At 71.0% G+C, this 53,645-nt stretch carries 59 protein-coding genes, 4 pseudogenes and 1 riboswitch (2 of these 64 cut by a window edge); of the genes and pseudogenes, 24 read left to right on the forward strand and 39 right to left on the reverse strand.

The window, feature by feature from the left end:
• Together ACTWJ9_RS06075 and ACTWJ9_RS06080 are read left to right on the forward strand one after the other, a co-directional pair.
• On the forward strand, positions 1 to 442 hold the end of the coding sequence (locus ACTWJ9_RS06075; protein ID WP_443295286.1) for a CHAT domain-containing protein. It extends 2,756 nt beyond the left edge of the window; only the last 442 of its 3,198 coding nucleotides appear in the window; its start codon lies off the left edge, out of view; the stop codon is at positions 440 to 442.
• 254 nt (positions 443 to 696) lie between these two features.
• Complete coding sequence (locus tag ACTWJ9_RS06080) at positions 697 to 969, forward strand: hypothetical protein (RefSeq protein WP_443295287.1); 273 nt, start codon at positions 697 to 699, stop codon at positions 967 to 969.
• 202 nt (positions 970 to 1,171) lie between these two features.
• On the opposite strand, the gene ACTWJ9_RS06085 is transcribed toward ACTWJ9_RS06080, so the two are convergent.
• Positions 1,172 to 1,567, reverse strand: a complete 396-nt coding sequence (locus ACTWJ9_RS06085; protein ID WP_387039887.1) for a DMT family transporter — start codon at positions 1,565 to 1,567, stop codon at positions 1,172 to 1,174.
• Positions 1,568 to 1,882, reverse strand: a complete 315-nt coding sequence (locus tag ACTWJ9_RS06090; RefSeq protein ID WP_279333175.1) for a DMT family transporter — start codon at positions 1,880 to 1,882, stop codon at positions 1,568 to 1,570.
• 83 nt (positions 1,883 to 1,965) lie between these two features.
• On the opposite strand from ACTWJ9_RS06090, the gene ACTWJ9_RS06095 reads away from it, so the two are divergent.
• Positions 1,966 to 2,577 (forward strand): TetR/AcrR family transcriptional regulator, encoded by a 612-nt coding sequence (locus tag ACTWJ9_RS06095; RefSeq protein ID WP_443295288.1) that lies wholly within the window; start codon positions 1,966 to 1,968, stop codon positions 2,575 to 2,577.
• Between the two features lie 99 nt (positions 2,578 to 2,676).
• Here the strand turns inward: ACTWJ9_RS06095 and ACTWJ9_RS06100 are convergent, their stop codons facing one another.
• From ACTWJ9_RS06100 to ACTWJ9_RS06110, 3 genes are all read right to left on the reverse strand, one after another.
• The gene (locus ACTWJ9_RS06100) at positions 2,677 to 3,294 is read right to left on the reverse strand and encodes a 3-oxoacid CoA-transferase subunit B (RefSeq protein WP_443295857.1); all 618 of its coding nucleotides are present in this window, start codon (positions 3,292 to 3,294) and stop codon (positions 2,677 to 2,679) included.
• A gap of 86 nt (positions 3,295 to 3,380) precedes the next feature.
• Complete coding sequence (locus ACTWJ9_RS06105; protein ID WP_109381631.1) at positions 3,381 to 4,052, reverse strand: 3-oxoacid CoA-transferase subunit A; 672 nt, start codon at positions 4,050 to 4,052, stop codon at positions 3,381 to 3,383.
• Positions 4,049 to 5,254 carry a thiolase family protein gene (locus ACTWJ9_RS06110; protein WP_443295289.1) on the reverse strand — a complete coding sequence of 402 codons (1,206 nt, stop codon included), beginning with the start codon at positions 5,252 to 5,254 and terminating at the stop codon, positions 4,049 to 4,051. The genes ACTWJ9_RS06105 and ACTWJ9_RS06110 overlap by 4 nt, the downstream gene beginning before the upstream one ends.
• Before the next feature lie 83 nt (positions 5,255 to 5,337).
• Between ACTWJ9_RS06110 and ACTWJ9_RS06115 the strand changes: the two genes are divergently transcribed.
• The gene (locus ACTWJ9_RS06115) at positions 5,338 to 6,222 is read left to right on the forward strand and encodes a LysR family transcriptional regulator (RefSeq protein ID WP_279333180.1); all 885 of its coding nucleotides are present in this window, start codon (positions 5,338 to 5,340) and stop codon (positions 6,220 to 6,222) included.
• A gap of 33 nt (positions 6,223 to 6,255) precedes the next feature.
• Here the strand turns inward: ACTWJ9_RS06115 and ACTWJ9_RS06120 are convergent, their stop codons facing one another.
• Together ACTWJ9_RS06120 and ACTWJ9_RS06125 are read right to left on the reverse strand one after the other, a co-directional pair.
• Complete coding sequence (locus ACTWJ9_RS06120; protein WP_279333181.1) at positions 6,256 to 6,891, reverse strand: DJ-1/PfpI family protein; 636 nt, start codon at positions 6,889 to 6,891, stop codon at positions 6,256 to 6,258.
• Positions 6,892 to 6,926: 35 nt separating this feature from the next.
• On the reverse strand, positions 6,927 to 7,913 hold the full coding sequence (locus ACTWJ9_RS06125; RefSeq protein WP_279333182.1) for a GlxA family transcriptional regulator: 987 nt from the start codon (positions 7,911 to 7,913) through the stop codon (positions 6,927 to 6,929).
• A 139-nt stretch (positions 7,914 to 8,052) separates the two neighbouring features.
• On the opposite strand from ACTWJ9_RS06125, the gene ACTWJ9_RS06130 reads away from it, so the two are divergent.
• Entirely contained in the window at positions 8,053 to 8,814 is a 762-nt protein-coding gene (locus ACTWJ9_RS06130; RefSeq protein ID WP_443295290.1) for an IclR family transcriptional regulator, read from the forward strand.
• Between the two features lie 44 nt (positions 8,815 to 8,858).
• Here ACTWJ9_RS06130 and ACTWJ9_RS06135 read toward each other — a convergent pair whose 3' ends face one another.
• Positions 8,859 to 9,110, reverse strand: coding sequence for a hypothetical protein (locus ACTWJ9_RS06135; protein WP_443295291.1), 252 nt, complete (start codon positions 9,108 to 9,110; stop codon positions 8,859 to 8,861).
• Positions 9,111 to 9,500: 390 nt separating this feature from the next.
• Here ACTWJ9_RS06135 and ACTWJ9_RS06140 point away from each other — a divergent pair, with 390 nt between their 5' ends.
• The 3 genes from ACTWJ9_RS06140 (at position 9,501) to ACTWJ9_RS06150 (ending at position 14,339) form a co-directional block, all read left to right on the forward strand.
• Positions 9,501 to 12,224, forward strand: coding sequence for a SpoIIE family protein phosphatase (locus tag ACTWJ9_RS06140; protein WP_443295292.1), 2,724 nt, complete (start codon positions 9,501 to 9,503; stop codon positions 12,222 to 12,224).
• 349 nt (positions 12,225 to 12,573) lie between these two features.
• The gene (locus ACTWJ9_RS06145; RefSeq protein ID WP_443295293.1) at positions 12,574 to 13,833 is read left to right on the forward strand and encodes an SLC13 family permease; all 1,260 of its coding nucleotides are present in this window, start codon (positions 12,574 to 12,576) and stop codon (positions 13,831 to 13,833) included.
• A 5-nt stretch (positions 13,834 to 13,838) separates the two neighbouring features.
• Entirely contained in the window at positions 13,839 to 14,339 is a 501-nt protein-coding gene (locus ACTWJ9_RS06150; protein ID WP_279333188.1) for a universal stress protein, read from the forward strand.
• Positions 14,340 to 14,720: 381 nt separating this feature from the next.
• Here ACTWJ9_RS06150 and ACTWJ9_RS06155 read toward each other — a convergent pair whose 3' ends face one another.
• Both ACTWJ9_RS06155 and ACTWJ9_RS06160 read right to left on the reverse strand, forming a co-directional pair.
• Positions 14,721 to 15,266, reverse strand: coding sequence for an MFS transporter (locus ACTWJ9_RS06155; RefSeq protein ID WP_388702312.1), 546 nt, complete (start codon positions 15,264 to 15,266; stop codon positions 14,721 to 14,723).
• Between the two features lie 17 nt (positions 15,267 to 15,283).
• Positions 15,284 to 16,528 carry an RNA-guided endonuclease InsQ/TnpB family protein gene (locus ACTWJ9_RS06160; protein ID WP_443295294.1) on the reverse strand — a complete coding sequence of 415 codons (1,245 nt, stop codon included), beginning with the start codon at positions 16,526 to 16,528 and terminating at the stop codon, positions 15,284 to 15,286.
• Between the two features lie 27 nt (positions 16,529 to 16,555).
• Between ACTWJ9_RS06160 and tnpA the strand changes: the two genes are divergently transcribed.
• Positions 16,556 to 16,972: an IS200/IS605 family transposase gene (gene tnpA / locus ACTWJ9_RS06165; protein WP_443295295.1), complete on the forward strand. Its 417-nt coding sequence runs from the start codon at positions 16,556 to 16,558 to the stop codon at positions 16,970 to 16,972.
• Between the two features lie 8 nt (positions 16,973 to 16,980).
• Here the strand turns inward: tnpA and ACTWJ9_RS06170 are convergent, their stop codons facing one another.
• Both ACTWJ9_RS06170 and eno read right to left on the reverse strand, forming a co-directional pair.
• Complete coding sequence (locus ACTWJ9_RS06170; protein ID WP_443295296.1) at positions 16,981 to 18,234, reverse strand: ATP-grasp domain-containing protein; 1,254 nt, start codon at positions 18,232 to 18,234, stop codon at positions 16,981 to 16,983.
• 49 nt (positions 18,235 to 18,283) lie between these two features.
• The gene (gene eno, locus ACTWJ9_RS06175) at positions 18,284 to 19,567 is read right to left on the reverse strand and encodes a phosphopyruvate hydratase (protein ID WP_443295297.1); all 1,284 of its coding nucleotides are present in this window, start codon (positions 19,565 to 19,567) and stop codon (positions 18,284 to 18,286) included.
• A 1,161-nt stretch (positions 19,568 to 20,728) separates the two neighbouring features.
• On the opposite strand from eno, the gene ACTWJ9_RS06180 reads away from it, so the two are divergent.
• Positions 20,729 to 21,340: a hypothetical protein gene (locus ACTWJ9_RS06180; protein ID WP_443295298.1), complete on the forward strand. Its 612-nt coding sequence runs from the start codon at positions 20,729 to 20,731 to the stop codon at positions 21,338 to 21,340.
• A gap of 307 nt (positions 21,341 to 21,647) precedes the next feature.
• Here the strand turns inward: ACTWJ9_RS06180 and ACTWJ9_RS06185 are convergent, their stop codons facing one another.
• Positions 21,648 to 22,031: a VOC family protein gene (locus tag ACTWJ9_RS06185; RefSeq protein WP_443295299.1), complete on the reverse strand. Its 384-nt coding sequence runs from the start codon at positions 22,029 to 22,031 to the stop codon at positions 21,648 to 21,650.
• 402 nt (positions 22,032 to 22,433) lie between these two features.
• Here ACTWJ9_RS06185 and ACTWJ9_RS06190 point away from each other — a divergent pair, with 402 nt between their 5' ends.
• Both ACTWJ9_RS06190 and ACTWJ9_RS06195 read left to right on the forward strand, forming a co-directional pair.
• Positions 22,434 to 23,756 carry an MFS transporter gene (locus ACTWJ9_RS06190; RefSeq protein WP_443295300.1) on the forward strand — a complete coding sequence of 441 codons (1,323 nt, stop codon included), beginning with the start codon at positions 22,434 to 22,436 and terminating at the stop codon, positions 23,754 to 23,756.
• Between the two features lie 201 nt (positions 23,757 to 23,957).
• Positions 23,958 to 24,422, forward strand: coding sequence for a DUF3592 domain-containing protein (locus tag ACTWJ9_RS06195; RefSeq protein ID WP_443295301.1), 465 nt, complete (start codon positions 23,958 to 23,960; stop codon positions 24,420 to 24,422).
• Positions 24,423 to 24,591: 169 nt separating this feature from the next.
• On the opposite strand, the gene ACTWJ9_RS06200 is transcribed toward ACTWJ9_RS06195, so the two are convergent.
• The 9 genes and pseudogenes from ACTWJ9_RS06200 to ACTWJ9_RS06240 form a co-directional block, all read right to left on the reverse strand.
• Positions 24,592 to 25,530 (reverse strand): hypothetical protein, encoded by a 939-nt coding sequence (locus ACTWJ9_RS06200; RefSeq protein ID WP_443295302.1) that lies wholly within the window; start codon positions 25,528 to 25,530, stop codon positions 24,592 to 24,594.
• 150 nt (positions 25,531 to 25,680) lie between these two features.
• Positions 25,681 to 26,184, reverse strand: coding sequence for a hypothetical protein (locus ACTWJ9_RS06205; protein WP_387041809.1), 504 nt, complete (start codon positions 26,182 to 26,184; stop codon positions 25,681 to 25,683).
• A gap of 207 nt (positions 26,185 to 26,391) precedes the next feature.
• On the reverse strand, positions 26,392 to 27,018 hold the full coding sequence (locus ACTWJ9_RS06210; RefSeq protein WP_443295303.1) for a DUF5753 domain-containing protein: 627 nt from the start codon (positions 27,016 to 27,018) through the stop codon (positions 26,392 to 26,394).
• A gap of 113 nt (positions 27,019 to 27,131) precedes the next feature.
• Positions 27,132 to 27,740: a YceI family protein gene (locus ACTWJ9_RS06215; protein WP_443295304.1), complete on the reverse strand. Its 609-nt coding sequence runs from the start codon at positions 27,738 to 27,740 to the stop codon at positions 27,132 to 27,134.
• A gap of 58 nt (positions 27,741 to 27,798) precedes the next feature.
• Entirely contained in the window at positions 27,799 to 28,215 is a 417-nt protein-coding gene (locus ACTWJ9_RS06220) for an acyl carrier protein (protein WP_387041803.1), read from the reverse strand.
• A gap of 652 nt (positions 28,216 to 28,867) precedes the next feature.
• A pseudogene (locus ACTWJ9_RS06225) lies at positions 28,868 to 29,482 on the reverse strand (AMP-binding protein); the annotation flags it as partial.
• A gap of 19 nt (positions 29,483 to 29,501) precedes the next feature.
• Positions 29,502 to 30,452, reverse strand: coding sequence for an EamA family transporter (locus tag ACTWJ9_RS06230; protein WP_443295305.1), 951 nt, complete (start codon positions 30,450 to 30,452; stop codon positions 29,502 to 29,504).
• Complete coding sequence (locus tag ACTWJ9_RS06235) at positions 30,449 to 30,622, reverse strand: uracil phosphoribosyltransferase (RefSeq protein ID WP_279333205.1); 174 nt, start codon at positions 30,620 to 30,622, stop codon at positions 30,449 to 30,451. Before ACTWJ9_RS06235 ends, ACTWJ9_RS06230 begins: the two co-directional genes overlap by 4 nt.
• A gap of 51 nt (positions 30,623 to 30,673) precedes the next feature.
• The gene (locus tag ACTWJ9_RS06240) at positions 30,674 to 31,330 is read right to left on the reverse strand and encodes a nitroreductase family protein (RefSeq protein ID WP_443295306.1); all 657 of its coding nucleotides are present in this window, start codon (positions 31,328 to 31,330) and stop codon (positions 30,674 to 30,676) included.
• 138 nt (positions 31,331 to 31,468) lie between these two features.
• Between ACTWJ9_RS06240 and ACTWJ9_RS06245 the strand changes: the two genes are divergently transcribed.
• On the forward strand, positions 31,469 to 31,957 hold the full coding sequence (locus tag ACTWJ9_RS06245) for a MarR family winged helix-turn-helix transcriptional regulator (RefSeq protein ID WP_279333208.1): 489 nt from the start codon (positions 31,469 to 31,471) through the stop codon (positions 31,955 to 31,957).
• Positions 31,958 to 31,988: 31 nt separating this feature from the next.
• Here the strand turns inward: ACTWJ9_RS06245 and ACTWJ9_RS06250 are convergent.
• Positions 31,989 to 32,429: pseudogene (locus ACTWJ9_RS06250) on the reverse strand (hypothetical protein); the annotation flags it as partial.
• Between the two features lie 127 nt (positions 32,430 to 32,556).
• Positions 32,557 to 33,465, reverse strand: coding sequence for an NAD(P)-dependent oxidoreductase (locus ACTWJ9_RS06255; protein WP_279333209.1), 909 nt, complete (start codon positions 33,463 to 33,465; stop codon positions 32,557 to 32,559).
• An 83-nt stretch (positions 33,466 to 33,548) separates the two neighbouring features.
• Between ACTWJ9_RS06255 and ACTWJ9_RS06260 the strand changes: the two are divergent.
• A pseudogene (locus ACTWJ9_RS06260) lies at positions 33,549 to 33,919 on the forward strand (winged helix-turn-helix transcriptional regulator).
• Positions 33,920 to 34,006: 87 nt separating this feature from the next.
• Here the strand turns inward: ACTWJ9_RS06260 and ACTWJ9_RS06265 are convergent.
• The 5 genes and pseudogenes from ACTWJ9_RS06265 to ACTWJ9_RS06285 all read right to left on the reverse strand — a co-directional run.
• A pseudogene (locus tag ACTWJ9_RS06265) lies at positions 34,007 to 34,216 on the reverse strand (aminoglycoside phosphotransferase); the annotation flags it as partial.
• Positions 34,217 to 34,332: 116 nt separating this feature from the next.
• A complete protein-coding gene (locus ACTWJ9_RS06270) occupies positions 34,333 to 34,500 on the reverse strand; it encodes a hypothetical protein (RefSeq protein ID WP_279333211.1) in 168 nt (55 codons plus the stop codon).
• 219 nt (positions 34,501 to 34,719) lie between these two features.
• Positions 34,720 to 35,718, reverse strand: coding sequence for a type I glyceraldehyde-3-phosphate dehydrogenase (gap, locus tag ACTWJ9_RS06275; RefSeq protein ID WP_279333212.1), 999 nt, complete (start codon positions 35,716 to 35,718; stop codon positions 34,720 to 34,722).
• A 107-nt stretch (positions 35,719 to 35,825) separates the two neighbouring features.
• A complete protein-coding gene (locus ACTWJ9_RS06280) occupies positions 35,826 to 36,782 on the reverse strand; it encodes a GlxA family transcriptional regulator (RefSeq protein WP_387035072.1) in 957 nt (318 codons plus the stop codon).
• A 141-nt stretch (positions 36,783 to 36,923) separates the two neighbouring features.
• The gene (locus ACTWJ9_RS06285) at positions 36,924 to 37,505 is read right to left on the reverse strand and encodes a TetR/AcrR family transcriptional regulator (protein WP_279333215.1); all 582 of its coding nucleotides are present in this window, start codon (positions 37,503 to 37,505) and stop codon (positions 36,924 to 36,926) included.
• Between the two features lie 74 nt (positions 37,506 to 37,579).
• Here ACTWJ9_RS06285 and ACTWJ9_RS06290 point away from each other — a divergent pair, with 74 nt between their 5' ends.
• A complete protein-coding gene (locus ACTWJ9_RS06290; protein ID WP_443295307.1) occupies positions 37,580 to 38,749 on the forward strand; it encodes a zinc-binding dehydrogenase in 1,170 nt (389 codons plus the stop codon).
• 489 nt (positions 38,750 to 39,238) lie between these two features.
• On the opposite strand, the gene ACTWJ9_RS06295 is transcribed toward ACTWJ9_RS06290, so the two are convergent.
• Together ACTWJ9_RS06295 and ACTWJ9_RS06300 are read right to left on the reverse strand one after the other, a co-directional pair.
• A complete protein-coding gene (locus ACTWJ9_RS06295) occupies positions 39,239 to 39,448 on the reverse strand; it encodes a DUF397 domain-containing protein (protein ID WP_279333217.1) in 210 nt (69 codons plus the stop codon).
• A complete protein-coding gene (locus tag ACTWJ9_RS06300; protein ID WP_279333219.1) occupies positions 39,436 to 40,272 on the reverse strand; it encodes a helix-turn-helix domain-containing protein in 837 nt (278 codons plus the stop codon). The genes ACTWJ9_RS06295 and ACTWJ9_RS06300 overlap by 13 nt, the downstream gene beginning before the upstream one ends.
• 206 nt (positions 40,273 to 40,478) lie before the next feature.
• On the opposite strand from ACTWJ9_RS06300, the gene ACTWJ9_RS06305 reads away from it, so the two are divergent.
• Both ACTWJ9_RS06305 and ACTWJ9_RS06310 read left to right on the forward strand, forming a co-directional pair.
• Positions 40,479 to 40,760: a hypothetical protein gene (locus tag ACTWJ9_RS06305; RefSeq protein WP_279333221.1), complete on the forward strand. Its 282-nt coding sequence runs from the start codon at positions 40,479 to 40,481 to the stop codon at positions 40,758 to 40,760.
• Positions 40,757 to 41,047: a hypothetical protein gene (locus ACTWJ9_RS06310; RefSeq protein ID WP_423836079.1), complete on the forward strand. Its 291-nt coding sequence runs from the start codon at positions 40,757 to 40,759 to the stop codon at positions 41,045 to 41,047. The genes ACTWJ9_RS06305 and ACTWJ9_RS06310 overlap by 4 nt, the downstream gene beginning before the upstream one ends.
• Here ACTWJ9_RS06310 and ACTWJ9_RS06315 read toward each other — a convergent pair.
• The 5 genes from ACTWJ9_RS06315 to ACTWJ9_RS06335 are packed head-to-tail and all read right to left on the reverse strand — an operon-like array spanning position 41,014 to position 46,237.
• Positions 41,014 to 41,727 (reverse strand): ABC transporter ATP-binding protein, encoded by a 714-nt coding sequence (locus ACTWJ9_RS06315; protein WP_443295308.1) that lies wholly within the window; start codon positions 41,725 to 41,727, stop codon positions 41,014 to 41,016. The two genes, ACTWJ9_RS06310 and ACTWJ9_RS06315, sit on opposite strands and share 34 nt — an antisense overlap.
• Entirely contained in the window at positions 41,720 to 42,718 is a 999-nt protein-coding gene (locus tag ACTWJ9_RS06320) for an ABC transporter ATP-binding protein (protein WP_443295309.1), read from the reverse strand. The genes ACTWJ9_RS06315 and ACTWJ9_RS06320 overlap by 8 nt, the downstream gene beginning before the upstream one ends.
• Complete coding sequence (locus tag ACTWJ9_RS06325) at positions 42,715 to 43,647, reverse strand: ABC transporter permease (protein WP_443295310.1); 933 nt, start codon at positions 43,645 to 43,647, stop codon at positions 42,715 to 42,717. The genes ACTWJ9_RS06320 and ACTWJ9_RS06325 overlap by 4 nt, the downstream gene beginning before the upstream one ends.
• A 5-nt stretch (positions 43,648 to 43,652) precedes the next feature.
• The gene (locus tag ACTWJ9_RS06330; protein ID WP_384206222.1) at positions 43,653 to 44,621 is read right to left on the reverse strand and encodes an ABC transporter permease; all 969 of its coding nucleotides are present in this window, start codon (positions 44,619 to 44,621) and stop codon (positions 43,653 to 43,655) included.
• A gap of 20 nt (positions 44,622 to 44,641) precedes the next feature.
• Positions 44,642 to 46,237, reverse strand: a complete 1,596-nt coding sequence (locus ACTWJ9_RS06335; protein ID WP_443295858.1) for an ABC transporter substrate-binding protein — start codon at positions 46,235 to 46,237, stop codon at positions 44,642 to 44,644.
• 177 nt (positions 46,238 to 46,414) lie between these two features.
• A riboswitch (cobalamin riboswitch) is annotated at positions 46,415 to 46,623 on the forward strand.
• Positions 46,624 to 46,653: 30 nt separating this feature from the next.
• Between ACTWJ9_RS06335 and ACTWJ9_RS06340 the strand changes: the two genes are divergently transcribed.
• From ACTWJ9_RS06340 to ACTWJ9_RS06355, 4 genes are read left to right on the forward strand one after another with little or no spacing between them, the layout of a single operon-like run.
• Entirely contained in the window at positions 46,654 to 47,409 is a 756-nt protein-coding gene (locus tag ACTWJ9_RS06340; RefSeq protein WP_443295311.1) for an energy-coupling factor ABC transporter permease, read from the forward strand.
• Entirely contained in the window at positions 47,406 to 47,771 is a 366-nt protein-coding gene (locus tag ACTWJ9_RS06345) for an energy-coupling factor ABC transporter substrate-binding protein (protein WP_279333228.1), read from the forward strand. The genes ACTWJ9_RS06340 and ACTWJ9_RS06345 overlap by 4 nt, the downstream gene beginning before the upstream one ends.
• A gap of 6 nt (positions 47,772 to 47,777) precedes the next feature.
• Positions 47,778 to 48,527: a cobalt ECF transporter T component CbiQ gene (cbiQ, locus tag ACTWJ9_RS06350; RefSeq protein WP_443295312.1), complete on the forward strand. Its 750-nt coding sequence runs from the start codon at positions 47,778 to 47,780 to the stop codon at positions 48,525 to 48,527.
• Positions 48,524 to 49,390, forward strand: coding sequence for an energy-coupling factor ABC transporter ATP-binding protein (locus ACTWJ9_RS06355; RefSeq protein ID WP_443295313.1), 867 nt, complete (start codon positions 48,524 to 48,526; stop codon positions 49,388 to 49,390). The genes cbiQ and ACTWJ9_RS06355 overlap by 4 nt, the downstream gene beginning before the upstream one ends.
• Before the next feature lie 66 nt (positions 49,391 to 49,456).
• Here the strand turns inward: ACTWJ9_RS06355 and ACTWJ9_RS06360 are convergent, their stop codons facing one another.
• The 3 genes from ACTWJ9_RS06360 to ACTWJ9_RS06370 are packed head-to-tail and all read right to left on the reverse strand — an operon-like array spanning position 49,457 to position 51,494.
• Positions 49,457 to 50,575 carry an RNA-guided endonuclease TnpB family protein gene (locus tag ACTWJ9_RS06360; protein ID WP_443295859.1) on the reverse strand — a complete coding sequence of 373 codons (1,119 nt, stop codon included), beginning with the start codon at positions 50,573 to 50,575 and terminating at the stop codon, positions 49,457 to 49,459.
• Entirely contained in the window at positions 50,482 to 50,919 is a 438-nt protein-coding gene (locus ACTWJ9_RS06365; protein ID WP_388702208.1) for a helix-turn-helix domain-containing protein, read from the reverse strand. Before ACTWJ9_RS06365 ends, ACTWJ9_RS06360 begins: the two co-directional genes overlap by 94 nt.
• Positions 50,920 to 50,927: 8 nt before the next feature.
• The gene (locus ACTWJ9_RS06370; RefSeq protein ID WP_443295314.1) at positions 50,928 to 51,494 is read right to left on the reverse strand and encodes an IS607 family transposase; all 567 of its coding nucleotides are present in this window, start codon (positions 51,492 to 51,494) and stop codon (positions 50,928 to 50,930) included.
• 418 nt (positions 51,495 to 51,912) lie between these two features.
• Here ACTWJ9_RS06370 and ACTWJ9_RS06375 point away from each other — a divergent pair, with 418 nt between their 5' ends.
• From ACTWJ9_RS06375 to ACTWJ9_RS06385, 3 genes are all read left to right on the forward strand, one after another.
• Entirely contained in the window at positions 51,913 to 52,263 is a 351-nt protein-coding gene (locus ACTWJ9_RS06375; protein ID WP_388702210.1) for a type II toxin-antitoxin system Phd/YefM family antitoxin, read from the forward strand.
• Positions 52,260 to 52,646 carry a Fic/DOC family protein gene (locus ACTWJ9_RS06380; RefSeq protein WP_443295315.1) on the forward strand — a complete coding sequence of 129 codons (387 nt, stop codon included), beginning with the start codon at positions 52,260 to 52,262 and terminating at the stop codon, positions 52,644 to 52,646. The genes ACTWJ9_RS06375 and ACTWJ9_RS06380 overlap by 4 nt, the downstream gene beginning before the upstream one ends.
• Before the next feature lie 130 nt (positions 52,647 to 52,776).
• Positions 52,777 to 53,645 carry the 5' end (the start) of a UvrD-helicase domain-containing protein gene (locus tag ACTWJ9_RS06385; protein WP_388702212.1) on the forward strand. It continues 1,285 nt past the right edge of the window, so only the first 869 of its 2,154 coding nucleotides appear in the window; the start codon lies at positions 52,777 to 52,779; its stop codon lies beyond the right edge, outside the window.

Here is a 53,645-nt window from a genome sequence, read left to right on the forward strand (position 1 = left end):
ACGGGCCGCCGTGACCGAGGCACTGTCGTCCAGCCTCTGGGCGCACTTCGCGTGCCACGCGCACCACGATCCGACCAACCCGTCGGGTAGTCACCTGGTCCTGTACGACCAGCCGTTGATGGTCGCCGACCTGCACCGGCTGCGGGCCTCGCGCGCCGGCCTCGCCTATCTGTCGGCCTGCTCGACGGCCCGCAGCGCGGGCGAGTTCACCGGCGAGTCCCTGCATCTCGGCTCGGCGTTCCGGCTCGTCGGGTTCCGTGACGTGATCGCCACCCTGTGGCAGGTCCACGACCGAACGGCGGCGGACCTGGCACGCGCCTTCTACGCCGGATACAGGACCGGGGGCGCGGCCCTCGCCCTCCACCGGGCGGTCCGTGCGGTCCGCGACGCCGATCCGCTGCTCCCGACCCGTTGGGCGGCCCACATCCACACAGGGCCGTGAACAGCTTCCTTCTCCGGGCTCGCCGTCCCACGCCGCTGATCACTCGGTCCGCTGAGATCCACGGGACTGCCGGTCACCGAACATCAAGGGCGTGGGCGGGGTCCGCTACGTGGCGGAGCGGACTTTCGCCCTGCTCCACCACTTCGAACGCCCCGCGCCGTCCGCCGGGAACGCGCACCGAACTCACCCACTTCGCTCGATGAGCATGTGCAGAGCACCGGGCAGGGGATGTTCCCCACCTGGTTCCACGGGGAGTGGTCGCCGGTATCGATGGAGCCTTCGGCCCGGTCGCGCAACCACCTCTCCCCCGCGCCCCCGAAGTCCGTGAGGCCGGTGAGGCCGGTGAGGCCGGTGAGGCCGGTGAGGCCGGTGAGGCAGCGTGCGGCCTGCCGTTCACGGCCGACGTGGTCATCGGCGAGGAGCGGATGACCACCGAGGAGTTCACCGGCGAGGTCGACTGCATGCTCCCCGAACCGCCGACCCCGCAGGGGGTCATCCCGGCACCGGACAGAAGGGCATCGGCCTGAGGTGCCGCGCCCCCGACCTGATGGCGCACCGCTGGGACCGGAGGGCTCGCAGTTGCCGACCGGAGCCCTGCGGCATCGTCCGTCCGGCGGGCCCCGAGCCCCCGTTCACGGTTTCCTTCGGTGCTGTGCCGCGACCTCCCCGAGCAACTGTGCCCGAGGCCGGCTCGGGCAGGGCGAGCGCTTCGAGGAGCCGGGACGGATCTCAAGGGGTCTGCTGCGGTGCTGCGGCGGTGTCGGGTCGGTCTTCCGGACTGCGGGGAGCCGGGCCGTTCCCGGGCGGGCCCGGCTTGGACAGTCTGAGTCCGGCGATGCATCCGATGATGCCGGCCAGGAACAGCACTTTGAGCACGCTCGCCTCCTCGGTGCCGGTGGCCATGGCCCAGGTGACGGTGAGTGCGGCGCCGGTGCCGGTCCACACGGCGTAGGCGACGCCGATGGGGATGTGCTTCGCGGCGCGCGCCAAGCCGATCATGCTCAGGACCACCGCGACGAAGAACACCACGCTCGCGACGGGCTCGGACAAACCGTCGCTGGCGCCGAGCGCGGTGGCCCAGACGGCCTCCAGCACCGCACTGACGAAGAGGATCACCCAGGGCATTCAGCTCACCGCCTTCAGTCCGACGACGCAGCCGATCAGGCCGGCCAGCAGGGTCGCGCGAAGGGGGGTCAGCCTCTCCTGGCCCCGCGCGGCGGCGACCACGACGGTCAAGAGGGCACCGATGCCGACCCACACCGCGTAGGCGGTGCCGGTGGGCAGCGAGGTCATCGCGTAGGCCAGGCCCACCATGCTCAGCGTCATGGCGACGGCGAAGACGGCGGTCGGCGCGAGCCGCCGGAATCCCTGGGACATCCCCAGGGCCGTGGCCCAGACGGCCTCCAGCACAGCGGAGGCGATCAAGACGGTCCAGGCCATGTGCACGTTCCTCTCCACGCTTTCGTACGGCTGTACCAAAACGACGCTAGCACGTAGTCGTACAGTCGTGCGACGATGGTGTCATGCCTCGCGTGATCGACCCTGACGAACGCAACCGCCAGGTTGCGGAAGCGGCGTGGAGAGTTCTGGTGCGTGACGGCATCCCGGCGCTGTCGGTGCGCAAAGTCGCCGCCGAGGCGGGGCTGCCGCCGAGCTCGCTGCGCTACACCTTCCCGACCCAGGCCAGCCTGCGGATCAGGGCGTACGACATGGTGGTCGAACGCCTGGCCGACCGGGTCGCCGCCATCGCGCCGGGTGACGACTGGGCGCGGGCGGTACTGCTGGAACTGCTGCCCCTGGACGAGTCACGGCGCCTGGAGATGGAGATCACCGTGGTCCTCGGCACGGCCGCGATGACGGACGACGACCTGCGCGCGACGCACCACAGGGTGCACCGGATCATCAGGGACCTGTGCGAACGGGTGGTACGCGTACGGGGCGTGGCCCCGGAGGAGATCCGGGTCGAGACGCAGCGTCTGCACGCACTGGTGGACGGGCTTGCTCTGCACATGATCCGACAGGGCGAGGACGAGAACGACGAGGACGACGAGGACACGGACTGGGCAGCCCGGGTGGTGGACACCCACCTGGCGAAGCTGGAACGAGCCCCGTCGCCTCAGGCGCTGCGACCGTAGCCCCGGTCGCCGGCCTCCGCCCGACCAGACACCGACGGCCTGCCCGCGGGTTCGCGGGCAGGCCGTCGGTGTCTGGTCGGGCGGGCCGGCGGCCCGGGCTCAGGCCTCGGCGGGGAGCAGGGGGACGTCGAGGCGGTCGGCGAGTTCGTCCAGGGTGGTGCCGAAGGTCTGGGTGACCCTCAGGCCCTGGGGGGTGACGTCGAACACCGCCTGGTCCGTGTAGACGCGGTCCACGCAGCGCAGCCCGGTGAGCGGGTAGGTGCACTCGGGCACCAGTTTGGCGGCGCCGGTCTTCGTGAAGAGCGTCATCATCACGTAGACCTTCTTGGCGCCGATCGCCAGGTCCATGGCGCCGCCGACGGCGGGGATGGCGTCGGGTGCTCCCGTGTGCCAGTTGGCCAGGTCGCCGGTGGCCGAGACCTGGAACGCGCCCATGACGCAGATGTCCAGGTGGCCGCCGCGCATCATCGCGAACGAGTCGGCGTGGTGGAAGTAGGCGGCTCCCGGCAGTTCGGTCACCGGGATCTTGCCCGCGTTCGTCAGGTCGGGGTCGATCTCTCCCGCCTTCGCCGCGGGCCCCATGTTGAGCATGCCGTTCTCGGTGTGCAGGACCACCCCGGAGTCGGCGGGCAGGTGGTCGGCGACGAGGGTCGGCTGCCCGATGCCCAGGTTGACGAAGGCACCCTGGGGGATGTCGCGCGCCACGAGGGCGGCCATCTCGTTCTTGCTCAGCGGGCCCCGGTCGTTCAGCGGGCCCCGGTCGTTCAGCGGGACCCGGTCGTTCTTGGCTGGGCTGGTCGCGTTCATGCGGTGGCTGCCTCCTTGACCACGCGGTCGACGTAGATGCCGGGGGTCACGACGGTTTCGGGGTCGATCTCGCCGGTCTCGACGATCTCGCGGACCTGCGCGATCACCGTGGTCGCGGCGGTGGCCATGACCGGGCCGAAGTTGCGGGCGGTCTTGCGGTAGACGAGGTTGCCCATGCGGTCGGCGCGGTGGGCGCCGATCAGCGCGACGTCGCCCCTGATCGGGTACTCCAGCACGTAGGTGCGGCCGTCGATCTCGCGGGTCTCCTTACCCTCCGTGAGGAGCGTGCCGACTCCGGTGGGGCAGAAGAAGGCGCCGATGCCGGCCCCGGCCGCCCTCATCCGTTCCGCGAGGTTGCCCTGGGGGACGACCTCCAGTTCGATCCGGCCCGCCCGGTAGAGCTCGTCGAACACCCAGGAGTCCGCCTGGCGCGGGAAGGAGCAGATCACCTTGCGGACCCGCCCCTTGGCCAGCAGCGCGGCCAGTCCGGTGTCGCCGTTGCCGGCGTTGTTGGACACGACGGTGAGGTCCTTGGCGCCCTGGCGTATGAGGGCGTCGATCAGGTCGACCGGCATGCCGGCCATGCCGAACCCTCCGACGAGCACGGTCGAGCCGTCCTCGATCCCGGCCACCGCCTCGTCCGCGTGGTCGCACAGTTGTGTATTCATCGGTTGCCTCCCGAGACGTTCTCCAGGACCACGGCGAGCGCCTGGCCGACTCCGATACAGATGGCGGCGACGCCCCAGCGCTGTCCCGACTCCTTCAGCCGGTGGGCCAGGGTGCCCAGGAGTCTGCCTCCGGAGGCGCCCAGGGGGTGGCCGAGCGCGATCGCGCCGCCCTTGGCGTTGACGATCTCCGGGTCGACGCCCCAGGCGTCCACGCAGGCCAGCGACTGGACGGCGAAGGCCTCGTTGAGTTCGACGGCGGCGACGTCGGACCAGGTGATGCCGGCGCCCTTCAGCGCCCGGTTCGCCGCCTCCACGGGGGCGTACCCGAACAGCTGCGGGTCCAGCGCGGACACGCCCCGGCCGGCGATGCGGGCGAGCGGGTCGGTGCCGATGCGGGCGGCGGCCTCGCCCGAGCCGAGCAGGACCGCGGAGGCGCCGTCGCTCAGCGGGGAGGCGTTGCCCGCGGTGATGACGCCGTCGGTGCGGAAGACGGGCTTGAGCCCGGCCAGCTTCTCGGCGCTCGAGCCGGGGCGGATCCCCTCGTCCCGGGTGACGGTCGTGCCCTTGCGGTCCGTGACGACGGGCACCACCAGGTCGTCGTAGAAGCCCGCGTTCCAGGCGTCGTCGGCGAGGTTGTGGGAGCGGGCGGCGAACTCGTCCTGCCGTTCGCGGGCGATGGTGAAGCGGTCACCCAGCTGCTCGTTCGCCTCGCCCAGGGAGACGGTCCACTCCTTCGGCATGCGCTGGTTGACCAGCCGCCAGCCGAGCGTGGTGGACACGGCCGTCACGTCCCCGGCGGGGAACGCGCGCGAGGGCTTGGGCAGGACCCAGGGCGCCCTGGTCATCGACTCGACGCCGCCGGTGAGCACGATGTCCACGTCGCCGGTCTCGATGGCGCGGGAGGCGATGATGGCGGCGTCCAGGGAGGAGCCGCACAGCCGGTTGACGGTCGTGGCGGGGACCGAGGTGGGCAGTCCCGCGAGCAGGACGGCCATCCTGCCGACGTTGCGGTTGTCCTCGCCGGCGCCGTTGGCGTTGCCCCAGACGACGTCGCCGATCTCGGCCGGGTCGAGTGCGGGGGTCTTGGCCAGGGCCCCGGTGACAGCCACCGCGGCAAGGTCGTCGGGCCGGACCTCGGCAAGGGCTCCCGAGAATTTACCGAAAGGTGTTCTCGCTGCTGCGTAAAGGTAACTGTCGCTCACGCCCCCACAGTACGAGGACCCCTTTCATCATGTCCAAGACCTAGTCTGCATGGATTCATAAGGGGTTCTTATAAAATAGGGGGATGGAACTCCGTCAGCTCCGCTCCTTCCTCGTCCTGGCCGAGGAGTGCCACTTCGGGCGCGCGGCCGCCCGCCTGCACGTGGCGCAGCCGGCCCTGTCCCAACAGGTCAAGCAGTTGGAGCGGGAGCTGGGCGTCACCCTGTTCAACCGGTCCACCCGGCGCGTCGAGCTGACCGAGGCCGGCCGTCACCTCACCGACTACGCGCGCACCATCGTCACGGAGGAGGAACGCGCGCGGATCCACCTGCGGGAACTCGCCACCGGTCACGCGGGCCGGGTCTCGGTCGGCTTCATCGGCACGGCCACCTACGACGTCCTGCCGAGGGTCGCCCGCACCGTACGGGCGAAGCTGCCGGGCATCACCCTGGACCTGCGGGGGGAGATCCTCACCCCGCGGCTCGTCGAGGGCCTGCTCTCCGGCACGTTCGACCTCGCCGTCCTGCGGGGCATGGTGTCGCAGGAGAACATCCGCACCACGCCGTTGCGGTCCGAGCCGCTGGTGGCCGTGCTGCCGGCCCACCACCGGCTGGCGGACCGGCCGGGCATCCCGCTGGAGGCCCTGGCCGGCGAGCCGTTCGTCATCCACCCCTCGCAGTCCCGGTCCTCGATGTACGACCGGGTCCTGGCCGCCTGCCAACGGGCCGGTTTCCGGCCCGACCCGCTCATCGAGATCGCCGAGACGGCCACCCTGGTCGTCCTCGTCGCGGCGGGACACGGCGTGGCCCTGGTGCCGCAGTCGGTGCAGAGCCTGAGCCTCGAGGGCGTGACCTACGTACCGCTCACCGGCTCCGAGTCCGTGGAGCTGATGCTGGCCCGGCGCACGCACCGCGTCTCGGCCGCGACCGAACAGGTCGCCTCGGTGATCGAGGACTGCGTCCGCGGCTGAGGCGCGGTGCGTGGAGCCGCCCGCCGGACGGGGCTACCGGAGGATGAAACGGCTCCCGGCGCGGAGCTTGTCGACAAGTGCCGCGGGGGCCTTTCGGGGGGAGCCCGCGTCGTAGGGCGGCTGGGGGTCGTACTCGGTCCCGAGCTGGACGGCCTGCGCGTGTGCGTCGCCGGCGATCCTGCCGACCAGGGTGAGGGCCATGTCGATCCCGGAGGAGACTCCGGCCGCGGTGACGAACTTGCCGTCCGTGACGACCCGCTCCCCGGTCGGTTCGGCACCGAACGCGGCGAGGCTGTCGAGCGCCAGCCAGTGCGAGGTGGCGCGGCGGCCTTCGAGCAGCCCGGCCGCCGCGAGCAGCAGCGAGCCCGTGCACACCGAGGTCGTCCAGGTGCTGGCGGCGTCGGCGGTGCGCAGCCAGTCGAGGAGCGTCCCGTTCTCCATCTGGGCGGTCTGCCCGGGGCCGCCGGGCACCACGACGATGTCGGGGGCCGGCACCTCGTCGAGGCGGTGGTCCGCGACGAGTGCGAGGTCGCCGCGGTCGTTGCGCACGGGGCCCGGCCGCTGCCCGACGAAGACCGTCTCGGCGCCGGGTGTGCGGCAGAGCATCTCGTACGGGCCGACCGCGTCCAGCGCGGTGAAGCGGTCGAAGAGGACGATCGCGATCTGCATCTCAGCTGCCTTTCAGCGGGCGGACTCAGGCGTACTCAGGCGGGTTCGGAGGACATGGGCGGTGTGGGCGGTGTGGACGGGCGGAAGCGTCGGCGGTACTCGGCCGGAGCGGTGCCCAGGGCTTTCACGAAGGCGCGGCGCATCGCCTCGGGTGTGCCGTAGCCGCTGGCGCGGGAGACCTGCCCGACGCCGTCGGCCGTGTCCTCGAGGAGGCGCCGGGCGTGCTCCAGGCGGACGCGCTCGACGTACCGGCCGGGTGTCGTACCGGTCTCCGAGTGGAAGGTGCGGGCGAAGTGCCGGGGGGAGAGGTGGGCGCGCTCCGCCAGGCTCTCGACGGAGAGGTCCCCGTCCGGATGCTCGGTGATCCACTGCTGGACCTTCCGCAGTGGTTCGCGCCGCGCGGTCTGGGCGGCGAGCTGGGCGCTGAACTGCGCCTGGCCGCCCGGACGCCGGAGGAAGACCACGAGGTGGCGGGCGACGGCGAGCGCGGTGTCCCTGCCGTGGTCCTCCTCGACCAGGGCGAGCGCGAGGTCGATGCCCGCGGTGACTCCGGCCGAGGTGGCGATCCGGCCGTCACGTACGAAGATCGGGTCGGGGTCGACGTCCACGGCCGGGTAGGTCCTGGCCATGTGGTCGCAGACCGACCAGTGGGTCGTCGCCCGCCGGCCGTCGAGCAGGCCGGCCTCGGCCAGCAGCAGCGCGCCGCTGCACACGGAGACGATGCGCTCGGCGTCCCGGGCGTGCTCCCGGAGCCGGTCGATCAGGCGGGGATCCGGGCGACGGGTTCCGTCGCCCCCCGGGACGAGCAGGGTGTGCGGCACCTCGGCCCCGCCCAGTGCCTGGTCCGGGACGACGGTGAGACCGCTCGAGGTACGGACCGGAGCGCCGTCGAGCGAGGCGGTGCGGATCTCGTACGGGTGCCCGCTGTGGCGTCCCGCCCCCGCGAACACCTCCAGGGGGCCGGTCACATCGAGACTCTGCACGTCGTCGAAGACGACCACCAGCACCGATCTGCTCGTCATGGCGTTCATCCTCGGCGGACAGCCGGGTGGCCGCAATGACGGGCAGCCCCCCTTTCCTGCCGTCCCGGGGCCGCCGCCGGGAGCCGTGGGGGCGGGGCCGGGCTTGCCTTCGTTTCCGCTCAGCGGAAGGATGCCGGGCATGGCAGGCAACTCCTCGACACCCGGGCGTTCCGTGACCAGTCGCGCGCTGGCGCTTCTGGGGGCCTTCGACGGGCGGCACCGGCGGCTCGGTCTCACCGAGCTCGCCGCCCGCGCCGGCCTGCCGGTCCCGACCGCGCACCGGCTGGTCGGCGAGCTCGTCGCGTGGGGCGCGCTGAGCCGTACCGCGTCGGGGGAGTACGTCGTCGGGCGCCGGCTGTGGGACATCGGCCTGCTCGCACCCGTGCACACCGGGCTGCAGCAGATCGCCTCCCCCTACCTCCACGACCTCTACGGCGCGACCCTCGCCACCGTGCACCTCGCGGTGCGCGACGGACTGCGGGCGCTGTACGTCGACCGGCTCTCCGGGCACGCCTCGGTGCCGGTGGTCAGCGCGATCGGCTCCCGTCTGCCGCTGCACGCGACAGGGGTCGGCAAGGTGCTGCTCGCGCACGCCCCGGCCGCCGTCCAGGAGGAGGTGCTCGCCGACCTCCCCCGGATCACCCCCTACACGGTGAGCCGACCGGAACTGCTGCGCGGCCAGCTCGAGAAGGTCCGCGAGGACGACTACGCCACGACGGTGGAGGAGATGAGCCTGGGCGCGTGCACGGTGGCCGTGCCGATCCGCTCGGACGGCGCGGTGGTGGCGGCGCTCGGCATCGTCGCCCCCAGCCTCAGACGCGACCGGGCACGGCTGGTCAGCGCCCTGCAGGTGGCGGCCCGGGGGATCGGGCGGAGCCTCACCGGGCAGGTCGCCCACTGAGCCCCGGCCCCGGGACCGGGCCGCTGTGTCAGGGGGCTCCTGCGTCAGAGGCTTCCGAGGGCGTCCCGGCGGGCCGTCTCGGCCTTGCGGTTGAGCCGGTCGGTCATCCGTACGGCGGTGACGGTGAACGCGATGCCGCCGCCGACGAGCAGGACCTGGGTGACGACGCCGACGACGCGGATGTCCTGGGTGGCGAGGGCGGCGGCCAGCATGACGGAACCGCCGGACGCCCAGGCGGACCAGATCCGCGCCTTCTCGACTCTGACCGCTGCCTGGAACTCTCGATGGTCGGCCATGGCTCTCCCCCTCTGCGGTGGTGTCGCTCCTGAGCCGCATTGTGGCGCGTGGCGCCCGCTGCGCACAGCGGTTCCGCAACCGGACCGGGAATGAGCGGGTACCGTTGACTCATTCGCGAGGAATGCGAAGGATGTCCGGGGTGATGGTCCCGGTGTCCGCTCGCCGGACACGACGTCGCGGAGGCCGCGCGCCGCTGGTCCTGCCCGCCGCCCGGCCGGCGGACGGGTGGCCGTGGACGGCCGGGACGCCACTGCCCCGAGGAGGCGAACGATGCAGTGACCGCACATCCCCGTCGCCCTCCCCTCGCATCACCCCGCCTGTCCGGGGGCCGGACCGCACGCGCCGGGCCGGACCGGCGGTGGAACCGGCGCGGCGAGGGTTCCCGGCCGGTGCGGCCCCCCGGGCGGCTGCGGTCCCCCGGGCGGCTGCGGTCCCTGCTCCGGGTCCGCAGCGTGGCCGGCCAGGTGTTCGTGCTTCAGGTCCTGGTCGTGACCCTGATCATCACCGCCGCGCTGGTCGCCCTCGTGTTCCAGGCCCGGCGAGACAGCCTCCACGAGGCCCAGACCCGCTCCCTGGCCGTCGCCACGACGTTCGCGAACTCCCCGCAGACGCTGGCGGCGATGACCGGTCCCGACCCCGGCAAGGCCCTGCAGCCGCTCTCCGAGCGGATCGAGCGGGCGACCGACGTGGATCTCGTCGTCGTGTACTCGAAGGACGGGGTCCGCTACACACACCCCGATCCCTCGCTGATCGGGAAGGCCGTCACCAGCCCGATCAAGCCGCTGACCTCCCCTCTGACAGAGACCATCGAGACCGTCAAGGGGCGCTCGGTGGTCGGGTACGCCCCGGTCACCGAGCCCGACGGGACGCCGGTCGGCTCTGTGGGGGTCGGGATCACGGTCCAGAAGGTGGCGGGCATGGCGGCCCAGCAGTTCCCGGTGATCCTGGGGGCCGCGGGCGTGGCCCTGGCCATCTGCGCGGGCGGCACCGCCCTGGTGAGCCGGCGGCTGCTGCGTCAGACCCACGGTCTCGGTCCGGTGGAGATGACCCGGATGTACGACCACCACGACGCGGTGCTGCACGCGGTGCGGGAGGGCGTGCTGATCATACGGAGCGACGGGCGGCTGGTGCTGGCCAACGACGAGGCGCGGCGGCTGCTGGACATGCCGCCGGACGCGGAGGGCCGGAAGGTCACCGACCTGGGGCTGAGCCCGGACATCGGCGAACTGCTGGCCTCGGAGCGGACGGCCACCGACGAGGTGGTCCTCTCGGGCGACCGGTTGCTGGCGGTCAACAAGCGGCGCACAGCGCCCGAGGCCGGAGGCGCCGGGAGCGTGGTGACGCTCCGGGACACCACGGAGCTGCGGGCCCTGTCCGGTCACGCCGAGGCCTCCCGGGAGCGCCTGAGCCTGCTCTACGACGCGGGGGCGCGGATCGGCTCCTCCCTGAACGTGGAGCGCACCGCCCACGAACTGGCCGGGGTGGCGGTTCCGCGCTTCGCCGACCTGGTCACCGTCGACCTGGTCGAGGAGGTGCTGAGCGGCGAGGAGCCGACCGGGCGGAGCACCGTCATGCGGCGGGCCGGCGTGAGCACCATCCACGACGGCCTGCCGCTGATGACGGTGGGCGAAACGGTTCGCTTCCCCGACGCCACACCGCAGGCACGGTGCGTGAAGAGCGGCCACGCGGTGCTGGAGGCGGATCTGGACACCGCCCAGGGATGGCGGACCCTGGCCCCCGACCGCGCGGAGGAGTTCCTGGGACACGGTTTCCACTCCCTGATCGCGGTACCGCTGCAGGCCCGCGGCACGATCCTGGGCTCGGTGGACTTCTGGCGCTCGGAGCGGGCGGAGCCGTACGACGAGAGCGATGTGCTGTTCGCGGAGGAGCTGGCCGCCTGGGCCGCCGTGGCGCTCGACAACGCCCGCCGGTACACCCGCGAGCACACGATGGCGGTCACCCTGCAACGCAGTCTGCTCCCCCGTGACCTGCCGAACCTGAGCGCGCTGGAGGCGGCCCACCGCTATCTGCCGGCCCAGGCCGGGGTGGGCGGGGACTGGTTCGACGTCATCGAGCTGTCCGGCGCCCGGGTGGCACTGGTGGTCGGGGACGTGGTGGGGCACGGTCTGCACGCGGCGGCCACCATGGGGCGGCTGCGTACCGCGGTGCACAACTTCGCCACCCTCGACCTCCCGCCGGACGAACTGCTGGCCCGGGTGGACGACCTGGTGGCCCGGCTCGACCGGGAGCGGGCGGACCAGGGCGACGACGAGGGGATCATCGGGGCCACCTGTCTGTACGTCGTCTACGATCCGGCCTCCGGCACGTGCAGCGCGGCCCGGGCCGGCCACCCGCCCCCCGCCCTGGTCCGTCCGGGCGGCACCGTGACCTTCCCCGACCTGCCCGCCGGTCCGCTGCTGGGCCTGGGCGACCTGCCCTTCGAGAGCACGGAGTTCGAGGTGCCCGAGGGAAGCCTGCTCGTCCTCTACACCGACGGGCTCATCGAGAGCCGCGACCGGGACATCGACGTCGGTCTGGAGATCCTGCGCGGCGCGCTGTCCCACCCCGGCCGGACTCCCGAGGAGACCTGTGACGCGGTGCTCGACGCCCTTCTGCCGAACCGCGGGAACGACGACGTCGCCCTGCTGGTCGCGCGCACCCGGGTGCTCGACCCCGAGCGGGTCGCCGACTGGGACGTGCCCCCCGAAGCCTCCGCCGTGTCCGGCGTCCGCGCCGACGTCACCCGGCAGCTGGCGGCATGGGACCTGACGGACGCGGGCTTCACCACCGAACTCATCCTCAGCGAACTGGTCACCAACGCCATCCGCCACGGCACCGTCCCCATCCACGTCCGCCTGCTGCGGGACCGCCGTTTGATCTGCGAGGTCTCCGACGGCAGCAGCACCTCGCCCCACCTGCGCCAGGCGGCGGCCACGGACGAGGGCGGACGCGGCCTGTTCCTCGTCGCCCGCTACGCCGAACGCTGGGGCACCCGGTACACCGCCACCGGCAAGGTGATCTGGGCCGAGCAGCAGCTGGACGGCACGGCGAGCGAACCCGTCGCCCTGAGCGGCGACGACGTCCTCGACCAGTGGTCCGACGTCATCCTGTGACCCCGGCACCGCCTGCCCGCCGACGGTGGTGGCGGTGGCGGCCAGGGAGGTCCGCGGAAACCGTCGACACTTCGGGCGCTTGTGTCCTCACCGGTCTCAGCTGAGCGGGGCGTGAACACTTTCCGGGAATGTGCTCATGCCCCGCGAGGAGTCAGGGGACGGCGTCGGCTGCCCGACGGCAAGACGGACCACCACCGGGCCTCCAGTGGGTGAGAGGTCGTCGAGTACGTCGAAGGGGATGCGGAAGACACGGCCGGGCACCACGGGCCACAAGCCAGGCGTACCCCGGTGATCCACCGTCCGGCGGATGCCCGGCCGCCGTCTCGCACGGCTGGGAGAAGATCTGATCGTGAGCTCCCCGCTGGCGGAGGCCGTCTCCGTCGTTCTGCTCCTGGCGGTGCTGGCGTGCGCCGTCGTCCGCCCGTTCGGCTGGCCGGAGGCGGTCGTCGCCGTCCCGGCCGCGGGCGTGGTCATCGCCACCGGAGCGATCTCGCTCGACCACGCCCGAGAGGAGGCCGCGCGGCTCGGACCGGTGATCGGCTTCCTCGCCGCCGTCCTGGTCCTGGCCCAACTCTGCGACGACGAGGGCCTGTTCCATGCGTGCGGAGCGTGGATGGCCCGTACCGCCGCGGGCCGCCCGCGCCGCCTGCTGGTCCAGGTGTTCGCAGCCGCGTCGGTGATCACCGCGGTGCTCAGCCTGGACGCCACCGTCGTGCTCCTCACCCCGGTGGTCTTCGCCACCGCCGCCCGGCTCGGCGCCCGGCCCAAGCCGCACGTCTACGCCTGCACCCACCTGTCGAACACCGCCTCACTGCTGCTGCCGGTCTCCAACCTCACCAATCTGCTCGCGTTCGCCGCCAGCGGACTGAGTTTCACCCGTTTCGCCGCCCTGATGGCCCTGCCCTGGCTGGTCGCCGTCACCACCGAGTACGTGGTCTTCCGCCGGTTCTTCGCCACCGACCTGGACGCCGGAGCAGCCCGGACGGCCCCCACCGCCGCGCCCCGCGAGCTGCCGGTCTTCGCCCTGGCCACCGTGGCCTGCACCCTGGCCGGGTTCGTCCTGACCTCCGCCCTCGGGGTCAATCCCGCCTGGGCGGCCCTCGCCGGCGCCGTCGTGCTGGCCGTGCGCGCTCTGGCGCAGCGCCGCACCGGGCCCACCGCCCTCGTGCGCGCCGCCGCGGTCCCGTTCCTCGCCTTCGTCCTGGCCCTGGGCATCGTGGTCCGCGCGGTCGTCGACAACGGCCTCGCCACCGGCCTGGGCCGTCTCGTCCCGGACGGAACCGGCTTCGTGGCCCTGCTCGCCGTCGCGGCGCTGGCCGCGGTGCTGGCGAACCTCATCAACAACCTGCCCGCCGTGCTGGTGCTGCTGCCCCTGACCGTGCCGTCCGGGCCCGGCGCCGTCCTCGCGATGCTGCTCGGGGTGAACATCGGCCCCAACCTCACCTACGCCGGCTCCCTGGCCACCCTGCTGTGGCGGCGCATCGTGCGCGCACACGACAGTGAGGTCGAACTCGGTGAGTTCACCCGGCTCGGCCTGTGCACCGTGCCCGCCGCCCTGCTGCTCGCGGTGGTGGCACTGTGGGTCTCACTCACCGTCATCGGAGGCTGATCACCGTGCGAGTCATCGTCTGGATCACCGAGGGCACCTGGCCCTCCTGCGTCGACGCCGCCCGCAGCCACGCCCCCGAGGCCGCCGGGATCGTGCTGCTGCACGTCACCGGCCCCGAAGCCCCCGGCGCCGCACACGGCGCCTTCGCCGGGCTGCTCGGCCGTGGCGGCCGTCCCGAACGCGACCCCGGCACGGCGGTCGAGCACCTGGCCACCGCCTCCGCCGAGCGGCTCCTCGCCGAAGCCGCACAGCGCCTGGCGCGTCCCTGTGACCGTGTCGAGCGCACCGGCCGCGTCGAGCGGGAAGTCGTGTCCGCCGCCGAAGACGCCGACCTGCTCGTCCTCGCCCGCGACGGCGACCGCAGCCATCTCGGACCGCGCAGTCTCGGTCCCGCCGGCCGCTTCATCGTCGACCACGCCCCCTGCCCCGTCCTCCTCGTCTGGCCCGAACCCGCCCCCGACGTCACCACCCTCCCGCCCCCGCCCCCACCACCACACCGCCGGTAGCGCCGGCATCCTGATCACCTGCTTGGCGCACGTGACCGCCGACGCGGTCAGAGGAAGAAGCCGGCTCACCACGGCTGTCGGCAGGCCGGTCTCCTCGGCAACCTCGCGAAGGACCGCCTGCCTCTTCCGGTCTTCCGCCTGATCCGACTCCTCCCGCAGGCGCTCGGGTGCCGGCCTCCGGCATACCGACGTGGCCGAGCACCGGAACTCCACGGAGAGCCACGCGTGGTTCGAGACGGTGGCTGCTCAGAAGGGGGCGGCGTGCTCGTCGGACTGTTCGTGGGAGCTGCACAGGGGTTGCCGAACAGGAGGCAGGGCCCCGGGGGGTCCGGCCCCGCCGCTCACGTGGCGGGGCCGGAACCCAAGATCCTCACGAGTCCTCTAGACCGACGAGGCAGAGCTCATGCCGTGGCTCGTCCTCGCTGCGCCCCGGGTGCGTGTGGCCCACGAGGCGGCGTAGAGAACCGCGGCGAAGGCCGCGCTCACCGCGACGAGCAGCAGCCAGAACTGCCGCTCCGGAGCGCCCTCGTCCGTGGACAGCCAGGCAGCCAGTCCGTTGGCGCAGGCTCCGCCGACGGCCATGGCGGTGCCGATGAAGCCGAAGGCCATGCCGCGCCGGTGCGCGGGAACCGTGTTGGCCATCTCGCTGTCGATACGGGGATCGATCAGCACTTCCGCGGCGGAGAACAGCAGAACGGACACCACCAGGCTGCCCACCGATCCCAGCGAGGCGGCGGCGAAGCTGGTCGTCATGAGCAGGAGAGCGCCGCAGATGACCAGCGCGGAGCTACTGATCTTGCTGGTGTACTGGTTCAGCGGAACCTGAAGCAGCACCACGGCGATCGCGTTGACGGTGAACAGAACACCGACGAGGGACGGGCTCTGCACACTCCCGGTGAAGACGGGCAGCGCGTACTCGAGCTGGATTTGACGTGCTCCCTGGCCTAAAGTCCAGGGATTCCGGCCTGGGTCGTCTGACCCTTCCGGGGGCTTCCTGCTTCACCGCGCTGTGCGGGCACGGGTGCCCGTCTGACCGGCGCTCCACGGGCGTTTAGCGTCTCCGCCCGTCCGGCGGCGACGATCCGGCGTCCTTCGAACAGGACGTTGCGGGCTGCGTTGTGGTCGCGGTCGTGCACGGTGCCGCACTGGCCGCACGTCCACTGCCGGACGTGCAGGGGCTTGGGGCCGTCCCGGAATCCGCAGGCCGAGCAGACCTGCGAGGAGGGGAAGGCCCGGTCCACCCTGGCGAAGGTACGCCCGTGCTTGACCGCCTTGTATTCCAGCATGCCGACGAATGCGGACCATCCCGCGTCGTGCACGGACTTGGCGAGCCGGGTGCGTGCGAGACCGGACACCGCGAGGTCTTCCACGTACACCGCTTGGTTGTCGCGGATGATCTGTGTGGATGCCTGGTGGTGCCAGTCCCGGCGCCGGTCCGCCACACGCGCGTGCCGGCGTGCGACCTTGATGCGGGCCTTGGCCCGGTTCTTCGACCCTTTCTGCTTGCGGGACAGCTCCCGCTGAAGACGCTTGAGCTTCTTCTCGGCCCGGCGCAGGAAACGCGGGCTGTCGATCTTCGTCCCGTCGGACAGGACCGCGAAGGCGGACAGGCCGAGGTCGAGACCGGACTCCGCCTCCAGCTCGGGGAGGATGTCCGGCTCGGTGTCCACGACGAAGCTGAGGAAGTACCGGCCGGAGCTGTCTTTGGTGATGGTCAGGGACGTGGGTGCGGCCGGAAGCCGACGCGACCATGTGACCTTGAGATGGCCGACCTTGGCCACATACACCGTGCCGTCGTCCTGAAGGGAGAAGGCGTTGGTGTTGAGGCGGATCGACTGCCGGGTGTCCTTCTTCGACTTGTAGCGGGGAGGGCCGACCTTCCGGCCCTGCCGCTTGCCCTTGAGGCTGCCGAAGAAGTTCCTGTAGGCGGCATCCAGGTCCCGCAGAGACTGCTGCAGGACGACCGCGGAGACGTCGGCGAGCCAGGCGCGTTCCTCGGTGCGCTTGGCCTGGGTGATGCGAAGCCGGGACAGCTCGGCCGACGTCACATACGGCAGCCCGGCAGCGTGCGCTTGTTTCCGGTCGCGCAGGCAGTCGTTCCACACCACGCGGGCGCACCCGAACGCACGCGCCAGCGCGCGGCGCTGGGAGGCATTGGGGTAGGCCCGGTAGTTGTAGCGGAGCTGCACACCCAAGACCCTACTACGATTGGTCTCATGGATCAGGCAAACGACTACAGACGTGGCAGACACGTCGTTTCGGCGATGCATGTGCACTTGGTCTTTGTGACGAAGTACCGGCGCGGGGTGTTCGACGACGAGATGCTGACGCGCTGCGAAGAGAGCATGCGCAAGGTCTGTGAGGACTTCGAAGCGGAGCTGAAGGAGTTCAACGGCGAACGCGATCACGTCCATCTCCTGGTGCACTACCCACCCAAGGTCGCCGTCTCGAAGCTGGTCAACAGCCTCAAGGGCGTCTCCGCTCGCCGGATACGGCAGGAGTTCACCGGCCGGATCAACCGCGCCATCATGCATGGGCACCTGTGGTCGCCCTCATATTTCTCCGCATCGTGCGGCGGAGCACCGTTGGCGATCGCCCACCAGTACATCGAGCAGCAAAAACGTCCGCTCTGAAGTGCACGTCAGAGCAGTCTTGAGATGCATTCATCCCCGGCGTGAACGCCGGGGCTTTCTGCAAGAATCCCGGTAAAGATCACATGGCCATGCGACTGCCAGACGCGCGGCGGAACATCAACAGCGTCCCCCACCTTCCGGTAGAGCGAGATCTCATGCACACGGGGATCACGGACGGCTTCTTCCACCCCGCTGATCCCGCTGATCCGCCCGGCCTTCTTCGCGAAGAACAGGTAGAAGCCGGCACACGTGGGTTCGGGCTCGGGAGTGAGCTCCGGTGTCCGGCCGGACGCCACGTCGAGCACCGCCTCGACCATGTCGACCCCGGTGCTCAGCAGAACCGACTGGTAGACCGGTCCGCCGCCGAGGCGCGCCGCCGTCTCCAGGATCTTCGGCGTGCCGTCGCTCTGGATCCGGAATTCCGTGTGAACGGCACCTGTCTCGATGCCGACGGCTCGGTGCGAGGCGGCGGTGAGCTCCACGATCCGCTTCTGCACCTCCGCCGGCAGTCGGCTGGGCGTCGCGTAGTGGACGTCGACGAAGTAGGGGCCCTCCATGGGGACGGGCTTGTCGTGGATGGCGACCACGTGGGCCCGGCCGTCGACGACGATCGACTCGACGCTGACCTCCGCGCCCGGCAGGTACTCCTCCAGCAGGATGGCCGAGTCGTACGTCTCCACCATCCAGTCGTAGAGCGGGTTGTGCGCGATCCCGGACCAGGCGCCGCGCTGCACCACCGGGAAGTACTCGGTGAGTTCGGCGACGTCGTCCACCCGCCGGAAGTAGCCGCTGTCGTTGTCGATGAGCGGCTTGAGCACCAGCGGGAAGCCGATGCGGGCGGCCTGCGTCACGGCCTCGTCGAGCGTCCGGGCCAGACCGTGGACCGGCTGCGGCACGTTCCCCGAGGAGAAGGCCTCGCGCATGGCGTACTTGTCGCGCAGCGTGTGCGCCACCTGTTCGCCGACGAAGGGAAGTCCCAGGTCGGCGGCGACCGCGGCGGCGGCGGGCACGCTGTGCCCGACGAACGCCGCGACGGCTCGGACGGGTTCCGGCTCGGTCGCCGCGAGTGCGCGCACCGCGGCGACCGAGGCCTCGATGTCCGAGGTGTCCACCGACACCACGACGTCGGCGAACTCCTTCTCCCAGGTCGGATCCTTCACGGCGAGAAGAAGCCGGTCCCCGTTCCTCTTCGCGTACTCTGCGGCTTTCGCCAGGTGACCGCGACGGCTGACGTTGGATTTGTGGAGTACGAGGATGCTCATTCTCGACATTTCTTTCCGTGCACGACGACCGCGGCCGTGGCTCCCGCGTTCAGCTGATGCCGTTGAAGAACTTCGCTCCGCCGTAGACCGACTCGGATCCCAGCTCCTCCTCGATCCGGATCAGCTGGTTGTACTTGGCCGTCCGGTCGGCCCGCGACAGCGAACCCGTCTTGATCTGACCGCAGTTGAGGGCGACCGCGAGATCGGCGATGGTCGTGTCCTCGGTCTCGCCCGAGCGGTGCGACATCACCACGGAGTAGCCGGCGCGGAAGGCCGTGTTCGCGGTGTCCAGCATTTCGGTCAGGGTGCCGATCTGATTCACCTTGACAAGGATCGAGTTTGCGATGCCTCGGTCGATTCCGTCCTGGAGCAGGCGGACGTTGGTGCAGAAGACGTCGTCACCGACCAGCTGGCACGTGGATCCGATGGCGTCGGTGAGGTACTTCCAGCCCTCGAAGTCGTCCTGGGCCATACCGTCCTCGATCGACACGATCGGGAACCGGGATGCCAGGTCGGCCAGGTAATCAGCATGCTCGGTCACCGACCGGACACGGTTCTCGCCCGCGTAGTGGTAAGCCCCGTCGCGGTAGAACTCGGAGGAGGCGGGGTCGAGCAGCAGCGCCACTTCACTGCCGGGCTGGAAACCGCTTTTGTCGATGGCCTTGACGATGAACTCGAGCGCCTCGTCCGCGGTGGCCAGATTAGGCGCGAACCCGCCCTCATCGCCGACATTGGTGTTATGCCCGGCGTCACGGAGAAGGTCCCTCAGGGTGTGAAAGACCTCCGAACCGATACGGACAGCCTCCGCCATCGAGGCCGCGCCCACCGGCGCGATCATGAATTCCTGAAAATCAAGCGCGTTGTCAGCGTGGGCACCGCCGTTGATGATATTGATCATCGGGGTCGGGAGAACATGCGCGAAAGTGCCGCCGACATAGCGGTACAGGGGCATGTCGTGCGACGCGGCCGCAGCCTTGGCGACCGCGAGCGACACGCCCAGCGTCGCGTTGGCGCCGAGCCTGCCCTTGTTCTCCGTCCCGTCGAGCTCGACCATCAGCCGGTCGACGGTGGACTGCGCTTCGGCCGGAAGCCCCTGCACCGCCTGCGCGATCTCTCCGTTCACTGCGGCAACCGCGCGCGTGACGCCCTTGCCGCGGAAACGGGCGGGGTCGGAGTCGCGGAGTTCGACCGCTTCCCGGGTACCGGTCGAGGCACCGGAGGGCACCGCGGCCCTGCCCAGGGAGCCGTCGGCCAGGCGAACGTCTACCTCGACGGTGGGATTGCCGCGACTGTCGACGATTTCACGTGCAACCACGCCGGTAATCTCAGACATTCCACTCCTCAGCTGTTTCCCACATTTTCATGCCGGATGAGTCACCGCACGGCATTGCTACCGCGGCACACCGGGAGGCACTTCTCACCGAGTCGCACCTGCCCGCCGCGCACAGAATCCGCAAGAGATTCCGCCGGCCATACTGTCTGCACTGCGGGCGACAGAGCTCCGCCTTGATCGATTCATGAAAAATTTCAGCGAATCACGAACGGGATCAGGTCTGGACGGCTTCCGATACCTCCACACACACCCGCAGTGGAATTCAGACAGTTAAATAGGAAAAGAATGCAACCTTCCACACTGAAGGGCTTCTCCCTATCCCCCGCGCGACGACTCCAGGTAGCCGCGCAGTCGCAATCTAACCACACATTCCCCTGGCAGGGCAGGATGCAGGCCGATCGGTCCGGTTCATGCGTGTTGTTCGCGACGCGACGTCATGTCCCGTTCTGGGTAAGGAAGTTATCCGGGTGGGATATCCATGGTTTATGCGACCGTCAAGACACATGCAAGCCAAACATGACGGCCCTCGTCCGCACCGGCGATCGACCGGCCGGAACCGGCCACGGCAAGGTTCTCGGCCCCGTCCACCCGGGGTCGAATTCGCCCACGTGGCCGATATCAGCTGCAGGTCAGGGCAGTTGAAAGGCGGTCAGCCGACACACGTCACCCTCGGAGCCGTACGCGCGCCACGCGCGGGTCGGCGGCGGGACCGGCGGCCGCACGGGGCGGGCCCGGCCCGCGATACACCCGGTTATGGACATCCTCGCCCGGAGGAGCTGCCCGAAAGCTCCTGAGGCCATGTCTCGGCCCGGTGCCCGTTCGTCGGTCAGCCCATGGGGAAGGGGAACGGCCCCCCATGGCTGGTGTCGGACGGGTTGTGGGAGCGGATCGAGCCGTTGCTGCCGGTGCAGACCCTGCGGCCCAGGAACCCGGGCCGGCTGCCGCCTCTGCTGGACGCGGTACCGCACCTCAAGGGCCGCCCGGGGCAGGCCAGTACCTGCAGGCCCACCCCCCGCGAGCTTCACCCTCGCCGTGGCCGTCACCGCTGAGCGCCGCTCCCGGAGCAGGACCGCGAGTCGGAGGCTCATGACCGGGGCCGCTTCGCCGGCCGCGCCTTGAAGGAACCGGACGCCGGTCGCCGGCGTCCGGTTGGATGGGCGCATGACCCGTGCCGTGCGCCCTCTGCTGCCGTTGCTGCTCGTTCCTCTGCTGCTCGCCGCCTGCGGCAGTGAACCGGGACAGACGCGGGACACCGAAGCACCCGCCGCCGAACTCGCCACCAGCGCCAGGGCGCTGGGCATCGCCCCGGAGCTCGTCTACGTCATCGAGGCACCCGGGTTCGCGCTCGCCCCGCAGTCCGTCGGGGTGTACGGCGGGGACGGTTTCTCCGCCACGTACGTCTCGCGGCAGGAAGGCGGGCAGCTGCGGCTGTACGTCGACCGGGGCACGATCTCCGCCTCCGACTGCGCCGAGGGGCAGCAGACGTGCGAGTGGGAGGAGAAGGGAGTCCGGTACCGCTCCGGAGGGGGGACACACGAGTACGCCGTGGAGAAGAAGGACCACGTCGTACGGCTCGAGAGCGATGCGGGTGTCTCCCGCGACGTCCTGCGTGAGGCGGCGCGGGAGGCCCACCGGCCGTCCGGTGAGGAGGCCGCCGGGCTGCTGCCGTCCGCGCCCGCCGGCGGCGCGGCGCCGACCGGGCCCGTCGAACGCGGCGACCTGCCGCCAGTCGGTGACGGGGCACCCCGCAACGACGTGGATGCAGGCGGCTGAGGGAGGGCCGGGCCGCCCAGAAGGCCGCCGGCCGACCGGCCACTGGCTCGACTGTTCCTGAGCGCAGGACCGCCCAGGGATGCGCGCTGCCCGGCGAACCGTGCCGCGCCGGTATGGGGGTGGTGGCCGACGTGCGGCTCACCGCAACGCGTCGAACAAGGCTGCCTACACCACGAGGCGGGACACGATCTCCACCGGCCCATGTACCGCTCGTGGGCGGCCCCGGCCGCCCACACGTCGAACCGCTGCTCTCCCATGCCACCACGGTCCCCCATCAGTGCCTCACGAGCAGCGTGACCAGCAGCCGTCAGGAACTCATCGCGGCTCGGTCGGAATCGCTGCGCAGAACGCAGAATTCGTTGCCTTCGGGGTCGGCGAGGATTGCCCAACCGGAACCATCGGGGCTCCGGTGATCGGCGACAAAGGTGGCACCGAGACCCAGCAGCCGTTCCACCTCCTGCTCGCGCGAGGTCTCAGGGCGCAGACACAGATGGATCCGGTTCTTGATCGTCTTGGCCTCGGGCACCTGATTGAAGTGCAGCACCGGGCCCTCCGCCAACAGCACCTGAACCTCCCGGTCGCCCGGCCTGTCCTGCGGATGCAGTGGACGGCCGGTCACCCCGCTCCAGAACCGGGCCAGTCCATAGGCATCCGCACAGTCGATCGCCACGTTCTGCACCACCGAAACCATGCGCGCAAGCCTTCCCGACTTCCGCTCCGGACGCCACCGAGTTGCGCTCGGCCTCCACGCACACGGCTCGGCGGCCTCGGGGACCGGGCGACCGGCTGAGCCGCCCTCCTCGTGCCCCGGCGCCAACAGCCGGGCTCCTCCCGCCGCCCGCCCGGTCCTTAATCGCCTTTCGGGCCCTGCCGAACGGGAGTTAGTGTTCGCGCAGCGAGTGACTCACAAGGAGCGAGGACATGGTCGGTCGTCCGAGCACGCGTTGACGTCCGAGGCCGCGAGCGGCCCGTCATCGCGTGCTGCCCTCACAGCGCGGCACAGCGAGCCTTCCCTTCCCGCTGCCCGAAACCGTCGGTGCACCTGGCGTGCTCCGGTGGGCAGCTCTCGTCTTCGGTCATCCGAGGGGTCCCTGTGCCGTCCTCTTCCTCCACCGGGTCCGATTCCGGTCGCCCCGCTCCGCCAAGTCTGTGGCGGGACGGCGACTTCCGCAGGCTCTGGGCGGGCCAGACCGCCTCCCAGCTGGGCGAGCACGCGTGTCTGGTGGTTCTGCCGCTCTTCGCCGTCCTGACGCTCGATGCCGGTGCCGGCCAGCTGGGCGCCTTGCGCGCGGTGGGGCAGGCGCCGATTCTGCTGCTCTCGCTCTTCGTCGGCGCGTGGGTGGACAGGTGGCGGACCCGCACGGTGATGGTGCTGACGGACGTCGGCCGGGCCCTGGTACTGGGCGCCGCCGCCGTGGCCGGTCTCCTCGGCCGGCTCGGCCTGCCGGCGCTGCTCGTGGTCGCCTTCGCCGTCGGGGCTCTGTCCGTGTTCTTCGACGTGGCGTACCAGGCCTCCTTGGTGCGGCTGGTGAAACGCGATCAGCTGGTGCGGGCCAACAGCGCGCTCGAGGGCAGCCGGTCCGCGGCGCAGATCGGCGGTCCCGCCCTCGGCGGTGCGTTGGTGTCCGTGCTGTCGGCGCCGATCGCCGCCGCCTCCAGCGCACTGTTCTTCGCGCTGTCGTTCCTGTCGATCCGACGGATCGGTCGCCGCGAATCCGTCCCGGAGCGCTCGGAACGTCCTCCCCGGGTCTGGCGGCGGATCCAGGAGGGCCTCCGCTTCGTCGCCGACGACACCTCGTTGCGGTCCGTGTGCCTCGCGTCAGCCGCCTTCCAGTTCTTCTTCGCGGCTGTGATGACCGTCTACCTGCTGTTCCTGCCGCGGGACCTGCACCTGCCGGGCGCCGCCGTCGGACTGGTGCTCGCGGCGACGGGGCCGGGCGCGCTCCTGGGCTCGCTGCTGGCCGCCCGCCTGCCGAGCCGGTTCGGGCACGGCGCTGTGCTCGTGTCCGCGGCGGCACTCGGCGACGGCGTGTTCCTGCTCGTCCCCGCACTGCACGGCTCCTCCGCGGTGACGGTTCCCGCGCTCCTCGCGATCAGCTTCGCGTTCGGGGCCTTCGGTCAGCTGGTGAACGTCACGCTCATGGCCGTCCGGCAGACCCTCACTCCGGACGGGATGCAGGGCCGCGCGGCCGCGACGATCAACTTCGTCGGCATGGGGCTGACCCCGCTCGGTTCGCTGCTCGGCGGCTTCCTCGCGGAAGCGTGGGGGACGCGCACCAGCCTCCTGGTGACGGCCGCAGGCATGCTGCTGTCACCGGCGCTGATGGCCCTGTCCCCACTCGCCCGCCTGGGACGGACCCTCCCCGCCCCACCGGAGGCCCCGGCCTCACCGGAGGCCCCGGCCCCGTCTGTGTGACGGCCCTCGGCGCCGCGAACAGTTGGCATGGCTTCGTTCACTTTCAGCAGGATCAGGCACAAACTCCGTGAGCGAGTGCCGAGAGAGCGCACCTTTCCGACATGGTGCGGGGAACTTCCGTGCAACACTCCTGCGGGCGCTGTGACCAGGCGCCCACCGTACCGGTCGTCTCCGACGCGGACAGGACCAGAGGGGGAACTCGTGGAAGCTCTTTTCTACGTCATACCTGTCATCATGATCGCCTGCGTGTCCGGCATGGCCGCCAGGACCATCAGCCGCAGCAGGCAGGTCAGCAGCGCCTGGGACCACGGCCTCACGGCCCAGGGGCGATGTCTGCGGACCTACACCAGGACCAGAGGCGGCGCGGGGGACACCGACGTGCGCACCACCCTGCACCACGTCTACGAGTTCACGACCCGAGAGGGGCGCGTCATCCGCTTCGACGAGGCGAACGGCCCGTCGACGGTCGTCGTGGGCGACCACGTCACCGTGTACTACCTCGCCGACAGCCCGGAGCGTGCCACGGCGCACGCCCCGGCCCAGGGGAAGCTCGCCGCGGGGACGGGGTTGGTGCTCGCCTTCCTCGGTGTGGCCATCGCCGTGTGCGTGAGCTTCATGGTGATGGCCCACACCGTGTTCACGGAGACGGACGGCCTCCTGCCGTAGGACTCTTCCCGCACGACTGCGCTGCCGCGCTCGGAACGGCACGCATTCCGTGAGCGGTCGCGGCCACCGGGCAGGCACGGTCACCACCGTCGCGCAGTCGGCCGGCCCGGCCGGCTGCACCGCTCAGCTCGATGCGAGTACTGCGCACCAATCGGCGCGCCTGCCCTTCTCACCGGGTGAGCACGTACCACTCGGGCGAGTCCGTGTCTCCGAGCTGGTAGTTCAGCTTGGGGTGGCCGCCCGTGCCGCTCAGTGTCCACTCCCCCGACCAGCAGTCGCCGACCTCGACGGTGACGCTCTGGAGCCAGGGGTCGTCGTCCGGTGCGAACCTCCACGTGCCCGAGCCCTCACACCGCCCGTCCGGCGAGTCCACTCCGCCTCCGCTCCAGGTGCCGGTGGCCACCGCACGCCCTTCCCCGTCCAGCCGCAGCATGCCGCCATGGCCGTCGTTCCAGGTGCCGACCAGCTCCGAGGCGTGGACCCGGGGCGGTGCGTACTCGTCCACCAGCCCGGTCCCGTAGGCCAAGGACCCCACGGCGACCACGGCGACCGCCGACAGCAGGCCGACCCCGACGACCGTCCCGTACGGGCGCCCACGGGTGAGGGCCCAGCGCGTCAGCAGCGTCACCGCCGACAGCGCCGCCGTGCCGGACAGCCACACCCACAGCCAGGTCTCCAGGCCGTCCCCCACCACCGCCGGCCACAGCGCGACCGCGGCCGCCCAACAACCGGCCACCGCCGGAATCCACCACTCCACGTGCCGCCCTGCACACCGTCGCCCCGCCCACGCGGCAACCGACAGCGTCGGCACCACCCCGAACAACGTGCCCAGGAACGCCATGGGAAGACCGAGGCAGAACAGGAAAGGAAGCGTCAGCAACCCGACGCCGGGACCATCGCCGCGCATCGGAGACTCCCCCGCCATCTCCACGAAGCCCACGATCTCCACGGCGGCCGGAGCCATCGCCAGCACCGCCACCATCGAAACGGAGACCGGCTGCGGCCCCCGCGAGCCGTGCGGGCTCCCCGGCTCCTCCACCCGCAGCCCCGGCAGCCGCTTCACCCCGTCGTTCACATGCCCCTCCCCCTCCTCATCCGGTGTCGTCATTCCTTGCCTTCGGGGGCAGCTTCGACGACGCGGGCCACGGTGATGACCTGCCCGTGGTGGAGCTGTTCCCCGCGGGTGCGGGGAACAGCTTCGGGTCTGGTACCCCAGCGGCGGTCGGGCTGAGTGCGTACGAAAGTTCCGGAGATTCGATCAGGCCGGTGCCACACCCCGCACGGCCCGCCCCCAGAGAACCAGCCCCGCGCGCAGGAATGCGCGCACGGCCGCGGTCTCCTCGCCCGTCCAGGCTCCCTCACCAGCGGTCGGTTCAAGAGCTTCACCGCCGAAGATCTTTTCGTAGGCACTGTCGTGGATGGGCCCTTGGGAGGGAAGAGACGGGGCGGCTTGCAGGCTGCGGGAGAGGTCTTCGAAGAAGTTCCACGCGTCCAGCAGCAGTCCTGCCGACACCGCACCAGGGTCAGGGCGCTCGATCCACCGCCGTACGGCGGCCAGATCGAGAGCGGCTTCGTCCTCCTGGATGAGCTCCCGATCGTTGCGCTCGCAGTACTCCCGCAGCGTCTCGAGGTCGTGGAACGCGAGGAGTCTTCCGAGGCCGTCGACGACGAACTCATCGAGGGCATCGCCCTCCCCGGGCCGCCAGATCAGCGTCAGGTCTTCTCTCCTGGTCACGATCCGGTACGGGTAGTGGTCAGCCATGCAAGGACTCCCCTGCTCTCGCGGCGACGCGCGTCGCGCGGGTCATCCTGCCTGCCGTCGGGGCGCGGTGGAACGTCGAGGTGACGATGCCGGGACACACGTCCGCCCCCGGGGAGGACACACCATCCCAAAGTCGTGAGCACTTCGGCCACTACTGTCCTGATACCGCTCATGTGAGCACTCAAGTGACCCATGTCCGCCGACTGCTCACGGTTTTCGGCAAGCCACCCGTCTCCGGCCCCGCAGCGCCGGTACCTCGGAGGTCCCCCACACCACCCGGCGGCCCCCGGGGACGGTGGTCGGCTTCACCGGCCGCATGCACAGGATGAATTTCCGCGACTCGGCAGGGGACATGGCCTTGTCGCGCACCACATCGTAGGCACGCCGCAGGCGCTCGATCCGAGCGTCTTCCTCGATGAGCTCGCCCCCGTGCGCCTTCTCCGTGTGGGCCACGGGGCGACCGTCCATGAGCCGCAGGAACCACACGTCCGTGGCGACGAGTTCATGCACCCCTGACCTCTGGGGCAGCACCTGGATCGTCACGTTCTCCCGCCCGGTCGCCTCAGCCAGGTAGGCGAGTTGAGCCTGCCACTCCCCCTCGTCCTGCAACGGTGTACGCAGAACCGCCTCCGCAGGAATCGTGCGAAACGAAGGTGACGCTTCACCACCCAGTAGTTCCTGCCGCCCGATCCGGGCCTTGATCTGTTGGTCCAGCTCCGCTCCTCCACTCCCGCCCGCTGCCGGCACCTCCCGCGCGTGGTCCGGCGTCTGCAGCAGCCCCGGCCACACGCTCACCGCGAAGTGCCACAGGCTCACCGCCTCGGCCTCCGGCACCGTGTACCGGCGACACCGCTCACGGAACTGGGTGTGGTCGCCTGAAGCGCTGAGGTGTACGGCGGCAGTGGCGCGTGGGCGGGTCGGCCGTTTTGAGGCTCGCGGGGCGGTGGTCAGGCGGCGCGGACTGCGGAGACGTCGAGCTCCAGCTTCACCTTCTCGCCGACCAGCACGCCGCCGGTCTCCAGCACGCTGTTCCAGGTCAGGCCCCAGTCGGTGCGGTCGACCGTGGTGGAGCCCTCGAAACCGGCGCGCTCGTTGCCGAAGGGATCGGTCGCCGTGCCGGTGTGGGTCAGGTCCAGGACGACCGGGCGGGTGACGCCCTTGATGCTCAGGCCGCCGGTCAGGCGGTAGGTGTCCGCGGAGAGCTGCTGCACGGAGGTGCTGCGGAAGGACAACGTGGGATGGGCCTCGGCGTGGAAGAAGTCGGCGCTGCGCAGGTGCTGGTCGCGCTGCTTCTGGCGAGTGTGGAGACTGGCGGCCTTGATGGTCACGTCGGCGGTGGAGCGCCCGGGCCGCTCGCCGTCCAGGTACAGGCGGCCGTCGAAGTCTTCGAAGGTGCCGCGGACCTTGGTGATCATGGCATACCGGGCGACGAAGGCGATGCTGCTGTGCGCGGGGTCGATGGTCCAGATGCCGGTCAACCGGGCGGTGTTCGGCACGGAGGCCGAGTCGGCGGCCGGAGTGGGAGCGGTGGCGCGGCGACGGTTGAGCAGGCCCATGGGGTCGTCCTTCAAGGAGGGGAGATCTTCCACCCTCCCCAACATGTTGCATCTTGAATCAATTCCGGGTGATTTCCGCATTCCCGACGGTCCGGCAGTCTGAGCACAGCAGCCGTGAGAATCCGCCGACACCACGGCCGGGAAGGTCGCCGACACGGTTGCCGTGCCGGCGGAGGCGGGCGTCCCGGACGAGCAGGCGCAGGTTCATCAGGGAGCCGCCCAGGCCCGGCCAGACGAACACCGGGTCGCCGTAGCCGCCGGGGTGCGGTGACACCAGGCGGAAGCTGCGCAGCGGTGCGCCGTCGTCGACGCGGGTGGCCAGGTCCTGGAGTTTCGGCGTCTCGAAGAGCACCTGGAGCGGGAGGCGTGTCCCGAACTCCTTGTTGATCCGGTTCACCAGCGCCACGGCGTGCAGGGAGTCGCCGCCCGCGGCGAAGAACCCGTCCTGGGTGGAGACGGTGTCGTACTTCAGCATCCGGCCCCACGGCCGCCAGCCCCTGCTCGGTCGGGGTCGCCGGGGCGATGTGGACGGCCGAGGTGCCGGTCGCGGCCACCTCCGGCAGCCGTGCGGTGGCCTTGGCGTCGATCTTGCCGTTGACGGTGAGCGGCAGTTCGTTCACCACCACGCGGGCCGGGATCATGTAGTCGGGCAGGAACTGTGCGAGGTCGTCGCGGATCGTCTCTGCCGGGTCGTTGGTGTGCACGGCGTCCTCGTCCATGCCCTCGTGTGCGGCCTGTCCGGGGGTGATGCGGCCGCCGACGAAGAAGTACGACGCGGGAGCCGCGGGGATGCCCGCTTCGGCGAGCAGGTCGTCCAGGCGCCGGGAGGCCGGCAGCGGGTTGCCGGTCTTCGAGGAGGAGCCGGACGACATGAAGCCCATGTGCCCGGTGCGTTGCAGGTGGTGCAGCAGCGTGCCGAGCACGACGTGGTGCCGCTGTTCCTCGCCCGCCCGGGACACCGCGCTGATGCCGATCGCGGACCGGTCGTAGACGCCCTGGTCGATGGCGATGACGTGCCGGCGCTCCACCACCTCCTCGCCGAGCGGCTTCAGGATGCCTTCGGGGTTCCGGAAGAGTCCCGGGGCGCCCATGACGACCCGGGCGCCGACCGCGCAGGCGAGGATCTCCCACTGGGCGGCGTCGAAGCTCATCGGTGTCTTCTGCAGGATGGACACGTCCGGGCCGAGGTGGCCGCAGTCGGCCAGCCGGCGCGGCTGGGAGACGATGCTGCGCTGCTCGATCATCACGCCCTTGGGCTTGCCGGTGCTGCCGGAGGTGTGGATGACGTAGGCGAGGTGGTGGGCCTGCGGGCCGTCGGGCCGGAGGGGGTTCCCGGTTTCCGGGGCGTCGGCGGCGGTGACCACGATCGTGCCCCGGGGGGCCAGGCTCTCGAGCCGGTCCGCCGGGTGCGGCTGGGTGACGACGATCCGGACGCCCGCGTTCTCGACCATGTACCGCAGCCGGGCCTCGGGGTAGTCGGGCGACAGCGGCAGGTAGGCGGCGCCTGCGGTGAGGATGCCCCAGACGCCGGTCACCAGGTCGGCGGAGGGTTCGGCGCAGAGCCCGACGCAGGTGTCGGGTGCTGCGCCGAGCGCCGCCAGGTGGGAGCCGAGCCGGTCGGCCCCGGCCTTGAGTTCGTGGAAGGTGAGGTCGCCTCCGGCGGCGGTGACCTCGATGTCGTCGGGTCTGGACCGCACCTGGTGGTGCGGCAGACCGCGCAGCGACGCGTGCTTGAAGAACACTCCTGATACCGGTACTTGGCTACTCGTTGTTGGTGGATCCCCTGAACGGGTGTGAGTCGTGCTGGACCCGGCTGGTGGCCCGGTCCGGCTGCGACGGTGCTGGTCTGGTTCTGCCGGTGCGCGGCTGGGCGAGGACGACGGCTCCGACCACGGCCGTCGCGCCGAGCAGTTGCAGCGGCCGCAGGCTCTCGTCCAGGAAGAGGTATCCCAGGACCGCGGCGCACAGCGGCGAGGCGAACGACAGGAAGGAGGCGGCGAGCGCCGGCAACTGCGACAGGCCTCGGAACCACAGCACATAGGCGATCAGCGCGCCGATGATGCCGAGGTAGGCGAAGCCGCCGACGTTGCCCCAGGTGAGGTGGTCCGGCAGGTCTTCGCCGAGCAGGGTGACGGGCAGCAGGACCAGGCCGCCCACGGTCAGCTGCCAGCCGGTGAAGGTCAGCAGACCGACGCCGTCGGGGCGCCCCCACCTCTTGGTGAGGACGATGCCGGAACCCATGGACAGCGCGCCGAGCAGGCCCGCCGTGATGCCGGTGGCGTCCAGGCCCGCGTCCGGCTGGAGGACCAGCAGGGCCACGCCCGCCGCGCCGAGAAGACACGACGTGAGGTGAACCGGCCGGATACGGTCCTGCAGCAGCACCGGGCCCAGCAGGAGGACGATCATCGGCTGGACGGACATCACCAGCGCGGCCACCCCGCCGGGCAGGTGATAGGCGGCGAGGAACAGGAAGTAGAAGAACGCGCCGATGTTCAGCACGCCGAGGACGACGGCCCTCCACCACCAGATGCCCCTGGGCAGCGTGCGGGTGATCAGCAGCAGGATCAGTCCGGCCGGCAGCGCCCGCACGGTGGAGGCCAGCAGCGGCCGGTCGGGGGGCAGGAATTCGGTGGTGACCAGATAGGTGGAGCCCCAGACCGCGGGAGCGAGGGCGGTGACCGCGGAGGTGACCGCGACGCGCTGGCTGTTCACTTCTCGGCTCCGGAGTCGGTGGTCCCGAAGAACCGGTCGCCGAAGTCGCCGATGCCGGGGATCATGAACGCGTGTTCGTTGAGCCGGCCCGCCCCCTCGCCGATGATCATGTCCGCCTCGGCAGTGTCGATGGCGCCGGCGACCTGGACGAGCTTGTTGACAACGGTCACGAGGACCAACCCCCCCTGTGTGGTTCGGTGCAGAAGCAGGTACGTGTGCGCCTACCGGCCGTAGGTCTCCTGGAACACGGTCAGGGAACGGCCTCGGCGGCCGGGATGGACGCGGGTCTCGGCCGGGTGGCCGAGCGGGACGAGCAGAGCGATGTGCAGGTCCTCGCGGTCCGCGATGCCGATGGCCTTCTTGACCTCCGCCTCGTCCCAGCCGTTCATGGGACTGGTGGCCAGACCGGCGGCGTGCGCGGCGATCATCAGGAAGGACGCGGCGATCATGGCGTCCTTGACCGCGTACTCACGACCCAGATCGCGGGTGTGCAGATCCTCGTGGAAGGCGCGTACGTCCTCGGGCATGGCCGCGGCGAACCGCTCGGACCAGGCGTCGTTCAGCCGGGCCTGCTCCCAGATGTCGCCGCGGTCCTCGCGCCAGGCGCCGGACTCCGCGACGAACACCAGCACCACGGGTGCTTCCTGGGGGTGCGGCTGCCCGCCGGTGGCCTCCGTGAGCGCCTTGCGGCCCTGCTCGCCGGTGACGACGACGACGGACCGGGGCTGCAGGTTGAAGCTCGACGGCGCTTCCAGGGCGAGGTCGACCAGTTCCCGAAGCAGTTCGGCGGGCACCGGATCCGGCCGGTAGTGGCGGATGCTGCGCCGCGAGCGGATGACGCGGGACACCGTGCCGTGGTCCGTCGCAGACAACTCCATCGACTCCACGTTCCTCCCCCAATCGTTCGACATCGAACTACCTGACATCGAACCATTATGGCATGCCCTAGCCTTGGGTCAAACAGTTCGCCATCGAATTAATCTGGGTGAACCACACATGAAGGCGAGGCACCCCCCATGCGCGACGCCGTCGACGACTTCCTCGACCAGTGGAGAGCTCAGCGCGGAGACCTGGACCTCGACGCGATGGGCGCCGTCGGCCGCATCCTGCGCCTGTCACGCCTGGTCAACGGACACCTCAAGGAGTACTTCGCCCAGCACGGCATGGAGACGTGGGAGTTCGACGTCCTCGCCACGCTCCGCCGCAGCAGCCGGCCGCTCACCGCCAAGGAACTGGCCGCGAGCGTCATGATCGGTTCGGCGGCACTGACCAACCGCGTCGACCGGCTCGTCGCGCGCGGCCTGGTCGTCCGCGAGGCCGTGCCGGGAGACCGGCGCAGCCTGCACATCGCCCTGACCGACCAGGGCGGGGAACTCGTCGACAGAACCGTCCAGGGCCATGTGCACAACCAGCGCAGGATCCTCTCGGGCCTCGACGACGACGCCACCGACGAGCTCAACCAGCTCCTGCGCACGCTGCTCGCCTCCCTGGGGGACACCCGCTGAGGTCCTGCCGGACGGCGGTGACGGCAGCTGTTCATGTCGCCTCGCCCCGCGCGCTCATCGGCCGCGCGACCGGCACCGCCCCGGCACACCCGTCTCCGCGCCGGTCCGCGGCCGGCCCGGTCCGTTCGTCGCCCGGTGGCCACTTCGAACGGACGAGAGCGGCCGGGCCCGCCTTCCTTGCCCGGCCGCCCTGACCACTCTCCCCGCCCACCGCGTTCTCCACCGCCGGCGCCGCCACCGTGTCCCAGTGGACCGTGCGGTCGCACCAGCGGTCGAGGAGGGTGCGGTCGTGGCCCGCAGTCAGCAGGCTCGCGCCTGTTGCGGTGCGGTAGTCCTCGACGGCCTTGCCCGGTGCGGCCGTTGTTGAGGCGTCGAGCATGGCGGTCATCTCGTCGCAGATCAGTCGGCGGGGGCGCAGGAGCAGCGCGCGGGCGAGGCAAGCGCGTTGGAGTTGGCCGTCGCCAACCTCGTTCCGTGCACCTGCGGAGATGTTCCCGGGGCCGACGACCGCTGTGGGAACACCTGCCCTTGCCGAACGCGGCCCCGAAGCCGACCGCGTGCGTCGCGGCTGGGTCTGTGTTCATCGGTCCCGCGTTCGGTCAGCGCGGTCCTCGGATGCCGTCGATGATGCGGGTCCAGTTGTCGCCGCCGTGTCCGTCCTCGATCGCGCGCCGGTAGTGGGCCTGCACGGCCAGGGGAAGCGCGAGGTCGAGGCCGAGTGACGTGCTGGTCTCGACGATGTGGTCGGACGTCGCACCCATCATGGTGACCGTGCTGAGGTCGCCGGGATGCTCTCCGGCATCGAGCGCGGCGCCGGGGTTCTCTTCGCCGGCCCTCAGGATGTCGCCGATCGAGTCCGCGAAGGAGAGCAGCTCCGGCAGCGCTTCCCTGGCCTTGATTCCTGCGGTGCCCAGCATCGCGGTGGCGTGCATCAGTCCGGACAAGGTGGTGAGGAACACCGTGAGTTGGGCTTGGTACATCATCTGGGCGAGGCCCGGGTCCTCGCCCAGATGCTTTGGTGTTCCCAGTAGGGCCAACGTCGCCAGGTGGCGCTGCATCGCGTCGTCGGGGCCGCTGTAGTAGACATGGGCGGCCTCCGTGCCGACCATCGGCGCGGGGACCATGACGCCTCCGGTGAGGAAGGTGGCGTCGTGGCCCGCTGCCCAGGTGGCTGCCTCGCGTGTGGCGTCGGGAGTGTCGGAGCTCAGGTTGACCAGCGTCCGGCCGGCGAGTGATTCGGTGGCACCGTCGAGGACGTCGTACATGGCCTGGTAGTCGGTGAGGCTCAGGAGCACGAGGTCACTCGCTTCGACCGCCTCGGCGGGTGTCACCGCGAGCGTTGCTCCGTCGGTGACGACGCCGTCGGCCCGACCGGCGGTGCGGTTCCAGACGGTGACCGGGTGGCCGGCGGCGAGGAGGGTGCGTGTCATCGCCTGGCCCATCGGGCCGAGTCCGATCACGGTGACAGCGCTGTTCTGCCTGGTGGTGAGGTTCCGTTGTTCGTTCACTCCTCCATCCTCGAAGAGCGCCAGTACGCTCGGAAGTACCCACTATTTTCTGCGGTACTTACCTTTTCGTAAGGGGACCAGTGATGGCCAAGGCGCCGAGACGCGGGCCTTACATCTGCGGCATCGACGCTGCGCTCGATGTGGTGAGCGGCAAGTGGAAGGGACTGATCCTCTGGGAACTCGATGCCCGTCGCGTACGCCGCTTCGCCGAGCTCCGTCGCGGTCTGCCGGGAGTGAGCGAGAAAATGCTGACGCAGCACCTGCGCGAAATGGAGGCGGACGGTCTCGTGCACCGGGAGGTTTATGCCGAGGTGCCGCCACGAGTGGAGTACTCCCTGACCGAGCACGGGCGCACGCTCAATCAAGCGCTCGGGCCGCTCGGCGCCTGGGGAGTGAGCGGATGCGTCGCGAAGGCTTCGAAGCGGTCGACGTGGCCGGGACCTCACACGGCTGAGCATCCCTGCGCGCTCCACCCTCCTGAGGGCTGAATGCCGTGGAGCACCGCGAGATCGATGGCGGTGCCCCGCGAGCGATGCCGACAGGGCAGAGTCGGCTTCGGCGTGCGGCAGCAAGGGCGCACGAACTGCGTCGCCCGGGGCAACCGGACGGCGAGGTCGTCGCCGAGCCGCCACACCTGGTTGTCCCAGCCGAGCGCGCCGAGCTTCAGGGGGTGATCCGCCAGGTCGGGGTGCTGCTCACGCAGCAGATCCCGGATCAGATCCTCGGTGATGTCCCTTGCTGTGGCCGTCATGCGGAGCAGCGGTAGTCGGGGAGCGGCCTGCCTGGGTTCCGGCGTGCAGGCGGCTGAATCTGTGGCAGGACTGCACGAACCTCGACCACGCGGTCGGCGGAGCCTCGATGGCCGGGTCAAGGTTCTCTGTCGGGCCGCTGTTGCTGGCGGGCGTCGGTGTCGGCGGCCTCTTCGAGCGGGTCCATGGGGTGGTCGTGGAAGCGGCGTTCGGCGTCGCGGCATGGGGTGTCGAGGAAGGCTCGTCGTGCTTCGGCCGGCTCGCAGTTCAGCAGGTTCATGGTCACGAACACGGCTTCCGCCGTCGACGAGGTGATGCACCGCGTCGATCATCTGCCGGGACCGCTGGGCCGGCCGGCCGCGTTTCCGAACCGGTGGGCGAGACAGCCACACCCACGAGTTCTGCGCCTTGAGCGCTCTGGCTGCCCGACTGGGCAGCCAGAGCGCTCAAGGGAAGTGCCGGTCGGCGCGGGCGCCGGAGGCGGGGTGCCGCCCCCGGCGCCCGGTCAGCGGGTGGCGAGGAGTTCGAGCGTGTCGATCACCCGGTTCGAGAAGCCCCACTCGTTGTCGTACCAGGCGACCACCTTGACGTGGCGGCCGTCGACGCGGGTGAGGGCCGAGTCGAAGATGGACGAGGCGGGATTGCCCGTGATGTCGGACGACACGAGCGGGTCGTCCGAGTACTCGAGGACGCCGGCGAGCGGCCCCTGCGCCGCGGCACGGTACGCCGCCAGCACGTCCTCGCGCGTCACGTCACGGGCGACGGTCGTGTTGAGTTCGACGATCGAGCCCACCGGAACCGGTACGCGGATCGAGTCGCCCGACAGCTTGCCCTCGAGGTTCGGCAGCACGAGGCCGATCGCCTTGGCGGCACCGGTCGTGGTCGGCACGATGTTGACGCCGGCGGCCCGGGCGCGGCGGGCGTCGCGGTGCGGACCGTCCTGCAGGTTCTGCTCCTGCGTGTAGGCGTGCACCGTCGTCATGAACCCGTGCTCGATACCGGCGAGTTCGTCGAGGACCGCGGCCAGCGGTGCGAGCGCGTTGGTGGTGCAGGAGGCGTTCGAGACGATCGTGTGCACGGCCGGGTCGTAGGCGTCGGTGTTGACCCCGAACGCGAGCGTGACGTCGGCGCCGTCCGACGGCGCGCTGACGAGCACCTTCTTCGCGCCCGCGTCGAGGTGGGCGCGGGCTGCCTTGGCCGAGGTGAAGCGGCCGGTGGCTTCCAGGACGATGTCGACGCCGAGTTCGGCCCACGGCAGCTGCGCCGGTTCCCGCTCGGCCAGCACCGTGATCCGGCGGCCGTCGACGACGAGGACGTTCCCGTCGACGGTCACCGGGCGCCCGAGCCGGCCGGCCGTGCTGTCGTAGGCGAGCAGCCGGGCGAGCGTGGCGGGCTCCGTCAGGTCGTTGACGGCGACGATCTCGAGGGTGCTGTCGCGCTCCAGCAGTGCGCGCAGCACATTGCGTCCGATGCGGCCGAATCCGTTGATGGCGATGCGAGTCATGAGTGATGTCCCTTCCCTTCTCCACCAGGCTCGCCCGTGGCTCGCGGCGCTGACAGTGGCGAGGCAGCCATGGTTCAAAAGGATCCCGCCACGCGGTGCCGGGCGGGTCACTCGCCCAGGGTGAAGGTGCGCCGGTACTCGCTCGGGGTGGTGCCGAGGATGCGCTGGAAGTGCAGGCGCAGATTCGCGCCGGTGCCGAGCCCGGCGTCGGCGGCGATCTGTTCGACGCTGCGCTGCGAGCGCTCGAGCAGTTCGCGGGCCAGGTCGATGCGGGCGCGCATCACCCACTGCATCGGCGTGTAGCCGGTCTCCTCGACGAAGCGCCGGGAGAACGTGCGCGGCGAGACTCCCGCCTGCCGCGCCAGTATGTCGAGGGTGAGGGGCTCGCCGAGCCGGTGCAGCGCCCACTCGCGGGTGACGGCGAACCGCTCGCCGAGCGGCTCGGGGACGCTGCGCGGCACGTACTGGGCCTGGCCGCCGCTGCGGTAGGGGGCCGCGACCAGGCGGCGGGCCGCGTGGTTGGACGCGGCCACTCCGAGGTCGCCGCGCAGGATGTGCAGGCACAGGTCGATGCCGGAGGCGGCGCCGGCCGAGGTGAGCACGCTCCCCTCGTCGACGAACAGCACGTTCTCGTCGACCCGGACGAGCGGATGCTTCGCCGTCAGCGCCCGCGTGTAGTGCCAGTGCGTCGTGGCGCGCCTGCCGTCGAGCAGGCCCGTGGCGGCGAGCGCGAAGGCGCCCGTCGAGATGGCGGCGAGCCGCGCGCCCCGGTCGTGGGCGGTGCGCAGGGCGTCGACGACGGCCTGCGGCGGGTCGTCGCGGTCCGGGAACCGGTAGCCGGGGACGAAGACGATGTCGGCCCACGCAAGGGCGTCGAGGCCGTGGGCGACGTGGTACGCGAGGCCGTCGCCGCCGGTCACCAGACCGGGTGTCGCCCCGCACACCCGCACCTCGTACGGCATGCTCGCGCGGGTCGTGAAGACCTGCGCGGGAATTCCGACATCGAGCGGCTTCGCTCCCTCGAGCACGAGGACGGCGACGCGATGCAGGCGGGAGGCTGGCACGAAAAGAGATTACGTGGGGCGTGACGTCGATACGCTCACTGCGCGGACCGGGCAGACGACACACCGGGCCGGCTGTCTTCCACGTCGCAGCCCACCACCCAATCCGACCGCTCCGACCGCGAAACCGGCGCACCTATGCGGTCATAGCACCAGCGGCGGGGGCGCGCTGGCTTTGACCAGGGATCGTGCCAGGTCAGTGCTGTGCGGAAGAGTGTCGAGCGAGAGGGGCTGCGTGGCGACGGCACCCTCGTGCAGCACGAGGAGCCGGGTGGCGAGGGTGGCCGGGCCCGAGCAGCCTGCCGCGGTGGCGAGTTCCTCGAACAGGTTCAGCAACCAGCGTTTCTGGGCCGCGGCGATGCGGTGCGCGGGGTGCGAGGGGTCGGGGAGTTCGGCCAGTGCGTTGATGAACGCACATCCACGGGTGTTGGTTCCGCTCCAGGTCCGCAGTGCGTCGAAGGGTGCGGTGACGGCCTCGACGGGGCTGCCGCAGGCGTCGACAGCGGCGCGGACGAGTGACCGCCAACGCTGGTCGCGTTCCGCGAGGTAGGTCGCCACGAGGCGGTCCTTCGACCCGAACTGGTTGTACAGGGTCCGCTTGGTGACGCCTGAGTGCTCGGCGATCAGGTCCACGCCGACCGCTGTGATCCCGCGGTTGTAGAACAGTTCCTCGGCGGCCGCCACGATGCGGCGTCCGGCCGGCGTCATGGGCCGCCCTTCCTGCATGAGGCACTCCCTTGCCGATCAGCGTACGGTGGTGGATGTTCACAGATCAGTATACCTGCGAGGAGGTTCAAGCGATGAGTGCGTCCCAGTTCATGCGTGCGGTGCGTATCACCGGGCACGGAGGGCCGGAGGTCCTGGAGCTGACGGAGGTGGCCGTGCCCGCCCCGCAGGCGGGAGAGGTACTGGTCCGGGTCGGCGCGGTGGCGCTGAACAACACCGACCTGTGGACCCGGGAGGGCGCCTACGGCCGCCCGGGGGACCCGAAGGCGCTGTCGGGCTGGCGGGGCCCGATCGACTTCCCGCGCATCCAGGGCGCCGACGTGGCCGGCCGGGTCGTGGCGGTCGGCCCCGACGTGGACGGAAACCTCGTCGGGCGCCGAGTGGTCGTCGACCCCGCGATCTACGACATCGAAGGGCCGGACGCCAACCCGGTGGGCCTGATGGGGAGCGAGCGCGACGGTGGTTACGCCGAGTACGTGACCGCGTCGGCGGAGCGTGTGCACGACGTGACGGATTCCCCGCTCACGGACGATCAGCTCGCGACGTTGCCGACCGCCTACGGCACGGCGCTGGGCATGATCGAGCGGGGTCGACTGCGGGCGGGGGAAACCGTCCTGGTCTCGGGGGCGTCCGGCGGCGTCGGCCTCGCGCTGGTGCAGATCGCCCGCGCGCGCGGGGCAAGGGTGCTCGCCATCAGTAGCGGAGCCAAGATCGACGCGGTGCGCGGGGCGGGCGCGCACGAAGTCGTCGACCGCGCACGAGACGTCGCCCGGCAGATCCGCGCCGCCGCCCCAGAGGGCATCGACGTCGCACTCGACGTCGTGGCCGGCGAACTGGTGAGTGAAGGTCTGCCGCTGCTGCGCGAAGGAGGCCGGTGGGTCATCGCCGGCGCACTGGGCGGGCACGACGTGGCCTTCGACGTGCGCCGTCTCTACCTGCACAACGCGCAGGTCATCGGCTCCGCGATGCACACGCCCACACACTTCGGCCTCCTCATGGACCTGGCCCGTCGGGCCGGGGTCCAGCCCGTCGTCGCCGCGACCTTCCCACTGGACCAGGCCGCTCGGGCACAGGAGGAACTCGCCCGCAGGGGGCACGTAGGGAAGATCGTCATGCACCCCCGAGTTCCGTCAGCTCGCCTCGGCCGCCGGTGCGTCGGGGGCCGTCACCGTGTCCCAGTGGACCGTGCGGTCGCACCAGCGGTCGAGGAGGGTGCGGTCGTGGCCCACGCGGCTGAGCCGTAACGCCGCAGCCTCTTCGTCCAGCACAGAAAATTGCTCTCCTACGCTGCGACCACTCCAGCCGCACAAAAAGATCAAGAAGAGCAAAATGCCCCACTTGCCGGCTTCTGTAAAAGTGTGTGAAACCACGCTCCCGCCACGATAAAATCCCAAGTTAAGCAGTCTGCTCCCCGCACCCGCGGGGATGGTCCCCTCGGCGGGGTCTACGTCGAAGGCCGCACCCTCTGCTCCCCGCACCCGCGGGGATGGTCCCATCGCACTGCCGGTGGTCATCGTCGGCAGCGCCTGCTCCCCGCACCCGCGGGGATGGTCCGGCGGCCCGGCAAGCGGGGAACTTGCCGCAGGTCTGCTCCCCGCACCCGCAGGGACCCGATCGCAGGGCACCTCTGCATGCCCTCGCCGCAGCCGGAATGGTGGTCGGCCTCTCCAACTGGCCGATGGCCCCGCTCACCGGGCGGTGAGCGGGGCCATCGTTGACATCCGTTGCGTGAGTCAGACGCCCAGCTCACGGTTTTTCACAGCAGTGACGAAGGAGGCCCAACCCCCCGACGCCAGGACGAGTACTGGGCCTCCCGGCGTCTTACTGTCGCGCACGGGAACGACGGACAGCCAGTCGTCGGAGACCTCCAGACAGGCGCCGCCGTCTGGATTGCTGTAGCTGCTCTTGCGCCACGTCACGGCGCCCGGGTCTATGGATCGCACGGCGACTCCTCCAACATGCGCAGGATGAATTTCCGCGACTCAGCAGGGGACATGGCCTTGTCGCGCACCACATCGTAGGCACGCTGCAGGCGCTCGATCCGAGCGTTTTCCTCGATGAGTTCACCCCCGTGCGCATTCTCCGTGTAGGCCACGGGGCGACCGTCCGTGAGACGCAGGAACCACACGTCCGTGGCGACCAGCCCATGTACCCCTGCCCTCTGCGGCAGCACCTGAATCGTCACGTTCTCCCGCTCGGCCACCTCAGCCAGGTAGGCGAGTTGGGTCCGCCACTCACCCTCGTCCTGCAATGGTGTACGCAGGACCGCCTCGGCCAGGATTGTGCGAAACGGTGGTGATGATTCGCTTTCCAGCAGCTCCTGCCGCCCGATCCGGGCCTTGATCTGTTGCTCCAGTTCTACCCCTCGGCTTCCGCCCGCCGCCAGCACCTCCCGCGCGTAGCCCGGCGTCTGCAACAGCCCCGGCAGCACGCTCACCGCGAAGTGCCACAGGCTCACCGCCTCGGCCTCCAGCGCCATGTACCGGCGATACCGCTCACGGAACTGGGTGTGGTCGCCGGCGGCCAGTTCCCAGAGGGCGAGCAGGAGCCCCGGCGTCCCGTAGTACTGGTCCAATGCCTGGACGACCTCGGGGCCGCCCAGGGTGTCGCCCTTCTCCATCTTTCCGAACAAGGACCAGTCCCAGCCCATCCGTTCCCCGAGCTGTCGCAGGCTGTCGCCCCTTGCCGTCCTCAACTGCCGTAACTCCTCAGCGAATCGCTGGCGCGGTTCCTGACTGCGGCCTGTGACGATGCGGCGCTGCGGCAAGGTGACTCACCTCCGTGGAACGTGTGGCACATGCGTTTCCGGGAGGGGAACCCGGCCGCGCCCACGGCACGTCGCGCCCCACCCCGACTGCATTCTCGTAACGCACTGACTACGCACCGTAATACGTGGTGCTGGGCGGTGGTGGCCGAATCGCGAATCTGCCCGGTCGCACCCGCCCCTCGCCCGTTCCGAACGGAAGGCCCCTCATGGCAACACGCCGCCCCACCCCCAAGCTCCAGGAAGCCACCGACGCTCGTGACGCCCTTGCCGCCGCCCTCACCCAGGCCGGTATCCAGCTCCCGGCGATGGACGTCCGTACCCCGTGGGGAGACGTGCTGCCCGACGACATGGAGGAGCGGACGGCGGACGCGGCCGAGGGCCTCCGTACGCCCGCCAGTGCGCGTTACGCCCTCGTGCACCTCGGTGTCTGCTCGGCTCCCGTCGCGCTGGCCCTCGCGGCCGTCATCGCGAGGGGCGCCGCCCGGTGAGCGAGCCGAGTCCCGGCGTCCCCGAGCCCGTTCCTCCCCCGCCCGGCACCACCGTCCTGGACGTCGAGCGGGATCGCGTCGGCGTCGTCATGGGGCACGCGGGACCGTACCTTCAGCTCCGGCCGCTGTCCGGTGGGCGGGAGTGGGACGCGTCCCCGGAGCGCGTTCGGCCACTCACCGCGGAGGAGCTGTTCCGGGCCCGGCTGGCCGAGGCGAACGCCCGTAGCAGGACGGGACTCCGTGTCCAGCGGGCTCAACCGCCCGGCGAAGCAGGGAAGTTCTGCTGAATCGCCTTGGCCGTCGGTGCGCCGGGCGCCGCCACCGTGTCCCAGTGGACCGTGCGGTCGCACCAGCGGTCGAGGAGGGTGCGGTCGTGGCCCACGGCGAGGAGGGCGGCGCCGGTTTCGGTGCGGTAGGCCTCGACCACCGCCACCAGGGCGGCCGTGGTCGAGGCGTCGAGCATGGCGGTCATCTCGTCGCAGATCAGCCAGCGGGGGCGGAGCACCAACGCGCGGGCGAGGCAGGCGCGTTGGAGCTGGCCGTCGCTGACCTCGTGGGGGCGGCGGGTGAGCAGGTCGGGGGTGAGGCCGACGGTGGAGGCCAGTTCGGCGACCCGGTCGGGGGCCTCGGCGCGGCGGCCCGTGGCGCGCAGGGGTTCGGCGATCAGGTCGGCGAGGGTCAGGCGGGGGTCGGCGGAGAGGCGGGGCTGCTGGAAGACGACGCCGAAGGCGGTGCGCAGCGCGCGGGGGGCGCGGTGGCGCCAGTGGCGTACGGGGGTGCCGTCGAGGAGGAGGGTGCCGGCGTCGGGGCGGTGGAGGAGGGCGGCGACCTTGGCGAGGGTGGACTTGCCGCAGCCGCTGGGGCCGAGCAGGCCGACGGCCTCGCCGGGGGCGAGGGTGAGGGAGGCGTTCCGGACGGCGGGGGTCCGGCGGTCGTAGCCGGCGGTGATGGAGCGGAGTTCAAGCACGGACGTCCTCCAGGGCCTCGACCGGAACCGGGACCGGGTGGTGGCAGGCGACCGACGCGGTGAGGGGCGGGAGGGTGGCGCAGGTGGCCGTGGCGCGGTCGCAGCGGGGGGCGAAGGCGCAGCCCTCGGGGAGGGCGCCGAGTTCGGGGGGCATGCCGGGGATGGGGGTGAAGGCGCGGTCGGGGAGGGCGTTGAGGAGGCCTCGGCTGTAGGGGTGGCGGGGGCCGGGGGCGCCGAAGAAGGTGTCGGCGTCGGTGAGTTCGACGATGCGGCCCGCGTACATGACGGCGACCCGGTCGGCGATGCGTTCGGCTGCCGCCAGGTCGTGGGTGATCATCAGCAGGGCTCGGGCGTGGTCGGTGCCGTCGCCAGGGGCGTCGACGTGGCGGCGGAGTTCGTCGACGGTGTGGTCCACCAGGTCGCGGTCGAGGCCGGTGGTGGGTTCGTCGGCGAGCAGGAGGGGCGCGTCGCCGATGAGGGCGAGGGCGGTGGCGGCGCGTTGGGCGAGGCCGCCGGAGAGTTCGTGGGGGTGGCGGTCGAGGTGGTCGGCGGGGAAGGCGGCGCGGGCGGCGGCCTGCTCGGCGGCGGCGCGCAGGGCCGTGCGGCCGCGGACGCCGGTGAGTTCGGCGACCGTCTCCTCCACTTGGGAACGGATGGTGCGGACGGGGGTGAGGTGGGCGGCGGGGCTCTGCGGGATGAGGCCGATGCGGCGGCCGCGCACGGTGCGGGCGAGGGTGCGTTCGTCGGCGGTGAGCAGGTCGAGGTCGCCGAGCAGGGCGTGGCCGGCGGTCTGGGCGTTGGCGGGGAGCAGGCCGAGCAGGGCGGAGGCCAGGACGGACTTGCCGCAGCCGCTCTCGCCGATCAGGGCGAGGCATTCGCCGGGTACGACGTCGAAGTGGGCGTCGGTGACGGCGGCGATGCGGCCGCCGCCGGGTACCAGGAAGCGGACCGACAGTCCGCGGACCGACAGCACGGGAGGTCGCTCGGTCATAGCGTCAGCTCCGATCGGCGGCGGGGGTTGATCCGCTCCCGCCAGACTCCGGCGAGTCCGGCGATGGCGAGGGTGGGGATGATCAGGAACAGGCCGGGGAAGAGGGTGGGCCACCAGTGGCCGGCGAGCAGGGAGCCACGGGCGCCCTGGATGAGGGTGCCGAGGCTGGCGGTGTGGGTGGGCAGGCCGAGGCCGAGGAAGGACAGCGCCGACTCGTGCCACATGGCGTGCGGGATCATCAGGACGGCGGCGAGGCCGGCCTGGGGCAGCACTCCGGGCAGCAGGTGCCGCAGCGCGACCCGCAGGCGGGAGGCGCCGCCGGAGACGGCGGCGTCGATGTAGGGGCGGGAGCGCAGGGAGAGGACCTCGGCGCGGACGATGCGGGCGGTGGACAGCCAGTGGGTGAGGGCGACCGAGATCACCACGGGCCAGACGCCGGGGCGGAACAGGGCGACGATGAAGATGCCGAGCAGCAGGTGCGGGACGGAGGCGATGGTGTCGACCAGGCGCATGACGAGGCGGTCGACCCAGCCGCCGAGGGCTCCGGCGGTGGCTCCGACGGCGGTGCCGATGACGGTGGCGGTGAGCGCGGCCACGACGCCGACGAGCAGGGAGACGCGCAGGCCGTAGACGCAGCGCAGCAGCAGGTCGCGGCCGACGTCGTCGGTGCCGAAGGGGTGGGACCAGCTGGGTGGGAGGAGTTTCGAGGCGAGGTCGACGGCCTGCTGGTCGAGCTGGACCAGTGGGGGGACGAGCAGCACCGCGAGGGCGGTGAGGGCGACCAGGGTGGCGGAGACGCGCAGGCGCAGGGTGTGGGTGGAGCGGCGGGTGGTGCCGTGCGAGCGCCAGGCGGCCGCGGCGGCCGTGGGGGTGGTCGCGTCGGCCGTGGGGGTGGTCGCGTCGGCCTTCTCCGCGGTGGTGTCAGCCATGGGGATCACATCTCCTCCAGCTTGACCCTCGGGTCGATCAGTCCGTACAGGAGGTCGGCGAGGAGGTTTCCGGCGAGGACGGCGGCGGTGGCGAGGGTCGTCAGGGCGGCCAGGAGGGGGAAGTCGACGGCGGTGGCCGCCTCGACGGTGGCGGCGGCGATGCCGGGCCAGCTGAAGACGGTCTCCACCAGGAGGGCGCCGGTGATGAGTTCGGGGACGCGGGAGCCGATGAGGGTGAGCACCGGCAGCAGTCCGGAGCGCAGGGCGTGGCCGAGCAGGACGGTGCGTTCGGCGAGGCCGCGGGCGCGGGCGCCGCGCACGGGGTCCTCGGCCAGGGCGTCGCCGACGCCCTGGCGGACGTAGAGGGTGAACCAGGGCAGCTGGGAGACGGCTAGGACGCCGGCGGGCAGGATCAGGTGGCTGGTGACCTGGCCTGCGGTGACGTGTTCGCTGCCGGTGTCGGTGAGGCCGCCGGCCGGGAGGACGTCGAGGTGGAGGGCGAACATCCAGACGGCGAGCAGGGCGATCCAGAAGACCGGCGCGGCTTCCAGGGAGTAGGCGAGGGAGGTGACCGTGCGGTCGACGAGCGAGCCGGGGCGGCGGGCGGCGAGGACGCCGAGCAGGGTGCCGAGGAGGACGGCGACGGCGAACGCGACGGTGCACAGCAGGGTCGACCAGACCAGCCGTTCGCCGATCGCCTCGGCCACCGGCTGCCGCATCACGCTGGAGTGGCCGAGGTCGCCGGTGAGGGCGGAGGTCAACCACTCCCACCAGCGGACGGCGAAGGGCCGGTCCACGCCGAGGTTGTCGCGGAGCCGGTCCAGGGTTTCCTGGTCGGCGCCGAGGGCGGCGGTTCCGGCGTAGGCCTTGACGGGGTCGAACGGGGAGGCGGCGGCGAGGGCGAAGGCACCGAAGGTGACGACGAGGAGGACGGGCACGGCGAGCAGGGCCCGCCGTGCCACGAGGTGTCCCATCGCCGTCCAGGGCAGGGTCTTCAATTCTTGGGCTGCCAGTCCTCGGCGTTCCACCAGGGGCCGCTGGCGAAGCCGTGCTCGTGCGGTTCGACCTGGGTGGTGAGGTCGCCCCAGCGGTCGTCGAGGACGTAGAGGTGGTCGATGTGGGTGAGGAAGGTGTAGCCGGGGTTCTTGACGAGTGCGCGCTGGAGGTCGTCGTAGGCGGCCTTGCGGTCGTCGGGGTTCTGGGCGCGGCGGCCGGTTTCGAGGGCCTCGTCGACGGCGGGGTCGTCGTAGTGGGGCATGTTGTTGAAGCCGTCGCCGGCGAGGGAGGAGTGGAGCAGGGTGTAGAGGCCGAAGTCGGGGTCGCCGGTGCTGCCGAAGCCGGCGAGGACGGCGTCCTTGCCCATGCGGGGTTCGATGACCTCCCAGGTGGCGCCCTCGACCTTGACGTCGATGCCGGCCTTCTTGGCGTCGGAGGCGTAGGCGAGGGCGTGGTCCTGGCGGACCTTGTCGCCGGAGGGGTAGAAGAGGGTGAAGGCGGCGCGGGTGCCGTCCTTGGCGCGGATGCCGTCCGTGCCGGTCTTCCAGCCGTCGCGGTCGAGGGTCTTCTTGGCCTCGGCGAGGTCCTGGGGGCGTTCGACATCCTTGGCGTACCAGGGGTCGTCGAGGGGCAGCGGCCCGTAGGCGGGGCGGCCGGCGCCGTCGAGGATCTTGTCGACCATGGCCTGGCGGTCCACGGCGAGGTCGAGGGCGCGGCGGATCGTGGTGTCGCCGGTGATCTTGTTCCCGGTGGGGAGGGTGACGGCGCGGAAGTCGTAGGTGGTGGCCTGGTAGGTCTTGCGGCCGTCGTCGTTCTTGAAGGTGGCGGCGAGGTTGGGCGGGAGGGTCGCGCCGTCGAGGTCGCCGGAGCGCAGCCGGGTGGCGCGGACGTCGTCGTCGGCGATGATCGCCATGGTGAGCTTCTTCACCTTCGGTGCGCCGCCCCAGTAGTCGGGGTTCGCCTTGAAGGTGAGCTTCTCGCCCTTGCTCCAGCCGGTGAGGAGGTACGGTCCGGTGCCGATCGGCGCGGTGTTGAAGACGCCGGTGTTGGGGTCCTGCTCGCCCGCGACGTGTTCGGGGACGATGGGCAGGACGGTGCGGGCCGGGAAGGCCGCGTAGGGGTACTTGAGGGTGAAGACGACCTTGTCGTCGCCGTCGGCGCGGATCTCCTTGACAGCGTCCAGTTCGCTCTTGGCGGTGTTGTTGGTCTTGTCGTCGAGGACCGTCTCGTACGTGTAGACCACGTCTTCGGCGGTGAGGGGTTCGCCGTCGCTGAACTTCACGTCCGGGCGCAGGGTGTAGGTGTAGGTGCGGCCGTCGTCGGTGATCTCGGGGAGCGCCTTGGCGAGGGCGGGCTCGAGCTCCAGGTCGGCGTCCCGGGCGAGCAGCCCGTCGAAGATCTTGGAGTTGCCGTCCTTGCCGTAGCCGAGCAGGGGGCTCAGCGTGTCCGGTTCGGAGGGGACCCCGATCACCACGGAGTCGGCGGACCCGCCGCTCGCGGCGCCGTCCGTGCCGCCGCCGGGGGCCGAGCACGCGGCGACCGCGGCGGCCATGGTCGCCGCGACGGCGGCACCCTTTATTCGTCGGGTCGTCATCGAATTCCACACCTTTGCTGCCCGGATCTCGTTGTTGCATATTAGTTGCAGCAGGGTTCTGCCCAGCACCCCCTCCCCTCATTCCCGCGCTTCGGCGGACCGGGTCCGCCGGGCGCGCGCCGCCGGGCGCCGTCCGCGCGCCCCCCGGAAGTGCTTGTCAGCGGCCCGGAACGGGGTCTAGGGTCGCCACGCCTTGGTGAACGGGAAATCCGGTGCGATACCGGTGCGGCCCTCGCCACTGTGATCGGGAAGTCCGGCTCCGGCCCCAGGCCCTGTCCCCCGACAGGACCGAACGGCAGCCACTGGGTCCACCTCGGACCCGGGAAGGCGGAGCACGGGCGGTGGTACCCGTCAGCCAGGAGACCGGCCAAGGCGCGTCAACCATCCACGAGGTGCTGGAGAGGGTCTGCCGAGTCATGCACATAGCCGAGGGTTTTCTACCGCCGGCGCACGCGGTCGCCTGGGGCGTCGCGTCGGCGCCGTTCGTCGTCCACGGAGCCCGGACGCTCACCCGTGAGGTCAGGGAACATCCCGAGAGCACGCTGCTGCTGGGCGCGTCGGGAGCGTTCACCTTCGTCCTGTCCGCGCTGAAACTGCCCTCGGTGACCGGGAGTTGCTCCCATCCCACCGGTACCGGGCTGGGCGCCATCCTGTTCCGGCCGCCGGTCATGGCGGTGCTGGGCACCATCACCCTGCTGTTCCAGGCCCTGTTGCTCGCCCACGGCGGGCTGACCACGCTCGGCGCCAACGTCTTCTCGATGGCGGTCGTCGGTCCGTGGGCGGGATACGGGGTCTACCGGCTGGTGCGGCGGTCCGGGGCGCCGCTGATGGTGGCGGTGTTCTGCGGCGCGTTCGTCGCCGACCTGTCGACGTACTGCGTGACGAGTGTGCAGCTGGCGCTCGCCTTTCCCGACCCGGGGAGCGGATTCCTGGGCGCGCTGGGCAAGTTCGGCTCCGTCTTCGCCGTCACGCAGATTCCGCTCGCGGTGAGCGAGGGGCTGCTGACGGTGCTGGTGATGCGCCTGCTGGTGCAGTCCAGCAGGGGCGAACTGACCCGGCTCGGGGTGCTGGTGGCGGGGCTCGGGAAGAAGTCGGCGGGCACGGGCTCAAGCACGGGCACGGGCACGGATACGGACGCAGGCGCGGGCACGGGCGAGGCGGTGGCCCGATGAGCCGGAACGCGAAGATCAACTCCCTGTTGCTGCTTCTGGTGGCCGTGCTCGCCGTGGTGCCGCTGGTGTTCGGGCTCGGCGATCACAAGGAGGAGCCGTTCGCGGGCGCCGACGCGGAGGCGGAGGTCGCGATCACCGAGATCGACCCGGACTACGAGCCGTGGTTCTCGCCGCTGTACGAACCGCCGTCCGGGGAGATCGAGTCGGCGCTGTTCGCCCTCCAGGCGGCGATCGGCGCGGGCGTGCTCGCGTACTACTTCGGGCTGCGGCGGGGGCGCCGGCAGGGGGCGGAACGGGAGCGGGGGACCTCCACCACCGCGGCGGACGTCGACGACGCGGCCCCCGCCGGAAGCGGGGCCTGATCCCCCGTGCTGCCGATCGACGCGGCGGCGCACAGCAGCCGCTGGCGCCGCCGTCATCCCGTGGACAAGGCCGTGCTCGGGCTGGGGCTCACCGTGCTGGCGATCTCGCTGCCGCCCTGGCCGGGCGCGGCCCTGGTGCTGCTGACCGCTCTCGCGGTGCTGCTGGGCCCGGCGGGGGTGCCGGGGCGGCGGTTGTGGCGTGCCTACCGGGTGCCGCTGAGCTTCTGCGTGACCGGGGCGCTCACACTGCTGGTGCAGGTGGGCGGGCCGGGCGGGTTCGTGGCCTGGGCCGACGGCGGGCCGTTGCGCGCCGGGGAGTTGCTGCTGCGCACCTCGGCGGCCTCCCTGGGCGTGCTGCTGTTCGCCTTCACCACGCCGATGTCCGATCTGCTGCCGCGCCTGGTACGGGCCGGGGTGCCCGCTCCCCTGGTGGACGTGGCGCTGGTGACGTACCGGATGAGTTTCCTGCTGCTCGACTCGGTGCGCCGGATCGGGGACGCTCAGGCGGCCCGGCTCGGGCACACCACCCGGGCGGCGACCTGGCGTTCGCTGGGCGGGCTCGGCGCGACCGCGTTCGTCCGGTCCTTCGACCGGGCGGCGCGGCTGCAGACGGGGCTCGCCGGACGCGGTTACGACGGCACGCTGCGCGTGCTGGTGCCGGAGGCGCGGGTCTCGGTGCGCTTCACGGTCGGGAGCCTGGCCCTCCTCGCGGCCCTGGCCGCCCTCACCCTCGTCCTGGAAAGGCCGCTGTCGTGAGCGGGCCCGCGCTGGTCGCCCTGCGGGGCGCGTCGTTCGCGTACGAGGACGGCCCGGCCGTGCTCACCGGCCTCGACTTCGAGGTGCGGGAGGGGCGTGCGCTCGCCCTGCTGGGCCGCAACGGGAGCGGCAAGACGACGCTGATGCGGTTGCTGAGCGGTGGACTGCGTCCGGGCACAGGCGAGTTGGCCGTGGCGGGGCGGCCTGTCCGGTACGACCGCAAGGGGCTGACCCGGCTGCGGACGACCGTACAGCTGGTGGTGCAGGACCCCGACGACCAGCTGTTCGCGGCGTCCGTGGGCCAGGACGTGTCGTTCGGGCCGCTCAACCTGGGGCTGTCCGACGCGGAGGTACGGGCGCGGGTCGCGGAGGCGCTGGCCGCGCTGGACATCACCGCCCTCGCCGACCGTCCCACGCACCTGCTGTCCTACGGGCAGCGCAAGCGGACGGCGATCGCGGGAGCCGTCGCCATGCGGCCCCGCGTCCTGATCCTCGACGAGCCGACCGCGGGCCTCGACCCCGACGGCCAGGAGCGGCTGCTCGCCACCCTCGACGGGCTGCGTGCGAACGGCACCACGGTCGTCATGGCCACCCACGACGTGGATCTCGCCCTGCGCTGGGCCGACGACGCGGCCCTGCTCACGCCGTCGGGCGCCCGGACCGGCCCGGCGCCCACGATGCTGGCCCGCACCGATCTCCTCGCGGCGGCGGGGCTGCGGCTGCCCTGGGGCGTGGCGGCGGCCCGCCTGCTCCGCGCCCAGGGCCTGCTGTCCGGCACGGCCACCGGGCCCCGGACGCCGGAGGAACTGGCCGCGCTCCTCGCCCTGTCCCCGGAGCCCGCGGATCACGCCGACGGCGGATGACCGTTGCTTTGATCATCAAGTGATCGCAGTAATCCCGGTGTTTCCACCGGAATGGTCCGTAACAGTTCACCAGAGCGGGAGTTGTGCCCTGGCGGCTTGTTGACGGTCTCCCGTTTCTTTCCCGGCCCGGGGGCCGGGGATTCTGCCACCTGCCCGCCCCGTCCCGGCCTTGCGGCGCGGTCGGGTGCTGCGGGTCTTGTGGTCGGCTCCACGGGGCTTCGACTCCGCCTTGACGGGGTCCAGGTCTCCGGCCACTCCGGTACCTGTGGTGCGGGCCGCGAGGGCGGCCAGGTTGTGTCCGGCGTTCGCGTCCCGGTCGATGACCAGTCCGCAGTTTTCGCACACGAAGACACGCGTGCCGAGGGGCAGCTTGGCTTTCACCACACCGCAGCGGGAGCAGGTCTTCGAGGAGGGGTACCAGCGGTCGGCGACGACGAGTCGCGTGCCGCGCCGGCGGGTCTTGTAGGTGAGCTGGCGTCGGATTTCACCGAAGGCGGCATCCGCGACGCGGCGGGACAGGCGCCGGTTGCGGCCCATGCCGGCGACGTTGAGGTCTTCGACGACGATGGTGCCGTACTCGCGGGCGAGGCGGGTGGTCATCTTGTGGAGGGTGTCCTCGCGGAGGTTCGCGACCCGGTGGTGGATCTTGTTTCGTGCCCGGTTGGCCTTCTCCCAGCGCTTCGACGCCCGCTGCCCGGTGCGCCGGTCGGGGCCCTGCCGGCGGGAGACCACACGGACGGCGCGGCGCAGCTGCCTCTGTGCGCGCTCGAGGTGGCGTGGGTTGGGCTCCTCGCCGAGGACACCGTCGCTGTCCGCGAGGACGGCCAGCGTCTTGGTGCCGAGGTCGATACCGACCGCCGTGTTCGGGCGGGCGACCTTCACCAGCTGGTGCTTCTCCTCGACCTGGAACGACACGAACCAGCGGCCTCGGTGAAGACGTGCGGTCGCGGACAGGATCCGCATCTGCCCGGTGTCGAGGAGGGCCCGCAGGCGGGAGGCGTCCTCGTGAAGGCGGACGCGGCCGATCCTGGGCAGGGTGATGTGCCGTCCGTCAGGTTCGATACGGATCGTGCCGGTGGTGAACCGGCAGGTCAGGCGCGCTTTCCGCTTCGCCTTGAGAAGCGGGGGACGCCCATCGTGCGGCCCTTGTGCCTGCCGCTCTTGGATTTCGCGTAGTTGTCGAATGCCGCCGCCGCATTGGCCAGGCCGGTGTTGTACGCCTCCTTGGAGTTCTCCTCCCACCAGCCGGCGAAGCGCGGGTCGGTGCGTTTGTGCTCGTTGAACGCCTTGCGCAGCGAGGGCAGCGACCACGACCGCCACGGTGTCAGCTCGTCCTCGGCAATGCCGTACGACTGCTCGGCCCTGCGCTGCCACCACGCGGTGGTGATGTATGCGACCGCCCAGTTGTGGGCGGCACGCGCGGCGCCCGCGTGCGAGTGCAGGCGGCGGCCGGCGGTGGCGTTCGGGTCCAGCGCGAGCTTGTACGCGCGGACGGTGAAACCGGGCCGCGGCGTGAACTTCTTCTTCATCCGGCTGCCTACGGTCCGGTGGCGACGGCGACGGCCCGGGCAGCGCGCTTCTTCGCCGAGCGGCGGTCGTACAGGCGGGCGCACATCGAGGTGAGGGCTTCGGTGATGTCCCGCACGAGGTCGTCGGTGGTTTCTGCCGGGTCGAGGACAACCAGGCGCCGCCCCGTGGCTGAGAGAGCGGCCTCCAGGTGCTCGACGCCGAACCGGGCGAGGCGGTCACGGTGTTCGACCACGAGCGTTTCCACGCCCGGGTCGGCGAGCAGGCGGTGCAGCTTGCGGCGGCGCCCGTCCACGCCGGAGTCGACCTCCGTCACCACGTCGGCGACGGCCAGCCCCCGGGATGTCGCGCCCTGCATGGTCCGGGCGACCTGGCGCTCCAGGTCCGCTTTCCGGTCACCGGACGAGACACGGCAGTACGCCACGACCCGCCCCGCGGCCTGCGGGGCGGGCTCGGTCACGAGCCATGTACCGGACGGCGTCTGCACGACCGGGACCGGCATACGGCCCTCCTTTGCCCAGGTCCACGCGGTCTGGTAATGCACGCCGTTGCGCGCCGCCCACTCGGAAAGCTTCACAACATCAGGATATTCATGGAGGAGAACCGATATCCACTGAAAGAAATAGGAATTGCCGTTCACCCCCGGCCCGGGCTGCCTGCGCGGAAAGCCGGTTCACAGGCCCCACGTCGCCGGGCCCCGCCTCGCCGGGTACGGCCACCGTGGTGTGGCAGAAGGTGACCGGCTCATGGCAAGGGCCTCAGAATTCCCCGGCGCTGCAGTTCCCGGATGTGTTCGGCGGTTCTCTGCGGAGCGGCACCGCCGGTGACGAGCACGCCGGCTTCCGGGTTTCTGCGCACTCTGGGTTCGGTGAGTTCACGACAGTCCTCAAGGCCGGCCGACACGACGGGCCCCATCCTCGCCACACCGCGCATCCCATCGGAATCCGTACTAGAATCTGTACAGAATCAAGTCTCTCTATGGATACGGTGACAGCGTGGAGATCCCCGAAGTCGTGACCGTCAGCGACGCGCGCGCGAGACTGTCTCGGATCCTGACCGACCTGTCGGAGTCCGGCGCGGACGCCGACCCGGTCCTGATCGGCGCCCACCGCAAGCCCCAGGGTGTCCTCCTGTCCGTCGAGGCCTTCGAGGCACTGAGCGGCCGAGCGGCACGGCGTGCGGCCGTCGCCTCGGCCACCGGTTCCATCGAGGCCGAAGGGCTCCACGCCTCCGAGGCCTCCGACCGGGACACCGAGGAGTACGTAAAGGGGGACCTCGACGCGGACGCCCTTGTCGCTCGCGCGATCGCCCGCCACCGACCGACTTCGCAGCGGCGGGCAGGGTGAACGATCCGTACGCCATGCCCAACGGCGTGCTGCGCAACAAGCTCGGCATCACCGACCCCCGGCTGCTCGCGGCAGCGGAGGCGGACATCACCCGGGCGCGTCTCGTCATGCTCACCGAACGCCCCCTGCCCGGCGCGTACGACCTCGGCCATCTCCAGGCTTTCCATGCCGCGGTCTTCGGCGACATCTATCCATGGGCAGGCGAGTTACGCACCGTGAACATCGCCAAGCGCACGCCGTTCTGCCCGGCGAGGAATCTCGTGCCCTACGCCGGAGAGGTCTTCGGCCTGATCCGCGAAAGTCTGTCCGCCGGGGGCCCGGGATCCGTCGTCGTCGGGATGCGCCGGAGCGAGGCCCCGCCCGGCAATCGTCGAGTCAACTGACGTGCACCGCACCAGGCGTACAACGCATCGCCCTCCCTCTGCCCATGGTGTGCACGGAACGGTCTTCCCAGTCGGCATCGGTCAGTAAAGTGATCGTGGTTCCTGGAGAGGCTGGTCGGAGGGGGCGGGGATGGCGACGCTGGGCATGCACCGGGACTTTCTGATGGAGTTCGCCGCGCTGGAGAAACCCGTCCAGAAACGCGTCTTCGAGGTGTTCGAGAAGTTCGCCGCGGCCACGCACGCGGGACTGCACCTGGAGAAACTCACACACCAGAAGGATCCGCGGCTGCGGACCATCCGGATCACCGGCTTCTGGCGCGGTGTCGTCCTCAAGGCGGAGTCCGGCGACAGCTATCTGCTGCTGAAGGTGCTCCCGCACGACAAGGCCAACGACTGGGCGACCAAGCACCGCGCCTCGGTGAACGAGGCCACCCACGGCATCGAGATACGCAACGACGTGGCGCTGGAACGGGCCACGGCCGGACTGCGCGCGCTGGCCGTCGACGAGCCGTCCCGCCTGTTCCCCGCCTCCGCGTATCCGGACAAGGTGCTGCGCAGCCTCGGCGTGGACGAGGAGATCCTGCCGATCATCCGACTGGTCCCCGACGAGGCCCACCTGGAGGCGCTGCACAAGGTGCTTCCCGAGCAGCAGTACGACGTGCTGCTCGGGCTCGCCACCGGTATGAAGCCCGAGGAGATCGACCGCGAACTCGTGCAGGCGTACGCCCGGACCGCCTCGCAGAGCATTCGTCCCTCCGAGGGTGACGAGCTGGGTACCGCCATGGCCCGCTCGCGCGGCCGTATCGCCCTCGTCTCCGGAGCCGACGAACTGCTGGAGATCCTTCAGCGCCCCTTCGACGCCTGGCGGATCTTCCTGCACCCGAGCCAGTACCGGGTGGCCTACCAGGAAAGCTACGCCGGTTCGGCACGGGTCACCGGCGGGCCCGGCACCGGTAAGACCGTCGTCGCGCTGCATCGGGCGTACCACCTCGCGCGGCA

The organism is Streptomyces sp. GDS52 (assembly GCF_052246875.1).
Taxonomy (GTDB): domain Bacteria; phylum Actinomycetota; class Actinomycetes; order Streptomycetales; family Streptomycetaceae; genus Streptomyces; species Streptomyces cathayae.

What these genes read in the sequence shown, in the direction of transcription:
- ACTWJ9_RS06220 (WP_387041803.1), bottom strand. Translation starts at nt 28,215, where the DNA reads ATGCTGAAGTACGACACCGTCTCCACCCAGGACGGGTTCTTCGCCGCG.
- ACTWJ9_RS06170 (WP_443295296.1), bottom strand. Translation starts at nt 18,234, where the DNA reads ATGAGCATCCTCGTACTCCACAAATCCAACGTCAGCCGTCGCGGTCAC.
- tnpA (WP_443295295.1), top strand. Translation starts at nt 16,556, where the DNA reads ATGGATCAGGCAAACGACTACAGACGTGGCAGACACGTCGTTTCGGCG.
- ACTWJ9_RS06335 (WP_443295858.1), bottom strand. Translation starts at nt 46,237, where the DNA reads ATGACGACCCGACGAATAAAGGGTGCCGCCGTCGCGGCGACCATGGCC.
- ACTWJ9_RS06185 (WP_443295299.1), bottom strand. Translation starts at nt 22,031, where the DNA reads ATGGTTTCGGTGGTGCAGAACGTGGCGATCGACTGTGCGGATGCCTAT.
- ACTWJ9_RS06100 (WP_443295857.1), bottom strand. Translation starts at nt 3,294, where the DNA reads ATGGCCGCCCTCGTGGCGCGCGACATCCCCCAGGGTGCCTTCGTCAAC.
- ACTWJ9_RS06215 (WP_443295304.1), bottom strand. Translation starts at nt 27,740, where the DNA reads ATGGGCCTGCTCAACCGTCGCCGCGCCACCGCTCCCACTCCGGCCGCC.
- eno (WP_443295297.1), bottom strand. Translation starts at nt 19,567, where the DNA reads ATGTCTGAGATTACCGGCGTGGTTGCACGTGAAATCGTCGACAGTCGC.
- ACTWJ9_RS06340 (WP_443295311.1), top strand. Translation starts at nt 46,654, where the DNA reads ATGCACATAGCCGAGGGTTTTCTACCGCCGGCGCACGCGGTCGCCTGG.
- ACTWJ9_RS06325 (WP_443295310.1), bottom strand. Translation starts at nt 43,647, where the DNA reads ATGGCTGACACCACCGCGGAGAAGGCCGACGCGACCACCCCCACGGCC.
- ACTWJ9_RS06180 (WP_443295298.1), top strand. Translation starts at nt 20,729, where the DNA reads ATGACCCGTGCCGTGCGCCCTCTGCTGCCGTTGCTGCTCGTTCCTCTG.
- ACTWJ9_RS06090 (WP_279333175.1), bottom strand. Translation starts at nt 1,882, where the DNA reads ATGGCCTGGACCGTCTTGATCGCCTCCGCTGTGCTGGAGGCCGTCTGG.
- ACTWJ9_RS06105 (WP_109381631.1), bottom strand. Translation starts at nt 4,052, where the DNA reads ATGAATACACAACTGTGCGACCACGCGGACGAGGCGGTGGCCGGGATC.
- ACTWJ9_RS06285 (WP_279333215.1), bottom strand. Translation starts at nt 37,505, where the DNA reads ATGCAGGAAGGGCGGCCCATGACGCCGGCCGGACGCCGCATCGTGGCG.
- ACTWJ9_RS06240 (WP_443295306.1), bottom strand. Translation starts at nt 31,330, where the DNA reads ATGGAGTTGTCTGCGACGGACCACGGCACGGTGTCCCGCGTCATCCGC.
- ACTWJ9_RS06120 (WP_279333181.1), bottom strand. Translation starts at nt 6,891, where the DNA reads ATGCAGATCGCGATCGTCCTCTTCGACCGCTTCACCGCGCTGGACGCG.
- gap (WP_279333212.1), bottom strand. Translation starts at nt 35,718, where the DNA reads ATGACTCGCATCGCCATCAACGGATTCGGCCGCATCGGACGCAATGTG.
- ACTWJ9_RS06135 (WP_443295291.1), bottom strand. Translation starts at nt 9,110, where the DNA reads ATGGCCGACCATCGAGAGTTCCAGGCAGCGGTCAGAGTCGAGAAGGCG.
- ACTWJ9_RS06345 (WP_279333228.1), top strand. Translation starts at nt 47,406, where the DNA reads ATGAGCCGGAACGCGAAGATCAACTCCCTGTTGCTGCTTCTGGTGGCC.
- ACTWJ9_RS06320 (WP_443295309.1), bottom strand. Translation starts at nt 42,718, where the DNA reads ATGACCGAGCGACCTCCCGTGCTGTCGGTCCGCGGACTGTCGGTCCGC.
- ACTWJ9_RS06365 (WP_388702208.1), bottom strand. Translation starts at nt 50,919, where the DNA reads ATGAAGAAGAAGTTCACGCCGCGGCCCGGTTTCACCGTCCGCGCGTAC.
- ACTWJ9_RS06125 (WP_279333182.1), bottom strand. Translation starts at nt 7,913, where the DNA reads ATGACGAGCAGATCGGTGCTGGTGGTCGTCTTCGACGACGTGCAGAGT.
- ACTWJ9_RS06115 (WP_279333180.1), top strand. Translation starts at nt 5,338, where the DNA reads ATGGAACTCCGTCAGCTCCGCTCCTTCCTCGTCCTGGCCGAGGAGTGC.
- ACTWJ9_RS06095 (WP_443295288.1), top strand. Translation starts at nt 1,966, where the DNA reads ATGCCTCGCGTGATCGACCCTGACGAACGCAACCGCCAGGTTGCGGAA.
- ACTWJ9_RS06205 (WP_387041809.1), bottom strand. Translation starts at nt 26,184, where the DNA reads ATGGCTGACCACTACCCGTACCGGATCGTGACCAGGAGAGAAGACCTG.
- ACTWJ9_RS06200 (WP_443295302.1), bottom strand. Translation starts at nt 25,530, where the DNA reads ATGACGACACCGGATGAGGAGGGGGAGGGGCATGTGAACGACGGGGTG.
- ACTWJ9_RS06330 (WP_384206222.1), bottom strand. Translation starts at nt 44,621, where the DNA reads ATGGGACACCTCGTGGCACGGCGGGCCCTGCTCGCCGTGCCCGTCCTC.
- ACTWJ9_RS06130 (WP_443295290.1), top strand. Translation starts at nt 8,053, where the DNA reads ATGGCAGGCAACTCCTCGACACCCGGGCGTTCCGTGACCAGTCGCGCG.
- ACTWJ9_RS06245 (WP_279333208.1), top strand. Translation starts at nt 31,469, where the DNA reads ATGCGCGACGCCGTCGACGACTTCCTCGACCAGTGGAGAGCTCAGCGC.
- ACTWJ9_RS06305 (WP_279333221.1), top strand. Translation starts at nt 40,479, where the DNA reads ATGGCAACACGCCGCCCCACCCCCAAGCTCCAGGAAGCCACCGACGCT.
- ACTWJ9_RS06085 (WP_387039887.1), bottom strand. Translation starts at nt 1,567, where the DNA reads ATGCCCTGGGTGATCCTCTTCGTCAGTGCGGTGCTGGAGGCCGTCTGG.
- ACTWJ9_RS06290 (WP_443295307.1), top strand. Translation starts at nt 37,580, where the DNA reads ATGAGTGCGTCCCAGTTCATGCGTGCGGTGCGTATCACCGGGCACGGA.